This is a genomic window from Novosphingobium sp. TH158, from assembly GCF_002855555.1.
In the GTDB taxonomy this organism is placed as follows: Bacteria; Pseudomonadota; Alphaproteobacteria; order Sphingomonadales; family Sphingomonadaceae; genus Novosphingobium.
On the sequence record NZ_PKRT01000001.1, the window covers coordinates 2,219,786 to 2,276,304 of the forward strand.

The window sequence follows — 56,519 nt, forward strand, 5'->3', positions numbered from 1 at the left end:
GACCAGTGCGAGGAACAGCGGCGTCGCGGCCAGGGCCAGCTTGCCGGTCTTGGCATCGGGCACCCTGACGAAGAAGTGCTGGCCGTGGAGCTCCTTGGTCACCCGCATGTGCGTGGAGATCCAGCGGACGACCGGGTTCTTCGAAATGTCGGGCGCGTGGTCGGTTGCCCAGAACATCTTCACGCCGGTGATGATCAGGAACACCGCGAAGATGTAGAGCACCCAGTAGGCCTGCTCGACCAGCGCTGCCCCGGCGGCAATCATCAGGCCGCGCAGCACGATCACCGCGAGGATGCCCCAGACGAGCGCGCGGTACTGGTACTTTGCCGGGATCGCGAAGAAGGCGAAGATCATCGATATGACGAAGACATTGTCGATCGACAGCGCCTTCTCGATGAAGAAGCCGGTGTAGTACTTCATGCCCAGGTCGGCGCCCTTTTCCACCCAGACCCAGGCGCCGAAGGCCATGGCGATGGCGATGTAGAAAGCCGAGAGCTTCAGCGATTCGCCGATGCCCATCTCGCGGTCCTCGCGATGCAGGACGCCAAGGTCGAAGGCGGTAAGGGCCAGGACGATGACGCCGAAGGTCAGCCAGAACCACAATGGTGTGCCGAGGCAGTCGGCGGTGAGAAATTCCATTTAATCAGTCCCTGTTGAAACGCCGCGTGCCGGGGCGGGCATGCGCTCCCGTCCCGGCTGCCAGCGGCATGAGAAAAGTCAGCCGATGGCCTTGGTCTTGCGGCGCAATACAGCCGCGATCCTGTCCTTGATCGCCAGCTTCAGCTTCTTGAGCCGAGCGATCTCGAACGGATCGATACCCTTGCGCCGCATGGCAATGCGCAGCGCTTCATCGAGTCGCTGGTGGCGTTCCATCAATCGGAAAACACGATCGGACATAGGTCATCTCCCTATCGAACAGTTGAGTTCGATCGGATGCACCGTGTCCCGGTTCCGGGGGAGGGATAGGGGGGAACGACCCGGACCCAGAAACATCGGTACATCCGATGCGGTCCGACATCACGAGGCGTACTGCCATTTCCGGCCAGTGCGCCGCGCCAGAGGGGCCCGGTTCCGCCCCCTCTTAATAGGAGTGATTCGTTCCACTTTCAAGAGCCTATTGACGAAAGGTCGAATCGCGATATTAATATGATATCACTTTAAGCAGAGGGGCAATGCGATGTCAGACAGCCATCCCGCCATGAATTCCAGCCGCGAACGCAGTGCATGGAGCACCAGCGGCTACCTGATCTTCGTGCTTTTCCTCGCGCTGCTGGTCCTGACCATCTGGCGCATCATTGCCTTTGCCGGCGGCGATCCGGCAGAGGAGCAGGTGTTCGGCTTTCTCGTTTCCAGCGGCCTCAGCATCGTCGCTCTCGTCGTGCTGTCGAGCGGGTTCTACATGATCCAGCCCAACCAGGCGGCGGCGATCACCCTCTTCGGGTCCTATCGCGGCACTGACCGCAATACCGGCCTGCGCTGGGTCTGGCCGTGGATGGGCAAGACCAAGATCTCGGTCCGGGCCAACAACGTCGTTTCCGAAAAGCTCAAGGTCAACGACCTGCGCGGCAACCCGATCGAAATCGCCACCAACGTCGTCTGGCGCGTGGCCGATACGGCGCAGGCGCTTTACGATGTCGATGACTACAAGGCCTTCGTTTTCGTGCAGATCGAGGCCGCGGTCCGTTCGATCGGTTCGCGCTATCCTTATGACGATATCGAACACCACGAAATCACCCTGCGCGGCCACCACGATCACGTGAACGCCGAGATGCGCACGGAACTGAACGAGCGGCTCAAGATCGCCGGCATCACGGTGGACGAATGCGGGCTTACGCACCTTGCCTATGCGCCCGAAATTGCCGGGGCCATGCTGCGCCGCCAACAGGCGGAGGCCGTGATCTCGGCGCGCAAGAAGCTGGTCGAGGGCGCGGTGACCATGGTCGAGATGGCGCTGCATCAGCTGTCGGAAAAGGACGTCGTCCACCTCGATGACGAGCGCAAGGCGGCAATGGTCTCGAACCTGATGGTCGTGCTCTGCGGCGAGCGCGATACCCAGCCGGTAGTCAACGCGGGCTCGCTTTACTGACTGGTCCGATGGCTGTCCCACCGCGCAAATCCTTCCCCCTGCGGCTCGACCCGGCGCTCTACGCGGCGCTGGAGCGGGTCGCGGCGGCTGATTTCCGGTCGGTCAATGCCGAGGTCGAGGTGCTGCTGCGCGAAGCCCTGGCGCGACGGGGTATCAAGATCGCTGCTGTCGAGCCGCCGCGCCGGGGCAGGCCGCCTAAGGAGACGGACTGATGCGCGAGGAGGACAAGCCTTTCGTCTGCTACAAGAGCCGCTGGTCGCTGAAGATCCAGCCGCGCAACGCGACAGGGTGGAAGCTCTCGTTCTTGTGGCTGCTCGCCATGCTGCCGCAGACCGGGCTGTTCATGTGGGCCATGGGCAGGCACCCCGGCGGTGGCCTCGCGGCGGTCTATACCCTGCTCTATACCGCGGCGATGGCGCTGTGGGGCTGGCGCATGGTCGTGTGGATGAAGGCGCGCAGCGAAATCTTCGACATGGACGAACTGCTGGCCATCAAGCGGCAGCAGGACCAGCAGGCGCGGCGCAAGGGCCGCTGAGCCATTTACCCGATCTTGACCGGCACGGGACTATTGCCGGCGCATGAAACGCAACCGCCTGATCGCGCTGGCAACCCTGGCTGCCGGCATCGCCTCCGCACCGCTCTGGGCACAAAGCGGCGCGCCCTACACCGTGCTGGAAACCGGCCGGGGCTATGCCCGGTTGCAGGATGCGGTGAACGCCATCGGTGACGGACGCGGCACGGTGCAAATCCCGTCCGGCCGCTTTGCCGATTGCGCGGTGCAGGAAGCCGGCGAGATTACCTTCACCGCCGCCGTCGCGGGACAGTCCGTGCTTGAGGGCGAGGCCTGCGAGGACAAGGCGGCGCTGGTGCTGCGCGGGCGCACCACCCATGTCGAAGGGCTGGTCTTTGCCAACCAGAAATCCAGCTCGGGCAATGGCGCCGGCATCCGCGCGGAAAAGGGCCGCATTTCGGTTTCGCAAAGCTGGTTCCGCGATAGCCAGCAGGGCATCCTTTCGGCCGACGATCCGCAGGGAACGCTCACCGTGGACAAGAGCACCTTCACGCGGCTTGGCACCTGTGCCTTCAGCGCAGGCTGTGCCCATTCGATCTACGTCAACGGGTTCGGCGCGCTGACCGTCACGCGCAGCCGGTTCGAGATCGGACGCGGCGGCCATTACGTGAAGAGCCGGGCGGCAAAGGTTGCCGTGCTGTCGTCCAGCTTCGACGATTCGCAGGGCAAGTGGACCAATTACATGATCGACCTGCCCGCCGGTGCCACCGGCCGCATTGCCGGCAACTGGTTCGTCCAGGGGCAGCACAAGGAAAACTATTCGGCCTTCATCGCCGTGGGCGCCGAAAGCCGGACGAACCGCTCTGCCGGGCTGCAGATCGAAGGCAACGATGCCCGGCTCGTGCCGGGGTTGCAGCGCGATACGGTCTGGGTGGCTGACTGGACCGGTGAGGCGCTTGCCATCGGCCAGAACAGCCTGGGAAGCTACCTCAAGCGCTTCGAGCGGCGCTGATTGCGCTCAGAGCAGGTGCCCCGTGCGGTCGCGCTTGGTGGTGAGATAGCGGGCGTTATGCGGGTTGGGCGGCAGCTGGTGCGGCACGCGCTCCACCACGTTGACGCCTTCGCCCTCCAGCGCCGCAACCTTGGCCGGATTGTTCGTCATGAGCCGGATGGCATGTACGCCAAGCAGGTCCAGCATCCGCGCGGCCACGGGAAAGTCGCGCGCTTCGGTCGGCAGGCCCAGCCGGTTATTGGCATCGACCGTATCGAACCCCTGGTCCTGCAATTCGTAGGCGCGCAGCTTGTTCACCAGCCCGATGCCGCGCCCTTCCTGTCGCAGGTAAAGCAGCACGCCCCAGCCGCCTGATCGAGCCTCGTCGGCCATGGCGGCGATTGCTGCGTCAAGCTGCGGCCCGCAATCGCACTTCAGGCTGCCCAGCAGGTCGCCGGTCAGGCATTCCGAATGCAGCCGAACGAGCGGCGGCCTGTCACCGTCCTGCGCGCCGATCACCAGCGCCACGTGCTCGCGCATGTCGTCGGCGGAGCGGAACGCGACGATCTCCGCGTCCTCGCAGGCCGCCACTGGCAGGCGCGCCCGCGCCGCGATCGCGAGGTGGCGGGTGTCGCGCCATTCGGCAAGGTCGCCCCACGAGACAACCTGCGCCTCTCCGCAAGCAGTCGGATCGACAAGGAACGCCGGCAGGATACCCGCCAGCAGCGCCAGTTCCATAGCCGTCGCCGCCGCCTTCGGGTGATCGAGGTGCTCGGCCAGGAAGGGGCCCTTGAGCGGATTGGCAAGATCGAGCGATGGATCGGCAATCACCCGTGCCTCGCCGAGGGAAAATGCCTCGCCGCCGCGGATGAGCACCGGGGCATGGGGCTCGGCCGCCTCGCGCTGGTTGGCGAGCTTCAGCGTAATCGCGCGTGCCGACGAGATGAGCAGGCGGTTCGCCGCGACGTCCGGCCCGAAACCGGTTTCGGCCGGCAGCAGGCGCAGCACGCCATCGACTTCGACCGGCCAGCCGTGGCGCAGCGCGTCGAGCGCCAGGGCAACCCGGCGGGTCGCTCTCAAAGATCGAACTCCGTGATCAAGGGAACGTGGTCGCTCGGCTGCTCCCAGCGGCGCGTTTCCTCGACGAAGCGATGGCTGCGGGTCTGCGCGGCAAGCTCGGGCGAGGCCCACATGTGATCCAGCCGGCGCCCGCGATCCTTTTCCTGCCAGTAAGTGCGATAGGACCACCAGGTCCAGTTGCGCTCGGGTGCGGGGATATGCTTGCGGCCCAGGTCCACCCAGCCGTGGGCATCGGCAAAGCGGCCCAGCGTTTCCACCTCCAGCGGCGTATGGCTGACCACCTTGAGCAGCGCCTTGTGATCATAGACGTCGCATTCCAGCGGGGCGATGTTGAAATCGCCGACGATCAGGGTCGGCCGGTCGATCTGGTCGGCCCAGCGCGTCATGCGGCCAAGGAAATCGAGTTTCTGGCCGAACTTCGGGTTGGCCTCGCGATCGGGAATGTCGCCGCCGGCCGGGATATAGACGTTCTCGAGTATCACGCCCTGTCCCGGGCCGAGCAGTTCCACGCCGACATGCCGGGCCTCGCCATTGTCCTGCCAGTCATGCCGGCTGAACTCTCGCAGCGGAATGCGGCTGACCGTTGCCACCCCGTGATAGCCCTTCTGCCCATGGACCACGCGGTGGGTATATCCTGCTGCCTCGAACACTTCGTGCGGGAACAGGTGCTCGGCGCACTTGATCTCCTGCAGGCAGAGCACGTCGGGCGACTGCTCGGCAAGGAAGCGGATGACCTGTTCGGCGCGCAGGCGAACGGAATTGATGTTCCAGGTGGCGACGGAAAGCATGGAGAGGGCTTTAGGTGCATGGGCCGGTGCAGGCAATGCCTGCGCCCTCGGTGCCGACGATGCGACGAGGAACCTTCAAGCGCCGCAAAAGGAAAACCCCCGCTCCGGGGGCATTGGAGCGGGGGTTCCTTTGTGCGTTCGTCACGCGTGACGGGGCAGACCTTGGGGAGGCCAGGGCAACAGGGGGGAAACCCGCCTCCGTCCGCGCCGTCGAATTCCTATCTAGGGTGCCTACGCTTGCTGTTCAATGAACGGAAAGGGCAGTTTACCGCACGAAACAGGCGTAACCGGGCCGAAGCGTTGCCCGTCATCGACGAGTCGGACGGCGCGGGTCATTATATTTGAACATGCTGTCAGGCACCGCGATTCCGTAGCGCTGGCCGGAAAGGGCCACTGCCGTGCGCTTGTTCTGGGAATCGAGCGTGGTCCAGCCAGCCAGCTCGAGCCCGCCGGGTGCACCGGCCTTGCGCTGGAAGCGGAACGTCATCACGCCATATTCGGGATGGCTGCGGTCGCGCACTTCGACCAGGACCCAATTGGGGTCGCCGCTGCCCAGCAGCGTACCGTATTTCTTCACGTCACGCGCAGGATCGAGCAGTGCGCCCAGCGGGCTGTTCTTGATCGGCCAGCGCTGCACCTGGCGCACCTGGTAATCGATCATGGTGAGCGCCGATCCGTCGGACACGATCAGCATGGGAATGCCCGGCGCATACTGGAAGCGGATGCGGCCCGGTCGCTTCAGCGTCAGCGTGCCGTTGGCGCGCTGGCCGTTGCGGTCGGTCTGCACGAAGGTGGCCTGCATCGTCTCGATCGCGCGCAGGGCGGCCACGGCCCGGTCAAGATCGCCGGACTGGGCCTGCGCTGCCGGAGCAAACGAAAGGGAAAGCGCCATGGGCGCACAAACAGCAAGCGCCGCCCCAAGGACGGCGCCGCGGCGAGAGAGGATCTTGTGCTTGTTCATGTTCACCGGCCTATTAGACCGGGTTTGAACAGCTTGTGAACCCGCCCGGTTCCCCGGGCGCGCAATCACTTGATCTTCGCTTCCTTGAACTCGACGTGCTTGCGCACGACGGGATCGTACTTGCGGAAGGTCATCTTCTCGGTCGTGTTGCGCGGGTTCTTCTTGGTGACATAGAAGAAGCCGGTGTCGGCAGTCGACACGAGGCGGATCTTGACGGTTGCGGGCTTCGCCATGGCGACGCTTTCCTGACTGTTAAAAAACGGGACGAGCGGCACGCATAACCGCGCCGCCCTGCAAGGTTGCGGCCCTTGGGGGCGAATCGGTCAAAAGTCAAGCGCGCGCAGACCCGGTGGGGGCAGGTTTGCCAGTCGATTGCCCCGGCCGCGCGGGTCGGGTATAAGTTGCAAAAGAAACCATGTCCGATTCCCAGCCGCCTGACAGCGATTTTTCGCACCTGCCCGAACCGGGCCCCGGCATGTTCGCTGCGCCACTCCGACGGCCGGATCATGTCGGCGAGGACTGGCTCGAACCGGCGCAGCGCATCTACACTGCGGACGAAAACCGCATCTGGGACGATCTGTTCGCCCGGCAGATGCAGGTCCTTCCCGGCCGTGCCGCCAGCGCATTCATGGCCGGACTGGAACGTCTGGACCTGGGGCGCGGCGGCGTTCCCGAATTCGGGCGGCTTTCGGAAGGGCTGGCCGCACTGACCGGCTGGTCGGTCGTGCCCGTGCCGATGCTGATTCCCGATCACGTGTTCTTCTGGCACCTTGCCAACCGGCGTTTTCCGGCGGGCAACTTCATTCGCACGCGCGAAACCTTCGATTATATCCAGGAACCTGACGTGTTCCACGATGTCTTCGGGCATGTGCCGCTGCTGACCGACCCGACCTATGCCGATTACATGCAGGAATATGGCCGCGCCGGCTGGAAGGCCATGCGCTATAACCGGCTGAAGGCGCTGGGCGCGCTTTACTGGTACACCGTGGAGTTCGGCCTGATCCTGGAGGGCAAGGATCTGCGCGCCTATGGCGCAGGCATCCTTTCCGGGCCCACGGAGACAGTCTTTTCGGTCGAGGCGGAAAGCCCCAACCGGATCATGCTCAACGTCGACCGGGTAATGCGGACCGATTACGTGATCGATGACCTGCAGCCGACCTACTTCGTGATCGAGAGCTTCGCCGAACTGTACCACGATACGGTGGAGCGCGATTTCGACCGGCTGTACCGCAGCCTCGGCCCCGGCTTCACCTATGCCAATACGGCGGTGATCGACGTGGACGACGTGCTTCACCGCGGCACGCAGGAATACCTGCTGCGCGGCGGCAGGGGCAGCGGCGCGACGCCCGTTTAGCGCGACAGCAGCCAGAGCGCGAGCAGGCCCGCGCCGATGCGGTACCAGGCGAACGGCGAGAAGCCGGCGCGGCTGACATAGGCAACGAAGGCCTTGATCACCACAAGTGCGACGATGAACGAGACGATGAAGCCGATGGCGATCAGGTCCCAGCCGACCGTGGCATTGCCGGCCATCAGCGCCGCGCGGTTGTCCATGATCTCCAGCGTCGATGCGCCGATCATCGTCGGTACGGCAAGGAAGAAGCTGAACTCGGCCGCGGTGCGCCGTTCCACGCCCATGGCGAGCGCACCCATGATCGTCGCGCCGGAGCGGCTGACGCCTGGAATCATCGAGACGCACTGGATCAGGCCGATGCCCAGGGCCGTGCGCGCGGGCAATTGCGCGACACCGCTGGGGCCACCCGGCTTGGCGAAGCGTTCGATGGCGAGGATCGCCACGCCGCCGGCGATGAGTGCCCAGGCCACGATGCTGGGGCTGCCGAGCATCATGTCGATCTGGTCCTTGAGCATCAGGCCGAGCGCCACCGAGGGCAGGAAGGCGATCAGCAGGTTGCGCACGAAGGCGATGGAAAGCTTTTCCAGCCGCAGCAGCCCTGCCGCCACCGCCCAGAAGGTCCGCCAGTAGAGCACGACCACGGCGAGGATCGCGCCGAGCTGGATGACGACGTTGAACACCTTCCACGTGTCGGCATTGTAGCCCAGCACTTCCGTGGCCAGGATCAGGTGCCCGGTGGACGATACGGGAACGAACTCGGTCAGGCCTTCGACGATGCCGAGCAGGATGGCGATGATCACTGGGTCCATGGCGCGGACAAGGAAACGGGCGCGGCCTGCAAGTCAAGCCGCGCCCGTCGGAATCACCAAGAAATGATGCGAAAATCCTACCAGATGCGGATGCGCTGCTCGGGCGGCATGTACATCTTGTCGCCCGGCTTGACGTTGAACGCCTTGTACCATTCGTCGATGTTGGGGACGATACCGTTGATGCGGAAGCGGCCCGGCGAGTGCGGGTCGGTGAGCAGCTGCTGGCGCAGGGCCGCCTCGCGCATCTTCACCCGGAACACCTGGGCATAGGCCATGAAGAAACGCTGGTCGCCAGTCAGGCCGCCGATCACCGGTGCCTTCTTGCCGCCAAGCGAGAGCTTGTAGGCGCGATAGGCCAGGCTGATGCCGCCAAGATCGCCGATGTTCTCGCCCAGCGTCAGGCGGCCGTTGATGCAGCCCTTGCCGCCCGGGCTCGTTTCGTCGATCGGGCAATGCTTGCTGTACTGCCCGACCAGCGCATCGGTGAGCTTTACGAAATTGGCCTTGTCCTCGGGCGTCCACCAGTCCCGCAGGTTGCCCGCGCCGTCCGACTTGGAGCCCTGGTCATCGAAGCCATGGCCCATTTCGTGGCCGATCACCGCGCCGATGGCGCCGTAATTCACCGCATCGTCGGCCTTCAGGTTGAAGAACGGCGGCTGCAGGATGGCGGCAGGGAAGACGATCTCGTTCTTGGTCGAATTGTAATAGGCGTTCACCGTCTGCGGCAGCATGCCCCATTCGGTGCGATCGACCGGCTTGCCGAGCCGTGAAATCTCGTCCGCGGCATACCAGCGGGAGGCGGCAAGGGCATTGCCCACCGGATCGTCAGCCTTGAAATCCAGCCCCTCGTAGGTCTTGAACTTCACCGGATAGCCGATCTTGGGATCGAAGGCGTCAAGCTTGGCCTGGGCCTGGACGCGGGTTTCCGGCCCCATCCACTTCAGGTCCTTGAGGTTGGCCGCCATGGCCAGGCGCAGGTTGGCAACCAGCTTTTCCATCGCCGCCTTGTTGGCTGCGGGGAAGTGCCGCTCGGCATAGATCTTGCCGACCAGCTCGCCGACCATGCCTTCGACCGTGGCGATGCCCCGCTTCCAGCGCGGACGCTGTTCGGGCTGGCCGCTCAGCAGCTTGCCATAGAAGGCGAAGTTGGCATCGTCGAAGCGCTTGGGCAGCACCGGCGCGGTGCCCATGACGATGTTCTTGGCCAGCCATGCCTGCCATACGCTCGCCGGTTCGCTGGCGATCATCCGGGCAATGGCCGGAACGCCCCCGCTGAGCTTGCCGGCCTGTTCGGGCGTCAGCTTGGCGGCAGCGATCTCTTCCGGTGTCGGCGGAAGCTGCGCGACGATGACTTCGTTGACCTTGCCGCCGCTGGCCTTGGCAATCATGGCCTTCATCGGCACCTGCGGGGCCAGCGCGGCGAATTCATCGAGGCTGAGCTTGTTGTAGGTCAGGTCGCGGTTGCGGCCGAGCGCGCGGTCCCAGGTGGCCTCGGCGATCTTGTATTCCAGGGCATAGACGTCTTCCGCGCTCTTCGCCGGGTCGGCATGGCCGAGCTCGGTGAAGATGAAGGTCATGTACTTCTTGTAGGCGGCCTGGAATTCCTTGAAGCGCGGATTGTCCTGCAGGTACATGTCGCGGTCCGGAAGGCCGAGACCACCCTGGCGCGCGTAGATGGCATAGGAATCCGACTTCTTCGCATCGACACCGACGCCGACATTGATCGGCGAAGGGATGGCCGGTTCCATGAACAGGTCGGCCAGCGCTTCGACGGTGGTTGCTGCCTTGATGCGATCAAGCTGCGGCTGGATGGGGGCAAGGCCGCGCTTTTCGATCGCGTCGGTATCCATGAAGGCCTTGTAGGCTGCGGCCACGCGGGCGGCATCGGTGCCCGGTGCCGGGTTCGACGCCACGAGTTCGTCGAAGATGGCCTTCATGCGCGTTTCGGACAGATCGCGCAGGACGATGAACCCGCCGGTCGAGGTGCGGTCCGACGGAATCTCGGCCTGATCGTACCACTTGCCGTTGACGTAGCGTTCGAAATCGTCGCCCGGCTTGACCGACTTGTCGACCCACCAGGTCTGGATGCCGGCGTCACCCCAGCCGTCGGTCTTGTCGGCAACGGGCTTGGCTGGCGCTGCCTTGGCATGATGCTGGTGCGCGGGCTTGGCAACTGCACCGGTCGCGAAGGCGAGTGCGAGCAGGCTGGTGGTGAAAGCGATTTTGCGGATCATGGCGTCCCCGTTCGTCGATAGCTTTGGTTGCAAGGGCAACCAGAATCGCCGTGGTAACGGACCCGCGCGCCTGCGCAATTCTATTCGACGGGCCGCATGGCCTTTTCGTCGAATTGCAGGGCCGCCAGGTGGGCATAGAGGCCGCCGGACTTGCTCAGCGCCTCATGCGTGCCGGATTCGACCATCCGGCCTTCGTCCATCACCACGATCCGGTCCGCCTTGCGCACCGTGGCGAGGCGATGGGCGATGACCAGGGTGGTGCGGCTTTCCATCAGGTGATCCAGCGCCTGCTGGACCAGCCGCTCGCTTTCGGCGTCGAGGGCGGAGGTCGCCTCGTCAAGCAGCAGGATCGGGGCGTCGCGCAACAGGGCGCGCGCAATCGCCACGCGCTGGCGCTGGCCGCCCGACAAGCGCGCGCCGTTTTCGCCGAGGAACGTATCGAGCCCGTCGGGCAGGTCGCGCAGGAAGGCTTCGGCATTGGCGGCGCGCGCGGCTTCCCAGATCGCTTCGTCGCTTGCTTCCCAGTTGCCGTAGCGCAGGTTGTCGCGCGCCGAGGCCGCGAACAGCACCCCGTCCTGCGGCACAAAGGCGATGCGGCGGCGCACGTCGGCCGGGTCGGTCGAGGTCAGCGGCACGCCATCGATGCGAACCGTGCCCGACTGCGGGTCATAGAACCGCTCGGCGAGCTGGAAGATCGTGCTTTTGCCTGCACCCGAAGGGCCGACAATGGCCACCGTCTCGCCCGGTTCCACAGTCAGGCTGAAATCGTGCAGCGCCGCCACTTCGAGTCGCGTGGGGTAGCGGAAGGTCACCCGGTCGAAGGCGATCTGGCCGCGCGGCGGCTCGGGCAGGGCAATGGGCCGGGCGGGCGCAGCAATTGCGGGCTTTTCGTTCAGCAGTTCGTTGAGGCGGCTGGCGGCGCCAGCACCGCGCACGAGATCGCCATAGACTTCCGACAGGGCGCCGAGCGAGCTGGCGACCAGAACGCCGGCAAAGACGAAGCCGGCGATCGTGCCGCCGCTGATCTTGCCGGTGGCAACGCCGATCGCGCCCTGCCACATGGCAAGCACGATGGCCCCGAAGATCAGGAACATGACCAGTGCGGTCATCAGCGCGCGGATTCGGATGCGGCGCTTGGCCGTGACGAACGTCCGCTCGACGGCAGTCTCGAACCGTTCGGCTTCGCGCTTTTCCTGGTTGAACGCCTGGACGACCTTCATGGCGCCGAGCACTTCTGTGATCATCGACCCGATGTCCGCCACCCGGTCCTGGCTGGAGCGCGAGACGTTGCGCAACCGCCGTCCGAACCAGACGATGGGAAGCACGATCACGGGAATGGCGATCAGCAGCTTCGCCGTCAGTGCCGGGGCAAGGTAGAACAGGTAGGCAATCGACAGCAGCGCGATGAAGGTGTTGCGCAGGGCGACCGAGACGGTCGTGCCGACCACAACCTCGATCAGCGCGGTGTCCGATGTCATGCGCGAGGAGATTTCGGCCGGGCTGTTTTCTTCGAAAAAGGCGGGCGGCATGCGCAGCAGGTTTTTCTGCACGCGCGTGCGGATGTCCGCGACGACGCGTTCGCCGAGCCAGGACACGAAGTAGAAGCGCACCGCGGTGGCAAGGCCCAGCACCACGATCACCAGCATCATCAGGGTAAAGGCGTTGTCGATCTGGTCGATCTGCGAACCTGTCCCGAAGCCCTTGTCGACGATGTCCTTCAACCGGCTCGGGATGAAGGAGGTGGCTGCCGAGGTGGTCAGCAGGGCCATGAAGGCGATGATCAGCTGGCGGGGATAGTTGAGCGCCTGGCGCCAGATCATCCGCAGCGGTCCCAGGCTGCGCGCAGCCTTGGCCTCTGCGGGGCTGGTTTCGGACTCGGCCTCGGGTGCGATTGCGTCGGCGGCGCTGGACATGGCCGCGCCCTAGCGCAGCGCGCCCCGATGCGGAAGCGGATAGATGGCTAATTGCAACGCTATTTCATTGTGCGTTGCAACATGAAACGAAAACCGGCACAATCGCAACCAATTCGGGGAACGACCAACGTGCTTTACAACGCTTACGAACTTAATCGCGCGTGGATGACCGGCGCCAGCGCCTGGGCCTCTATCGGTGCGGAAATGCTCAACAATCCCTCGCTGCCGATGGGCTATTTCGGCATGGGGCCGGTGCTGGCCTCGGCGCTGGACGTTTTTGCCCATGCCTCCGCGCCGCGCGGCAAGCCCGAGTTCGAGATCGAAAAGGTTTCGGTCGATGGCACGGAATATCCGGTTACCGAAGCGATCGTCCTGCATCGCCCGTTTGGCAACCTGCTGCGTTTCACGCACACGGGCCTGCCGGAAAACGCGCCGAAACTGCTGATCGTTGCCCCGATGAGCGGCCACTTCGCCACTCTGCTGCGCGGCACGGTCGCCCGCATGCTGGAGCGCGCCGAGGTGTTCATCACCGACTGGGCCGATGCCAAGATGGTGCCGATCGAGCAGGGTGCCTTCACCCTCGATGACTATATCGATTACCTTATCGGATACCTTGAGCACATCGGCCCCGGTGCGCACATGATGGCCGTGTGCCAGCCTTCGGTGCCGGCGCTTGCCGCAACCGCGCTGATGGGCGAGGACAAGCACCCCTGCCGTCCGCTGACCCTGACGATGATGGGCGGTCCGATCGACACCCGCGAAGCGCCGACCAGCGTCAACGATGTTGCCATGCAGCGTCCGCTTGCCTGGTTCGAGCATTCGGTCATCGCGACGGTTCCCGCGCTCTATCCCGGCGCCGGGCGCAAGGTCTATCCGGGCTTCCTGCAACTGGCGGGCTTCATGGCGATGAACCTGGGCACGCACCTGCAAAGCCACTACATGATGTTCAAGCACATGGTCGCAGGCGATGGCGAAAGCGCCGATGCGACCAAGGCCTTCTACGAGGAATATCGCAGCGTCTGCGACCTCCCGGCCGAATACTACCTGCAGACCATCGAGCAGGTGTTCCAGAAGCATGCCCTGCCCAAGGGCGAGTTCCGCCATGGCGAGCGGCTGGTGAACCTGGCCGCGATCACCGATACGGCGCTGCTGGCCATCGAGGGCGAGAATGACGACATCTCGGGCATCGGCCAGACCAGGGCCGCGCTCAATGTGGCAACCGGCCTTGCGGAAAGCCGCAAGCGTTACCTGCTGGCCGAACAGGTCGGGCATTACGGCATCTTCAACGGCAGCAAGTGGCGCAGCCGGATTGCCCCCGTGGTAGAGGAATGGATGGCCCAGCACGCCGCTCGCAAGGGCCTGAAGGTGGTTGCCTGAACGCTCAGGCGGGATCGCGGCTGCCGAACAGGCGCCTGAACAGGGCGCGCGCGGCAAAAAGCAGGATCACCGCGAACAGCAGCAGGGCCCCGGCGATCACGGCTGCCACCTGCGGATAGGCATAGGCGCCCCAGAGCAGTCCGGCGCTGGTGATGTCTTCCGCCGTGGAGACGGCGATGTTGCTAAACGGTTCCGGGCTGGTGTTGACCGCCGCCCGCGCACCGGCCTTTGCACCATGCGTCAGCAGCGATGCTCCCCCGCCCAGGATAAAGGCGATCACCTGCGTCGCCGGGTCTGACGGATCGACCAGCGCCAGCGCCAGTACGGCCCCGCCGATCGGGCGGATTGCCGTGTGCACCATGTCCCAGCCCGAATCGATCCAGGGCACCTTGTCGGCCAGGAATTCGACTGAGGCGGCAAAGCCGGAAAGGCCGATCACCATCGGATTGGCCAGCACCTTCAGCGCCGCGAGATGTTCGGGCAGCGGCCAGGCGCTAAAGCGCATGGCCAGCCCGGTGGCGAAGATGCAGAGGTATAGCCGCCAGCCCGAAAGCAGGCTGACCGAGCCGGCAATGCCCAGGATTTCGATGATGCCCATGGCGCGGCAGGATGCTCTTGCAGGCCCTGCCGCGCAAGGCCGTTAAAGGACTTCGAACAGGCCCGCCGCGCCCATGCCGCCGCCCACGCACATGGTGACGACGACGTGCTTTGCGCCGCGACGCTTGCCTTCGATCAGCGCATGCATGGCGCAGCGTGCGCCGGTCATGCCATAGGGGTGGCCGATGGAAATCGCGCCGCCGTTGACGTTCATCAGTTCGTTGGGGATGCCCAGCTTGTCGCGGCAATAGAGGACCTGCACGGCGAAGGCCTCGTTCAGTTCCCACAGGCCGATATCGTCCATCTTCAGGCCGAAGCGGTTCAGCAGCTTGGGCACGGCAAAGACCGGGCCGATGCCCATTTCGTCAGGCTCGGTGCCGGCGACGGCCATGCCGACGAAGCGGCCGAGCGGCTCCAGTCCCTTCTTCGCGGCGGTCGCGGCTTCCATGATGACAACGGCGGCAGAACCGTCCGAAAGCTGGCTGGCATTGCCGGCGGTGATCGTCGCCTGCGGGCCCATGACCGGCTGCAGCGACTGCAGGCCTTCCAGGCTCGTGTCGGCGCGGTTGCCCTCGTCCCGGGCGAGCGTGACTTCGCGGGTGGAGGTTTCGCCGGTGGCCTTGTCGGTAACCGACATGGTGGTGGTAACCGGGACGATCTCCGCATCGAAAGCCCCGGCGGCCTGCGCGGCGGCCGTGCGCTGCTGCGATTGCAGGGCGTACTCGTCCATCGCTTCGCGCGCGATGCCATAGCGCTTGGCCACGACCTCGGCAGTCTGCAGCATGGGCATGTAGGTTGCCTGATGCATCGCGATCAGCGCCGGATCGAACGCCATGCGCATGTCCTTGGTCTGGACCATGGAGATCGAATCCTGCCCGCCGGCGGCAACGATATCCATGCGGTCCATCACCACCTGCCGGCTGGCGGTGGCAATGGCCATCAGGCCCGAGGAGCACTGGCGATCGATGGTCTGGGCGGACGTGCTGACCGGAAGGCCCGCGCGCAGCGAGACGAGGCGGCCGATGTTGGCAGCCTGCCCGCCCTGGGTGAGCACGCAGCCCCAGACAACGTCGTCGATCTCTGCCCCTTCGATGCCTGCACGCTCGACTGCTGCTGCCAGCGAAAAGGCGCCCAGGCTGGGCGGCTGGGTGGCGTTGAAGGCGCCCTTGTAGGCGCGGCCCATGCCCGTTCGGGCGGCGGAAACGATGACTGCGTCACGCATGTGCGTTCCTTTCATTGGCTCGGGACAGGGCCCGGTGCCCCAGGCCGGGCCTTGCCCGGTCCGGAGCGAAGTTCCTCATCCGAAGTGCTGGAAAATCCATTCGGCGATAAGCGCGGGCTTGGTTTCGCGCTCGATCTCGACCGTGACTTCCACTTTCTGCTGCCACTGGCCCGGCCGCTTTTCCTCAAGCTCCAGAAGCTTGAAATGGCCGCGCACCTTGCTGCCGGACTTGACGAAGCTGAGGAAGCGTACCTTGTCGAACCCGTAGTTGATCGACATCGAAACCTGCGGCTTTTCGACCGCCGTTTCCATCATTTTCGAAAGCATCGACAGAGTCAGGAAGCCGTGTGCGACAGTTCCGCCCAGCGGAGTGGCCTTGGCCATTTCCGGGTTCACGTGGATGAACTGGTGGTCTTCGGTAACATCGGCAAAGGCGTTGATCCGATCCTGGTCGATCACGATCCACTCGGACGTGCCGAGCGTTTCGCCGACCTTCGAAACAAGGTCCTGAAGCTTCATGGGCAAGCCTTTCGCTAGCATGGAAAGGCATGGTGATGGACCAAGTGACGCGGCCGCGCAACGCGCTTCAGCTTGCCGCTACGGCATTCGGAATGTTGAGCTTGCGGGGGCCGCGAATCACCCGCTTCTGCGGCGAATCGATTCGCTTCAGGTAGGACCAGAGCCCGCATTGGATGCCGATCAGCATCAGGATGAAGGCCTGGAAGGCAATGCCGACGAACAGCGAGCCAAGCATGTAGACAAGGTGTGCCTGCTGCAGGGCGTTGGCGAGCGGCGCCTGCCACTGCACCTCGGGTCCGGCGCCCGGCGCGGCGGCCTTTTTCAGCCAGCGCGACCGAATGCGCTCCATCTGCCAGATGCCCAGAGCCTGGATCCACAGCCACAGCAGCAGGCCCGGCCAGCCCTGTTCTCCCAGCATCTCGAAATAGCTGGAATGATAGGCGCGGCCGGCGTCTTCCACCTGCTGCACTTCCACGGCCGTCGTGTTGCCGTCGGTCGTTGCGGCGCGGGTCTCGATCCGCAGGCGGTTGGACCGGTATGCCTCGAAACCGCCGCCGAAGGGATTGTCCTTCACGTAGTCCAGCGTCCACTTCCACACGGCGACGCGGGTGGATGCGGATTCGTCGGCCTGGTGATTCTCGATCGTGTCCATCCGCTTGGTGTAGCTTTCCGGCAGGAACGGAATTGCCATCAGCGCCAGGGTGCCCATCGCCGCAAGGTAGAGGAACCTGTGCTTCACCGTGCGCAGCGAAAGCAGGAACAGCAGCACGATGCACAACAGCCCGGTCCGCGCCTGGGTGCCGATCGGAATCAGCAGGCAGGCGAAGGTGAGCGCGACGGCGAACAGCCTGACCATCCAGTTGCGCGGAAAAACGGTGGTGTGGCGCGCCAGCCACCAGACCAGCGGGATCGCCGCGATCGAGACGCAGGATATGATCGATCCTTCGTAAAGCCCGGTGTTGTCATTCACGAACAGCTTGAGCGTGCCATAGCCGCCCCCCGAACCGAGCGTCTTGATCGATCCGCTGATGACAATGGCGCCCAGGGTCAGAACCATGACCATGATCGCCGCTTCGAAGCGTAGCCGCGTGCGCAGGGTCAGCGGCAGGAAGATGGCGAAGACCAGCGCCTTCCATACCCACGACCATTTCTCCGCAGCCTCCACCGGGAAGTCCGCCGACAGCGTGGTCAGCCCGCAATAGCAGAGCAGGAGGAACAGCAATGCCTGTCGCAGGGTAAAGCGGCTGTCGCGCTTGTCGTCGATCAGCAGCCAGCCGCCGAAGGCAAGGCAAAAGACGATTAGCGAAATCGGGATCGAGGCAAGGAGGAACCACGAGATCTTCTGCGGCGCCAGGATATCGACGTAGAGATAGGCCAGCACCCACAGGAATGGCCGGCGCAGGCCCAGCGCCAGCAGGCCGAGCACGAAGGCGGTGAGGCCAAGGTCAACCACCGGACTGTTCGTCCGAAGCGGCGGGGGGATCGCGATCAAGATCGTCGCGCAGCATCAGCCGCAAGGCGGCAAGCGCCAGCAGCGAATGGATCAGTCCCAGCGCGAAAATGTCGACCATGGCCTGCCCGCTCTAGCAGCAGGCGGTTGACGGCCCGTTAAGCCTTGTCTGGCAGTGATTTGCGCCATGACACGCGTGCTCCACGTCCTTGACCACTCCCTGCCGCTGCACAGCGGCTACACGTTCCGCACCCGCGCCATCCTCAAGAGCCAGCAGGCTGCGGGGATCGAGGTGCGCGGTATCACCGGCCTGCGCCACATGGCCGATGGGCCGGATGCGGAAGAGGCGGGCGGCATCCTGTTTCACCGCACGCGCGGCGAGGCTACGGGCCCGGCGGGCCTGCGCGAATGGCGCGAGATCGGGCTGCTTGCGTCCGCTATCGAAACGCTTTGCCAGGAATGGCGACCCGACGTGATCCACGCCCATTCCCCCGCGCTATGCGGCGCTGCCGCCCTGCGCGCCGCGCGGCGACTGGGCATTCCCATCGTCTACGAAATCCGCGCCTTCTGGGAGGACGCGGCAGTGGGCAATGGCACCGGCAGTGAAGGTTCGCTCAAGTACCGGCTGACGCGCAGCCTCGAGAACCACGTCGTCAAGGGCGCCGATGCCGTGGTGACGATCTGCCAGGGCCTCAAGGACGATCTGGTTGCCCGCGGGACCGATCCCGGGCGAATCACCATTTCGCCAAACGGCGTCGACCTTTCCCTGTTCGGCGAGCCGCTGGCACCCGATCCGGTGCTGCGGACCATGCTGAGCATCGGCAATGGCCCGGTGATCGGCTTTATCGGCAGCTTCTACGATTACGAAGGGCTCGACGTGCTGATCGAGGCCATGCCCCTGCTGCTCGAGCGCCAGCCGGACGCCCGGCTGCTGATGGTCGGCGGCGGACCTTGCGAGGCGGCCTTGCGCGAACAGGCACTGAATTCGCCCGCTGCCGACGCCATCCGCTTCGTCGGTCGCGTGCCGCATCATGAGGTCGACCGCTATTATGCCCTGTGCGACATCATGGCCTACCCGCGCAAGGCAAGCCGGCTGACCGACCTGGTCACGCCGCTGAAGCCGCTGGAGGCCATGGCGCAGGACAAGCTGGTCGCGGCCTCATCGGTCGGTGGGCACCGCGAACTGGTAGACGACGGGAACACCGGTATCCTCTTTGCGCCCGACGATCCCGCCGCCTGTGCCGATGCACTTGCCGGCCTGATCGAGCGCCGCGAAAACTGGCAGGCAATCCGCGCCAATGGTCAGGCCCATGTGCGGCAGAAACACGATTGGGCGAAGAACGTGGATCGTTATCTTCGTGTTTACCAAACACTGGTAGCCATCCCGATGCTTGGGAATACCAAGGCTGCCTGAAAGGGCGCCCTGGTCAGTTAGTTAGGGGTTCAGGCATTGGTTGCGAAACCGGCGAAAACGAAGGGCAAACTGCCGATCAGCCGTCATCCGCTGTTTCCGATGATGGTGGCGATCTGGTTTGCCGCGCTGTTCGGACTGGGCAGTCTGGCGATTCGCCCGACCCTGCTGGAATCCTTCGTTCTGGCCATGCGGCTGGACCTTGTGATCCCTGCCGCCGCGCCGCCGCTGGGCTTCACGTTCCGCATCCTGCTGGCGCTGGGCATGTTCACGATCGGTGGTGCGATCGGCTTCATCCTTGCCCGCCGGATCGGTCGCGAGCGTGAAGTGATTGTCGAAGGCCGTCGATTCGGCAGCAAGTATTCCCGCCCCGCAGCAGCGACCACCGTTGCCACCGACATCGAGGACGAAGACGACGAAAGCGATTTTGCCCGACTCGATTCTGCGCGCCAGGCCCAGGCTGCCAGTGCCGCCAATGCTATCCCCGGCAGGCGCCGTGCCCTGGCGATGGAAGAGGACTTCGCGACCGAACATCACGACCTTGTGCCGCTTCCGGGCGGCGCGCCGCAGATCCTCGATCTCGCCGATCTTGGCGGGATGACCGAGCTGGGCGGACTCTCCGGCGACCAGATTGAGCCCATGCATGCCGAACAGCAGCTGGCCATGGATCCGGCGGATGAACCGCAGCACGCGGCTTTCGCTGAACCGGCGGCTGCCGAGCCGGCTTTCGATCCCTGGCAGCGGCACGCCCCGCAGCCGCCGGTCGAACTGGTTGCAATGCCATCTGCCGAGCCTGACGCGCACCACCTGCGTGCCTTCGATGCCCCCGCTGCGTCGACTCCGGATTCTGCCCCGAGCTTCGCTCCGCCGCCCGTGCATCAGGCCGCGCCGGTGCAGGCCCCCTCCTTTGCCGCTCCTGCGAGCTTCTCGATGCCGGAACCGGTGACCATCTTCGCCGACTACGCCAATAACGAGCCGCCGGCACCCTTTTCTCCCTTTGCGGCTCCGGATGCACAGGCTGCGCCGGTGGTTGCGCAGGCAGTCAACGAGCCGGCGCCCGCTCCCGTTGCCCCGCTCAGCTTCGCTGCGCCTGCCGAGGCGGAACCGGCATTTGCCGTCAGTGATGCCGTGTCTTCTGCGTTTGCCGCGCCGCGCAGCTTCGATGCAGCAGTTGCAGATGCGCCGGCGCTCGTTCAGCCTTCACAGCCCGTGGCAGAGCAGCCGCAGGGTCCGGTTTTCGGCCAGGCAACTGGCGATGCCGCAGAGCGGCTGGTGGCCGCGCCGGTCGGGTCGCTGGGCGTGGTGCAGCTCGCCGAACGCCTTGCCCTGGCCATTGCCCGCAAGCGCGACGCCGCTGTCGCCCAGGCGGAAGCGCCCGCCTTTGCAGCGCCGGCTGCGCCCGTCGTCACCCCGCCGCCCCTGCCCATGCCGCCGGTGTTTGCCGCACCGGCCGCCCAGCCCGAGCCTGCCGAGCCGGTCATGGCCGAAGTCGCGCCCGAGGCCGAAGTCGAAGCCCCGGCCGAGGCTGCACCGGCTCCCGTCGCAACGGTCGAAACGGTTGCACCGGCACAGTTCTGCGCGTCGCCGCTTCCGGCGGCGTTCCGTCCGCTCGCCTTCGACGATCACGAAGACGACGAGCCGCTGGAAGCCATCGTGCCGCCGCGCCGATTCGCCATGCCGGCGAGCCCCGTTGCCGAGGAGCTTGTTGCGCCGGCTCCCGCAACCTTCGCCGCGCCTGCCACCTTTGCTGCGCCCGTTGCGGAAGACTGCGCTGCCGAACCGGCCCAGGCTGAAATCGAAGCAGAAGCCGATGATGGCTATGGCTCGCTTTTGAACCTGCGATCGCCCGCGCGTCCTTTCGTTCGTATCGAGGAGCCCGAGGAAGCGGTTGGCGAGGTTGAGCCGGTCGTGATCTTCCCCGGCCAGGAACCGCGCCAGGCTTTTGCCGCGCCTTTTGGCGGGCATGCCGCTGCCCAGCCGGCGCCGGAAGGCTTCGCCTCCAATGTCGCCCGGCCCTTCGATGCGCCCTCGGCCGTGCCCAGCATGCCCCTGCGCATGACTGCACCGAGCCAGGCGATCGATCCGCAGGAAACCGAACGCCAGCTGAAGGCGGCACTTGCCACCCTCCAGCGGATGAGCGGCGCGGCCTGAACCCGCGTCGCCGCCCTTTTTCAGCCCTCCCGCGCCACTTCCCGGCGATGGATTCGGGGGTCTGACCACTTCGCAGTTGCAAAAACACGATCCTGTCGCCATTGGGTCCATTCGCGCAACTTCGCTGCATTTCGCGGCGAGGTGAGTCGCGTTTGATTTCCGTTGAAACCAGTTACTTGGGGGCAACGGACCAGGACAGGACAGGATTTGCGAATGGGACTTCCGCAGCCCCAGGGCCTTTACGATGCACGCAACGAACACGACGCCTGTGGTGTGGGTTTTGTCGCCCATATCAAGGGTGCGAAAAGCCACGCCATCGTTACCCAGGCGCTCGAAATCCTGAAAAACATCGACCACCGCGGCGCGGTGGGCGCGGATCCCCTGCTGGGTGATGGCGCGGGTATCCTGATCCAAACGCCCGACAAGCTGTTCCGCAAGTGGGCCGACAAGGAAGGCCTGAAGCTTCCGGCCGAAGGCGATTACGCCGTCGCCATGTGCTTCCTGCCGCAGGACGAGGCGAGCCGCGATTTCATCGTCGGCATCTTCGAGAAGTTCATCGCCAAGGAAGGCCAGAAGCTGATCGGCTGGCGCGACGTGCCGGTGACGATCGAAGGCCTGGGCGAAACGGTGAAGGCCGAAATGCCGGTGATTCGCCAGTGCTTCGTCGGTCGCGGCGAAAACTGCCCCGATCAGGACGCTTTTGAGCGCAAGATCCTGGCGATTCGCAAGCAGACGCAGAATCCGCTGGCCGCCCTTGCCGAAAAGCATGGCCTGCCCGGCATCAGTGAGCTCTACATGCCGAGCTTCTCCAGCCGCACCGTGGTCTACAAGGGCCTGCTGCTGGCCACGCAGGTCGGCTCGTTCTATGACGACCTGCGCGATCCGGACTGCGTTTCGGCGCTCGGCCTCGTTCACCAGCGTTTCAGCACCAACACCTTCCCCAGCTGGAAGCTGGCGCACCCCTACCGGTTCATCGCCCACAACGGCGAGATCAACACGGTGCGCGGCAACGTCAACTGGATGAACGCGCGCCGCCGCACCATGGAATCGGAGCTTCTCGGCGCCGATCTCGACAAGATGTGGCCGCTGATCCCGCACGGCCAGTCGGACACCGCCTGCCTCGACAACGCGCTCGAGCTGCTGCTGGCCGGTGGCTACAGCCTGGCCCATGCAGTGATGATGCTGATCCCGGAAGCCTGGGCCGGCAACCCGCTGATGGATGCCAAGCGCCGCGCCTTCTACGAATACCACGCCGCGCTGATGGAGCCGTGGGACGGCCCCGCCGCCGTCGCCTTCACCGATGGCCGCCAGATCGGCGCCACGCTAGACCGCAACGGCCTGCGCCCCGCGCGCTTCCTTGTCACCGACGATGACATCGTCGTCATGGCATCGGAAAGCGGCGTGCTGCCGATCAAGGAAGACAACATCGTCCGCAAGTGGCGTCTCCAGCCCGGCAAGATGCTGCTGATCGACTTCGCCGAGGGCCGCATCATCGAGGACGAGGAAATCAAGGCCAGCCTTGCTTCTTCCGAACCCTACGAAGCCTGGCTCGAAGCCGCTCAGTACAAGCTCAAGGACCTCGACCTGATCGAGCCCGAGCTGGCGCAGCTGCCGATCGAGACCACCAGCCTGCTCGATCGCCAGCAGGCCTTCGGCTACACGCAGGAAGACCTTTCGAAGTTCCTCGAGCCGATGGCCGTTGCAGCCGACGATCCGATCGGTTCGATGGGCACCGACACGCCGATCGCCGTGCTGTCGAACCGCTCGCGCCTGCTTTACGATTACTTCAAGCAGAACTTCGCCCAGGTCACCAACCCGCCGATCGACCCGATCCGCGAGGAACTGGTGATGAGCCTGGTGTCGATGATTGGCCCGCGCCCGAACCTGCTGGGCATGGAAGCCGGCACGCACAAGCGCCTCGAAGTCGACCAGCCGATCCTGACCAATGACGAGATCGCCAAGATCCGCTCGGTCGAGGCCGCGCTGGATGGCGCTTTCCGTACCGAAACGATCGACATCACCTGGGACGCCACCACCGGCGCTGCCGGGCTTGGCCAGGCGATCAAGGAAATGTGCTGGGCGGCGACCGAAGCCGTGCTGCAGGACAAGAACATCCTGATCCTGTCCGACCGTGCCCAGGGCCCGGACCGCATTCCGATGCCGGCGCTGCTGGCTACGGCTGCGGTGCATCAGCACCTCGTCCGCCAGGGCCTGCGCATGCAGACCGGCCTCGTCGTCGAAACCGGCGAAGCGCGCGAAGTGCATCACTTCTGCGTGCTCGCGGGCTACGGTGCGGAAGCGATCAACCCCTATGTCGCTTTCGAAACCATCGAGGAACTGCGGGTCCGCAAGGAACTGCCGGTCGATGCCAAGACGGCGCAGAAGAATTACATCAAGGCCATCGGCAAGGGCATCCTCAAGGTGATGTCCAAGATGGGCATCAGCACCTACCAGTCCTACTGCGGTGCGCAGATCTTCGATGCCGTGGGCCTCAATTCGCAGTTCATCGGCCAGTACTTCACCGGCACCGCGACCACCATCGAGGGTGTCGGGCTGGACGAGATCGCGGAAGAGACCGTGCGCCGCCATGCGGCTGCCTATGGCGACAACCCGATCTACAAGAACATGCTGGATGTCGGCGGCATCTACGGCCTGCGCCTGCGCGGCGAGGAACACGCCTGGACGGCGCAGAACATCGCCTCGCTCCAGCACGCGGTTCGCGGCAACATGCCGGACAAGTACAAGGAATTCGCGCAGACCATCAACGATCAGTCGACCCGGATGCTCACGATCCGCGGGCTGATGGATTTCGTGCCGGCCGAAAAGCCGCTCGACATCTCCGAGGTCGAACCGGCGAGCGAAATCGTCAAGCGCTTCGCCACCGGTGCCATGTCCTATGGCTCGATCTCGTGGGAAGCGCACACCACCCTGGCAGCCGCGATGAACGCTATCGGCGGCAAGTCGAACACCGGTGAAGGCGGCGAAGATCCCCGCCGCTTCAAGCCGATGCCCGATGGCCGCAACCTGCGCTCGGCGATCAAGCAGGTCGCTTCGGGCCGCTTCGGCGTGACCACCGAATACCTCGTCAACGCCGATGACGTGCAGATCAAGATGGCCCAGGGCGCCAAGCCCGGCGAAGGCGGCCAGCTGCCCGGTCACAAGGTGGACAAGACCATCGGCGCGACCCGCCACTCGACCCCGGGTGTCGGCCTGATCTCGCCGCCGCCGCACCACGACATCTACTCGATCGAGGATCTGGCCCAGCTGATCCACGACCTGAAGAACGTCAACAATGGCGCGCGCATCTCGGTCAAGCTGGTCTCCGAAGTCGGCGTCGGCACGGTGGCGGCAGGCGTTTCGAAGGCCCGTGCGGACCACGTGACGATCTCCGGCTACGAAGGCGGCACCGGCGCTTCGCCGCTGACCTCGCTGACGCACGCCGGCAGCCCGTGGGAAATCGGCCTTGCCGAGACCCAGCAGACGCTGCTGCTCAACAACCTGCGCAGCCGCATCTGCGTCCAGGCCGACGGCGGCCTGCGCACCGGTCGTGACGTGGCGATTGCCGCGCTGCTCGGCGCGGACGAATTCGGCTTTGCCACCGCACCGCTGATCGCGGCCGGCTGCATCATGATGCGCAAGTGCCACCTCAACACCTGCCCGGTCGGCGTCGCCACACAGGATCCGGTGCTGCGTGCGCGCTTCACCGGCCAGCCGGAACACGTGATCAACTACTTCTTCTTCGTCGCCGAAGAGCTGCGGGCGATTATGGCAGAGCTCGGCTTCCGCACGGTCGCCGAGATGGTCGGGCGGGTCGACAAGCTCGACATGAAGCAGGCCATCGATCACTGGAAGGCCCGCGGCATCGACCTTTCGCGCCTGCTCCACCGAGTCGAACCGGTTCCGGGCACCACGCTCGGCTGGAGCGGCACGCAGGATCACGGGCTTGAAAAGGCACTCGATAACGATCTGATCGCCGCTGCCGCCGACGCGCTGGAAACCAAGGCGCCGGTGGTGATCGAGCGCAAGGTGATCAACGTCAACCGCACGGTCGGTGCCATGCTTTCGGGCGAGGTTGCCCGTCGCTATGGACATGCCGGCCTGCCGGACAACACGATCAAAGTGAAGCTCACCGGCGTCGCCGGCCAGTCGTTCGGCGCCTGGCTTGCCCATGGCGTGACTCTGGACCTGACGGGTGACGCCAACGACTACGTCGGCAAGGGCCTGTCCGGCGGCCGGGTGATCGTCCGCCAGCCGACCCATGTCGATCGCGAGCCGACCGAGAACATCATCGTCGGCAATACCGTGCTTTACGGTGCCATCGCGGGTGAAGCCTATTTCAACGGCGTCGCCGGCGAACGCTTTGCCGTGCGCAATTCGGGCGCGGTGGCGGTTGTCGAAGGCACCGGCGATCACGGTTGCGAATACATGACCGGCGGCACGGTGATGGTGCTCGGCAAGACCGGCCGCAACTTCGCCGCCGGCATGTCGGGCGGTGTCGCCTACGTCTATGACGAGGCGGGCAACTTCGCCCAGCTGTGCAACATGGCCCAGGTCGACCTCTTGCCGATCTCGCCCGAGCGCGATGAAGACGATGGCGCCGGGCGGCCGCAGCAGCGGACCAACGGCGCCAGCGATCCCGGCATGGGCGACATGCTGCGCCACGATGCCGAACGCGTGAAGGTGCTGCTCGAACGGCACCACCTGCACACCGGCTCGAAGCGGGCTCGCGAATTGCTCGACGATTTCGGCAATTCGCTGAAGAAGTTCGTCAAGGTCATGCCGAGGGATTACGCCAAGGCATTGAAGCAACTTGAGGCCGAGCGGCTGGAAGCCGCCTCGGTGGCTGCGGAATAAGGGTCAGGTAATGGGCAAGGAAACCGGCTTCCTCGAGCTTGATCGCAAGGACCGCACCTATGCGGATCCCAAGGAGCGTCTCACCCACTACAAGGAATTCGTGATTCCGCACGAGGAAGGCGCGCTCAAGGCGCAGGCCTCGCGCTGCATGAATTGCGGCATTCCCTATTGTCACAACGGCTGTCCGGTGAACAACATCATCCCGGACTGGAACCACCTGGTCTACGAAGGGGACTGGAAGAATGCGCTGGAAGTGCTGCATTCGACCAACAACTTCCCCGAGTTCACCGGCCGCATCTGCCCCGCTCCCTGCGAGGCGAGCTGCACGCTGAACATCGTCGACCAGCCGGTGACCATCAAGTCGATCGAATGTGCGATCGTCGACAAGGGCTGGCAGGAAGGCTGGATCGTCCCGCAGGTGCCCGAAAAGCGCACCGGCAAGACGGTCGCAGTCGTCGGTTCCGGCCCCGCCGGCATGGCGGCTGCCCAGCAGCTGGCTCGCGCCGGCCATTCGGTCACCCTGTTCGAGAAGAACGACCGGCTCGGCGGCCTGCTGCGCTATGGCATTCCCGACTTCAAGCTTGAAAAGGACACGATCAACCGTCGCCTGATGCAGATGCAGGCGGAAGGCGTCGTGCTCAAGGAAAGCACCGAAGTGGGCGTGCACGTTTCGGTCGATTCGCTGCGCGAGAACTTCGATGCGATCGTTCTTGCCGGCGGAGCCGAAGAACCGCGCCAGCTGACCATTCCGGGGGCCGAACTGCCCGGCGTGCGCCTGGCGATGGAGTTCCTTACCCAGCAGAACAAGCGCAACGCGGGTGACGATGAACTGCGGGCAGCGCCGCGCGGTACGCTTTCGGCCAAGGGCAAGCACGTGATCGTCATCGGTGGTGGCGATACCGGGTCTGACTGTGTCGGCACCTCGAACCGCCAGGGAGCAGCCTCGGTCACCCAGATCGAGATCATGCCCAAGCCGCCCGAAAAGGAAGACAAGGCGCTGACCTGGCCCGACTGGCCGCTCAAGCTGCGCACCTCGACCAGCCATGACGAAGGCTGCGAGCGCGACTGGGCGATCAATGCCAAGCGCGTCATCGGCAAGGACGGACAGGTCACCGGCCTGGAATGCGTCCGCGTCGAATGGGTCAACGGCAAGATGCAGGAAATGGCCGGCACCGAGTTCACGCTCAAGGCCGACCTCATCCTGCTTGCCATGGGCTTCGTCGGTCCGCGCAAGCAGGGTCTGCTGGATCAGGCCGGTGTCGAACTGGATGCGCGCGGCAACGTCTTTGCCGATACCTTCAGCTACCGCACCAGCGACCCGCAGATCTTTGCCTGCGGCGACATGCGTCGCGGCCAGAGCCTGGTCGTCTGGGCCATCCGCGAAGGCCGCCAGGCCGCCCGCGCGGTGGACGAGGCGCTGATGGGGGCTAGCCAGCTTCCCCGCTGAGGCAGCCGGCGAAGTGACAAGGACAAGAGGCGCGGCTGGTCCGCGCCTCTTTCCGTTTGCGGCCATGCAGTCTAGGGCAGGCCGCGATGATCCGCCTTTCCGACCTTGCCCTGCCGCTGGACCATTCGCCCGAGGACCTCGAGCAGGCGATCTTGGCCCGCCTCGGCCTTTCCCCCGGTGAACTCGAACGGTTCGTCGTGGTCCGCCGTGGCAACGATGCGCGCAAGAAAACGGCCATCAAGCTTGTCTATGTGCTCGACCTTGTCCTCCACGACGAGGCGAAGGTGCTGGCGGAGCACGCCGGTGACAGCCACGTGCGCCCGACGCCGGACACCTCCTATCGTTTCCCGGTCCGTGCGCCGGAAGGCTGGGCGGGCGAGCGGCCCGTGGTGATCGGAGCCGGGCCATGCGGCCTGCTCGCCGCGCTGATCCTCGCGCAAATGGGCCTCAAGCCGATCATCGTCGAGCGCGGCAAGGCGGTGCGCGAACGCACCAAGGACACCTGGGGTCTGTGGCGGCGTTCGGTGCTCGATCCGGAATCGAACGTGCAGTTCGGCGAGGGCGGAGCCGGCACCTTTTCCGACGGCAAGCTCTATTCGCGGATCAAGGACCCGCGCCACCTTTCGCGCAAGGTGCTGACCGAATTCGTCAAGGCAGGCGCGCCTGAGGACATCCTGACCGAAGCGCACCCCCATATCGGCACTTTCCGCCTCGTCACCATGGTGATGTCGATGCGCGAGACGATCGAGAGCCTGGGCGGCGAATACCGGTTCCAGACCCGGGTCGAGGATTTCGCGATTGAAGCGGACAGTACCGGTACGCGCCGGATTGCCGGGCTTCACCTTTCGGATGGCTCCTTCCTGCCCGCCCGCCACGTCGTGCTCGCCGTCGGCCATTCCGCGCGCGACACCTTCTACAAGCTGCATGAGGCCGGGGTCCACGTAGAGGCAAAGCCCTTTGCCATCGGCGTGCGCATCGAACATCCGCAAAGCTGGATCGACAAGGCCCGCTATGGCCCCAGTGCCGGCAACAAGATCCTGGGGGCGGCAGCCTATTCGCTCAGCCACCAGACATCGAACGGGCGCACGGTCTATTCCTTCTGCATGTGCCCGGGTGGCCGCGTGGTTGCCGCAACCAGCGAGGAAGGGCGCGTCGTCACCAACGGCATGAGCCAGTATTCGCGCGCAGAGTTCAATGCGAACTCGGGGCTCGTCGTCGATATCCAGCCCGAGCGGGACTATCCGGGCGGGCCGCTCGCCGGTATCGCGTTCCAGCGCCACTGGGAAAGCCTGGCCTTCACCGCGGGGGGCAGCAATTACCAGGCACCCGGGCAGAAGGTGGCAGACCTGCTCGCGCAGCGGCCGTCATCGGGCGAATTCGGTGCAGTCGTCCCGAGCTACAAGCCCGGCGTGCACCTCACCGACCTGTCGCTCTGCCTGCCCGACTACGTCATGCAGTCGCTGCGTGAGGCGATCCCTGTCTTCGGCAGGCAGATCGCCGGATATGATCACCCCGACGTTATCCTGACCGGGGTGGAGACACGCACTTCAAGCCCGGTACGCTTTACCCGTGGCAAGGATTTCCAGAGCCTCAATACCCGCGGGCTCTATCCCGCCGGCGAAGGCGCGGGCTATGCCGGGGGCATTCTTTCTGCGGCAGTTGACGGGATCCGCGTCGCCGAAGCGCTGGCGCAGGACATGCTCGGCCTGCCGACTGCCGCTCCTAGCGCCTGATCCGTCCCGCCACCCAGCGCGCGCGGAGCCGGTTGATCGGCTTTTCATAGTACCGCCAGATAAGCCAGGACATCATCGGCACCACGGCGAAGCTCGTCGCCGCAACGGCCAGCCGGATGGTGAAGGGATAGCCGGCGAACTGGAAGAACCACTGCATCGCCACCCAGTGCAGCAGGTAGACGATATAGGACAGGTCGGCCAACATCCGGTCGGTTTCGTCGCTTTCCCGGTGCACGGTGTACAGTGCGAAGGGGATCGTCAGCACGCCCAGGATGAGGTTGAACAACGGGGCATGGACGTGGAGCGGGCCCGGGTTGGTCCCGCCGACCAGCACGTCGCGCCAAGGTGAAACGAGGATGCCCACCACGGCCAGGACCACGGATGCGGCAGACGCCGTGGCCAGCCCAGTGCCGGGGCGCCAGTCGTTACGCGCGGCCAGCAGGCCGGCGAAGAAGAAGAACAGGTATTTCACCACGACATAGTGCTGCATCAGCAGTCCGGCAGCTGCCGATATCGCCGCTGCCGGAACCAGCAGCCACCAGCCGCGCGTCCGCATTGCCAGCCAGGCAAACAGCGGCGCGAGGAGATAATACTGCATCTCCACATCGAGCGACCAGGCCGAGCCGACCGGCGTGTAGGGCAACCAGGCATAGCCGAGCAAAAACACGCTGGAAAAGGCCAGGTGCAGCGGCTCCGACGAGAAGACGACGTCGGCCGGGATGCCGATAACCGGAAGCAGGGCCAGTGCGATCAGGCTGACCAGGACCATGACCGGGGCAAGCCGCCATACCCGGCTGGCCATGTAGGTCAGGTAGGGTGACTGCGTGCGGGCGTAGCGTTCAACCCACATGGTCTGCACCCAGAAGCCCGAGAGCACGAAGAAGACATAGACCGCGTAGGGGCCCCAATCGAGGCTCGAGAAGTGATGGACGAAGACCAGCATGGCGAGGAACAGGCGAAACGCGCCGGGATCGCGCGGCAGGGCAAGCCGCCGCGCCAGATCGAACGCCATGTTGAAAATCCCCCGCATCAGCGGTTCCATCGCCCGCAGCGGGCGATTGCGCAAGTGCTTGTGAAGACAAGGAGGCCGTCAAATCCGGGTGAGCGCCGGCTAGTCATTTTCCCGGAGGCCTGCATTGGCCTGTCGGCAGGAGGAGGCCGCTAGGAGGCGCGGTGAAATCCATCAACGGAAGGATCAGCCCATGAGCGCCCGTACCCTGCTGTTCGCCACCATCGCCCTGCCTTCAGTGGCCCTGGCCTCGCCGGACCACGACCAGCCGCACTGGTCCTACTCGGGAGAGGCCGGCCCCGCGAAGTGGGGCGAGCTTTCGGAAGATTTCAAGACCTGCAAGACCGGCCGCATGCAGTCGCCTGTCGAACTCGGCGCGGCTGATATCGAAGCGAAGTTCGCGGTTCGCGTGAACTACAAGCCCGGCCCGCTCACGGTGCTCAACAACGGGCATACCGTCCAGGCCACTTTCGCCCCGGGATCGACGCTTTCGAGCGGCATTTCGCGCTACAAGCTGCTGCAGGTCCATTTCCATACGCCCTCGGAAGAAGTGGTCTATGGCATGCCCTATCCGATGGTCGCGCATTTCGTGCACGTCGATCATGCCGGCAACCTCGCCGTGCTTGGCGTCCTGTTCGAGGAAGGCGCGCATAATGCCGAACTGGAAAAACTGGTTCGCGCCGCACCGGCCAAGGAAAAGGAGGCCGAGACGATCAAGGGCGTCACCTTCGATCCGGCTAAGCTGCTTCCGGCCAACCTTTCGGTCTATCGCTACGAAGGGTCGCTCACCACGCCGCCCTGCACCGAAGGTGTGCGCTGGCACGTCGCGCGCCAGCGTGTGACGGCCAGTGCCGCCCAGATCGCCGCGCTTCACGCCATCATGGGTGACAACGCCCGGCCCGTGCAGCCGCTTTACGGCCGCCTGCTGGTTGCCGGGGCCGATTAATCGGGAAGGCGCCAGTCCACCGCGCCGCGACCGTTCGCTTCAAGGAAGGCATTGGCCTTGCTGAAGTGACGGCAGCCGAACCAGCCCGAATGCGCGGACAGCGGGCTGGGGTGCGGCGCGCTCAGGATCAGGTGATGCGTGTCCTGGCCCAGCCCTGGCACGCGCTCGGCCTTCTTGCGGGCATGGCTGCCCCATAGCATGAAGACGCAGGGTTCCGCCCGGGCAGCGACAGCCGCAACGACGGCGTCGGTGATCGCTTCCCAGCCTTTGCCCTGGTGCGAGCCGGCCTGCCCTTCCTCCACCGTCAGCGAATTGTTCAGCAGCAGCACGCCCTGCCTTGCCCAGGCCTCGAGATGGCCGTGCGCCGGGCGGGGAATGCCGAGGTCGGCCTCGATCTCCTTGTAGATATTGACCAGGCTGGGCGGCACCTTGACCCCCTTCTGGACGGAGAAGCACAGGCCGTGCGCCTGCCCCGCGCCGTGATAGGGGTCTTGCCCCAGGATCACGACCTTCACCTTGTCCAGCGGGGTCAGGGCAAGCGCGGCAAGGCGCGATCCGCGGGGCGGGAAGATGCGCTTTCCGCTGGCCTCTTCCGCCTTGAGGAATCCCCCCAGCCGCCGCGATTCGGGCGTTGCCAGCACGGGATCGAGGACAGGCCGCCAGCTTTCCGGGACGGCATCGCTTTCAGGCATGGCTTAGGGCTTTCCTCATAGCGCCGATAAGCCTAAGCACTTCGGCGATATGGCTGTCTATCTCCACGAAGAAGATCTCCCCCAAGGCGTGCTCGCCGATGGCCCCGTTGCCGTCGATACCGAGACGATGGGGCTGATCACCCCGCGGGACCGCTTGTGCGTGGTCCAGATCTCCGATGGCAAGGGCGATGAGCACCTGGTGCGGTTCCGCCCCGGCTCCAGCTACGATGCGCCGAACCTGAAGGCCGTTCTGGCCGATCCGGCGCGGATCAAGCTGTTCCACTTCGCCCGCTTCGATCTTGCCGCCATCGAACATTACATGGGCATCACTGCCGCCCCGGTGTTCTGCACCAAGATCGCCAGCAAGCTGGTGCGCACCTATACCGACCGGCACGGCCTGAAGGACCTGGTCAAGGAACTGCTCGGCAAGGAACTGTCGAAACAGCAGCAGTCGAGCGATTGGGGCGGGGCCGAACTTTCCGAGCCGCAGCGCGAATATGCCGCGTCCGACGTTCGCTACCTTCACGCCATGCATGCCATCCTTGTCGAGCGGCTGGCGCGCGAAGGCAGGACGGAAATGGCGCAGGCGGCGTTCGATTACCTGCCGCACCGCGCGCGGCTGGACCTTGCCGGCTGGGCCGACAAGGACATCTTCAGCCACGAATAGGGCGCGCAGCTTGCCATGACCCAGGCCGCCGACATCATCCGCGACAAGCGCCAGCACCTTGCCCTGCCTGGCGGAAAGCATGACCAGGTGGTGCATTGGCTCGCCCGGGTGCTGCCGGCGGGCGTGGGTGCCATCGTCGCCATCATGGTGGTCGCGCCGCTGTTTCCCCGCGGCGAAGTCAGCTTCCTGCTCGATCGCAACAAGGTTGCCGTGGCCAAGGAACGGATCCGGGTGGAAGGCGCCATGTATCGCGGCGAAGACCGCAAGGGCAGGCCTTTCTCGGTAACGGCGGGCAGCGCCTCGCAGCCCGATGCCTCGCAGGAAGTTGTCATCATGCGCGATCTGGCGGCGCGCATCCTGCTTTCCGATGGCCCGGCAGAGCTAAAGGCAACCGATGGCGCGTTCTATTATGACACCAACCGGGTCGAAGTGCGCGGGCCGGTCGATTTCCGGGCGGCAGGCGGCTATCGCCTGACCACCAGCGCGGTAACAATCGATCTCAGGCAGCAGCACGTTACGGGCGCAGGCGGTGTGGCCGGCGCCATTCCCGCGGGCACCTTCAGCGCCGATCGCATCGATGCCGACCTTGACGAGCGGACCATCGCATTGAGCGGCAAGGCGCGGTTGAGCATGCAGCCGGGCCGCTTCGCCGTGCCGGTGGAATAGGCCTCAGGCCAGCACGTACCAGTCGTCGAAGTCCGACACCGCTTCAAGCTTGCGGACATAGCCCTTGGCCGAAAGCAGGCTGTGGATGCGTTCGCGGTTGGCGGTGTAGTTGTGTTCGCAGGTGATCACGCGGAAGCGGAAGCGGTCGAAATCCAGCGATGACAGGATTTCCAGTTCCGAACCTTCTGTGTCGATCGACAGGTAATCCATCATGGCGGGAGCTGCGTGGCGCTCAAGCAGGTCGTTGAACGACACCGTGCGCACCGTATAGCTTTGCCCCGATTGCCGGTTATGGGCGTGATAGTCGCTCCCGGCAAAGTCCGAGATCGTCGAGAGTTCGGCCTCGGCAGCCTCGGTAAATCGGAATTCCTCGCCGCTGCGGCTCCAGACGCAATCGAAATCGATTCGCGCTGATCGTTCCGCAGTGAGCTGCGAGTGCCAGGTGCGGGCGGGCTCGGCGAGGATCCCGGTCCAGCCGAAATGCTTTTCCAGCAACCAGGTGTTGCTCAGGGTCTTGCGATCGGTTGCGCCGAATTCGACGAAGAAGCCATTGCGACGAAATCCGGTGCAGGCGAGGGCAAACAGGTCTTGCCGCAGCTGCGCCTGCGAATGGGGCAGGGCTTCCAGAGCGGGGCGCAGGCTGACGTCATCGAGCGCGCGCAGGAAATCCAGGTCGCGTGCCGCGCCGGCCTTCTGGCGCAGGTCAGCCAGGTTCGATGCCCTTGCCAGATCGACGTCGAAGCGCCTGAGAATTGCCCGCAAGCTGTTAACAATGCCCAAAAACCGCACTCCGCCTTACATGCACGCTATTGGCATTGGCGCGGCTTTCCGGCAACCGGGTTTACGTAGATTCAACAGGGGGCATGCTGTGGCTTTGCGCGAGCACGATCCGTCTATTGCCGTGCTCATGACGTGCCACAACCGTCGGGCGCTGACATTGCGCTGCCTCGAAACCCTGCGCGGGCAGGCGGGGTTTCGCGCCGCGGACCTGTTCCTCGTCGATGACGGCAGCAGCGACGGGACCGGCGATGCCGTTCTGGCCGCCATGCCGGACGCCAACGTCATTCGCGGCGATGGCTCGCTGTTCTGGAACGGCGGCATGCGGCGCGCATGGGAAGCTGCCCAGGCATCAGGCCGCAGGTTCGATTTCTTCCTTTGGCTTAACGACGATGTCGAACTGGCTCCCGGTGCCCTGGCCATGCTGGTCGCCGATGCCGATGCCAGCGCGGCCCGCGGCAGCCCGGTTATCGTTGCGGCGGCGACCACGGATCCGGACACCGGCGGGCTGACCTATGGCGCGCACCGCCGCTCCGATCCGCGCCGGCCGCTGCGCATGGGCCTTGTCGCACCGACGGGCCGGCCCGAAGCCGTGGACACGATCAGCGGGAACATCGTCCTTGTTTCCGCCGCCACGGCCGATGCCATCGGGATCATTTCGCCGGTGTTCACGCACATCTTCGGCGATCTCGATTACGGCCTGCGCGCCGGGGCTGCCGGAGTGCCGGTCATGCTGGCAAGCCGGGTCGGAGGCACTTGCGACGGCAACAGCATCGCCGGAACCTCGCTCGATTCCTCGCTGGGGAAACTCGCGCGGCTGAAGATCCGCTGGAAGGAAGCGGGCAGGATCCATGCGATCGACTGGCGCAGGTTCGTAGCACTGCATGGCGGCGGCCCGCTGGTTGCGCTGGCTCATCGCGCGATGCCCTATCTGCGCATCATCTTCGACCAGCCGCACCGCCATGCTTTGGGCGAGGGTGCGAGTGGCTGAAGGCGCCGCCGCCTATCGACCGGAGATTGACGGCCTGCGCGCGATCGCCGTTGTGCCGGTGGTGCTGTTTCACGCCGGCTTCCAGGTGTTCTCTGGCGGCTTCGTCGGGGTGGACGTCTTCTTCGTCATTTCCGGCTACCTGATCACCGGCATCCTCCTGTCGGACATTGAGGCCGGGCGATATTCCATTGCCCGGTTCTATGAGCGGCGCGCGCGGCGCATCCTGCCGGCGCTGTTCCTCGTGATCGCAGCCTCGGTCCCGCTCGCCTGGTTCGCCATGCTGCCCGACGAGCTGGCACGCTTCGGCAAGAGCATCGTCGCCGTGCTGGGGTTCGCATCCAACATCACCTTCTGGCTGGAGGAAGGCTATTTCTCGCAGGCGAGCGAGCTCAAGCCGCTGCTGCACACCTGGAGCCTGGCGGTTGAGGAACAGTTCTACATCGCGTTCCCGCTGGCGCTGCTGGTGCTGCGCAAGGCGAGCCGGCAAGTCCTGATCGTTCTGGTGGCGCTTGCCGCATTGGCGAGCCTGGCGCTGTGCCTTTATGCTTCGCAAAGGTACGCGCTGGCGAACTTCTACCTTGCCCCGACCCGGGCCTGGGAGCTGCTGGCAGGATCGCTGTGCGCCTGCATCGGTCGCAGGCCGGACTCGCCGTTTGCCTCGCTGCTTTCCGGGCTCGGGCTGGCGCTCGTGCTGCTGGCGATCTTCTGGCTGGACGGCAGTTTCCCGTTCCCTTCGCACTGGGCGCTGCTGCCGGTGGTCGGCACCATGCTGATCGTGCTCTATGCCCGGGCGGATCGCGGTGCCGGACGCCTGCTTGCCCTGCGGCCGATGGTGGGGATCGGCCTGGTCAGCTACAGCCTCTACCTCTGGCACCAGCCGCTGTTCGCTTATGCGCGGCTGCTGGAAACCGGGCCAATGCCGCGCGGGACCATGCTGGCGCTGTCCCTGTTGTCCGGCCTGCTGGCCTGGGCTTCGTGGAAATGGGTGGAGCAGCCGTTCCGCCGCCGCGACGGCATCGGCCACCGGCGCAAGGCGCTGCCGCTGGCGATTGGTTCGGCGGCTGTGCTGGCCGGGATCGGCACCGCGCTTTACCTGACCGGCGGAGTGCCCGACCGCTTCCAGAGAAGCACTGACCCCACCATCGCGGCCATGTCCACCATCCCGCTCGAACCGAGCATGCAAGGCGGCGATTGCAAGCCCGATCCCGAAGGCTTCGTCCAGCCGTGCCAGATGCAGGGATCGCGCGGCGCCCCGCGCACGATCGCCGTTTACGGTGACAGTCACGCAACAGCCCTGCTTCCCGCCTTTCGCGCGCTTGCTGCCGAAAACGGCGCGCGCCTGCTGTTCGGCTCCTATGGCGGCTGTCCGCCGCTGCTTGGCGCCTATATGCTCAAGGCCAACAGCGCGCCCGAAGTCTGCGCCGACATGGCGCGGGCGCAGTTCGAACAGGCCAGGCGGGAGAGGCCCGACATGGTCTACCTCGTCGGGCGGTGGTCGCTTTATACAAGCGGCGATCCGCATATTCCGGCGGGCCGCTACCTGCTGGCCGATCAGCCGCGCCCCTGGCTGTGGACCCGCGAGGATTCGCGCCGCGTGCTTGAGCCCCTGCTGCTGCGCACGGTCGATGCCTATCGGGCCGCCGGCCTGAAGGTGACGGTTATCGACCAGGTACCCAGCCACCGCTTCGACCTGCAGCGCACCGTGCAATGGCTGGCCTATCGCCCGACCGCGGAAGGCCTTGCGGAAGATATCCGCGCCTCATCGGTCAAGGTCGCGGAATACCGCGATCTCATGTCCGCCTCGCGCCCGGCCATGGCGGCCGTCAGCAGGCGCGGCGTTCCCGTGCTGCAACTCCAGGAAGACTTCCGCCAGGGCGACCGCTATGCCTGGGCCCGCCCGGGCGAGATCTGGTACAACGACATGAATCACGTATCGCCAGCGGGGGCCATGCTGCTGCTACCGGCGCTCTCCGCGTCCTATCGCCGAGATGTGCCGTGAGTGTCGTCCGTAACACAGGTTACAACCTTGGCGCAGCCTTGGTCCCGATAGCCGTCGCGCTCATAACCTTGCCACTCTACATCTCCAGCATGGGTGAAGCACGCTACGGCGTCCTTGCTCTCGTGACTACGCTGATTGGCTATTTCGGAGTTTTCGATTTCGGCTTGTCCGCAGCCAGTGCGCAGCGGATTGCTTCTACGCCCGAAGAGAATCTCGACCAGCGCCGTGCAATTTTCTGGACTGCGGCGGTTGTAAACCTTGGCTTGGGCATTTTGGCCGCACTCCTGCTCGGGCCGGTGGCATGGTGGTTCTTCGCCTCCACCGAAACGCTCGCGCCCGGATTGCGCACCGAAATACTGCGGAATATCCATTGGATCGCGCTTACTTTGCCGGTCCTCATGCTGAGCGCCGTGCTGCGAGGCGCACTGCAAGGTGCAGGCCGCTTCGCCGAGCTGAACCTGATCAACGTTTTTATGGGGCCTGCCACGCAAATCGTGCCGTTGGTCGTCGCAATGACGATTTCCCCTTCGCTTTCGTGGGTGCTTCCTGCGCTCTATCTTGTCAGGATCGTCACTCTGCTGCTGCAAGGCATTGTTGTGATCAGCAAAGTCACGCGAAGCCCGGTGCCCCGGCTGGAGCGGCGTCTCGTTGGCGATCTGCTCACTTTCGGTGGCTGGGTTTCGCTGTCGGCCGTGGCCGAACCGCTGCTGACAACGATTGACCGGATGGTTATCGGTTCGCGCCTCGGGATGGAGGCAGTGAGCCATTATACTTTGCCCGCGCAGCTGGCTCAAAGAAGTCTGGTCCTTCCTGCGGCCTTGGTTGATGCAATGCTCCCGCGCCTTGCCGGTGAAAACGATCAGAAAGCAAAAGAGCTTAGCTGTCGCGCGCTGCGGGCCGTTGCGGCAACGATGACACCCCCGATCCTGGCGGGCATGATCTGGGTCGATCCTTTTCTGGAGCTTTGGCTGTCGCGCGGATTTGCAGATGCGGCTTCGTCTCCGGCCCGATTAATGCTGTTGGGCTGCTGGTTTAACGCGCTTGGTTTCTGCTGCTTTCAGCATTTGCGCGCACGTGGCCGGCCCAAGCTGGTTGCCTTTGCGCACATGCTCGAAATTCTGCCCTATCTGACGATACTGTATTTGTTGATGAGCTGGTTCGGCATTGTTGGTGCGGCGGCAGCATTCGCGATCCGGGTTTTTGCCGATGATGTCATTCTCGCGCATTTCGGGGGGATAGGCCGCGACCTGGTCAGGATACTGATCATGATTACCCCGGCTTTTGCCCTTGCCGGATGGTTAGGTGAGAATATTCACGGAATTGCCGATCTCATCAGTCTGACCTCGGCAGCAGGGGCTGCGTTGGTGGTGCTTTCTGGCCTAGGTGCCCTGTTGTGGCTCAAGGGCGAACTTCCCGCAATAAAGGCAGCTTTTCGGAAGTCTGTATCATGAGTGGACCGACTGTATGGCCACCTGAAGGTCTTGAGGCCATGCCTTCCTGTCCGGCATGCAATTCCGACCGGAGGGAACTGGAACTTGAGAACCTGACGGACGTGACGTTTGATTGCGCGCCGGGAGTCTGGAAGCTTTGGCGGTGTGAGAGTTGCTTGAGCCGATGGCTCGATCCAAGGCCTGCGGCATCGCACGTTCACATCGCTTATGGGGATTACTATACGCACGATAAGCCAGAGACAAAGCGGATTACCAGCCCGTCTCTGATCCAGCGCATCCGCACGGGTGCGGCAAACGATTACATAAATGCGCGTTTTGGCGGCTCGCTTTCACCTGCCATTCCCTTCGCTCGACTTGCCTTGGCGGCCCTGCCGGGGCAGCGCTTGTCCCTTGATGCACGTTACCGGCACTTGCCGCCACGCAAGCCGGGAGCGCGGCTGCTCGACATAGGCTGCGGTAACGGCAGCTTTCTGGCTCTTGCTGAAGCCCTTGGATGGCAGGCAGAGGGCGTGGAGCCGGACCCTTCGGCCGTAGCAGCTGCGCAGTCGGGCGGACTGACTGTCTTCCAGGGCGGTGTTGAGCATTACGATGGAAGGGAAAAGTTGTTCGACGAGATTTCGATCAGTCACGTGATCGAACACGTTCACGATCCCGTCGATTTGCTTTGCTCAGCCCATCGATTGCTGAGGCCTGGGGGCAGGCTTTATCTTGCTACGCCAAATGCACTGGCCCCCGGCTATCAAAATTATGGCCCAGCATGGCGCGGCTTGGAGGTGCCTCGCCACCTGTTGCTTTTCTCGCGCCCTGCCTTGCACGAACTTCTCAAGCAGTGCGGCTTTGCGCGATCAGCCGATATCAGGACAATCGATGCGGGCCCGTCGCTTTCGGAAACGAGTGACGGGCTCGCGAGAAAGCTCGGGATCACTCCAAAGTCCGATCCGATGCGCGAGGCCGAGCACGATGAGCCGGAATTCATCACGGTTGAGGCCTGGAGATGAGCATCGTGCAAAGTCACGCTGCACAAAGGCTTCACCTTGCCTGCGCAATGCCCTAGAGCAGGTGGCATGATGCAGAGTCCGATCGCACGCACTGCCCTTCGCTCGCTTGCCGGCGGTCTCGCGGCAGGTACGCTTGTCGCCGCAGTGTTCGGGGGCTTTGTTGCGCAGGGTCAGTCGATCGGCGGCTTCAACAGCGATGCGCCGCTCAATTTCGCGGCCGATCGCATCGAGCTGCAGGACCGGCAGGATCGTGTCGTCCTTTCCGGCAATGTCGATATCGCGCAGGGCGATCTTCGGCTTCGCGCCGCGCGGACGACCGTGGCCTATTCCGATACCGGCAAGCTGGAAATCCATCGTATCGATGCAACCGGCGGCGTTACGGTGACGCGTGGGGGTGAAACCGTGCGCGGCAACGTGGCGATCTATGACATCAAGGCGCGGATCATCACCGTTGCCGGCGGCGTGCAGATGAGCCGCGGGACCGACCGGCTGAGCGGCGGCCGGCTGGTGATCGATCTCGACCGTGGCGTTGCCAGCATCAACGGCGGCGCTGGCGGGGCCGGTTCGGCGCTGGGCAATTCGGGGTCGCAGGGCGGACGGGTCACCGGCTCGTTCTCCGTCCCCAAGCGCAACTGACCGGCGGGGCTGGGCCCCTGGAAAAGCCCGATCTGCCCGCTCTGCGGCGCCTGATCATGGCGCTGCTTTCCTCCGACGCGGATGAGGCGACCCGCCAGCTTGCGCGGCTGGATGGCGAGGCACTCGCAATCGTTTCCGCCATCACGGCGCAGCACCGGCTCGGGCCGCTGCTTCACCACCTGCACGCTGCGAATGGCCGGGTGCCGGAGCCGCTCGCGGAAAGCTGGCGCGCTGCCTATCGCGCGTCGGCCATTGCCGCGATGGCCTGCCGGGCAGAGCTTGACCGTACCTGTTCGGTGCTTGAGGCTGCGGGAATGCGGCCCATCGCGCTGAAGGGCGCCTGGCTTGCATGGCAGGCCTACCCCGATCCGGCTCTGCGGCCGATGCGCGATATCGACCTGCTGCTCGCCCCGCATGAGGTTGCCGCCGCGCAGGACCTGCTGGTGGCGCAGGGGTATGTCGCCGATCCAGCTGAGCTTTCATTGGAAGACATGCTGCGGCTGGACAAGCACCTGCCCGGCCTCACTTCGCCGCGAGGGGTGCGGGTGGAACTGCATCATCGCCTGTGGGAGGTCGATGGCAGGATGGACCACCGCGCGCCTCGCGACATTGCCGGCGATGATCCTGTCGTCCGCACCATGCGCGTCGGTGAGCTGCGGTTCCTGGCGCCGCAGGATACCCTGGCGCACCTGATCATCCATGCGGTTTACGATCACCGGCTCGATTGCGGGCCGCTGCTGTTTGCCGACATTGCCTGGCTGCTGCACGCCTCCCCGATAGACTGGGCGGAGTTCTGGCATCGGGCAGAGCAGGAAGGGTGGCAGCGCGGCGCGCGGCTGGTGCTTGAACTGGCCTGCAGGCAGGCACCCGAGCTTCCGGTCTGGTTCCCGCCGGAGCAGCCGCCTGCACCACGCGACCTGCTTGCCGCCGCGCCGGACCTGCTGCTTCAGGACCTGGAAACCCGCAAGAGCGCAGGGGTGGTGGCTACTGCAAGGTCCCGGGGTCTGGCAGGATTGTGGCGGCGGCTGACCGCGCGGCGGGCCGGGGCGGACCATGACGATGCGGTTGCCCGTGACCTTGCCACCGAGGGAGGATTTCTCGGCTGGGCCCGGTCGCGGCTCCTCCGCTCGACAAGGCAGCTGTCGAACCGCGATGTGCGCCGGCAGGCAAGCAATCTGGCAAGCCTGAGCCGCTGGCTCGACCTGACCTGAAGCGAGACGCCTCACAAATCCGTCTTGCCTAAATCCACTCGCGATGTAGGAGCAGCGACAGGGGTTTGAAGTATTAATCGGGGTAGAAATGGGCAGCAGTTCGGCAAACGGAAAAGTTGCCCTCATCACAGGTGTAACCGGACAGGACGGGGCCTATCTTGCGCGGCTCCTGCTTGAAAAGGGCTACGTCGTTCATGGCCTGAAGCGGCGATCCTCTTCGTTCAATACTTCGCGGATCGAAGATATTTACCAAGACCCGCACGTGGAGTACCAGCGCTTCCACTTGCATTACGGCGACCTGACCGATGCGACCAACCTGATCCGCATCGTCCAGGAAACGCGGCCGGACGAGATTTACAATCTCGCGGCGCAGAGCCACGTCCAGGTCAGCTTCGAAACGCCGGAATACACCGCTAATGCCGATGGGATCGGCACCCTGCGCCTGCTTGAGGCAATGCGCATCCTCGGGCTGGAAAAGCACACGCGGTTCTACCAGGCGTCAACGTCGGAGCTCTACGGCCTGGTCCAGGCCGTGCCGCAGCGCGAGACCACGCCGTTCTATCCGCGCAGCCCCTATGCCGTGGCCAAGCTCTATGCCTACTGGATCGTGGTCAACTACCGTGAAGCCTATGGCATGCATGCTTCGAACGGCATCCTGTTCAATCACGAAAGCCCGCTGCGCGGCGAAACCTTCGTGACGCGAAAGATCACCCGCGCCGCCGCCGCGATCGCCCTGGGGCGGCAGGACAAGCTTTACATCGGCAATCTCGATGCCAAGCGCGACTGGGGCCATGCCAAGGAATACGTGCGCGGCATGTGGGCCATGCTGCAACTCGACGAGCCGGAAGACTTCGTGCTCGCCACGGGCGAGACGACCGAGGTTCGCCAGTTCGTCCGCTGGGCTTTCGAGGATGCGGGAATCCCGGTCGAATTTCGCGGCCAGGGCGTGGACGAGAAGGGCTATTGCCAGAAGACCGGGCGCTGCCTGGTGGAGGTCGACCCGCGCTATTTCCGGCCTACCGAGGTCGATCTGCTGATCGGCGATGCGTCCAAGGCGCACCAGAAGCTGGGCTGGCGACACGAAACTTCGGTGCGTGAGCTTGCCCGTGAAATGGTCCAGGCCGATTTTCAGGAATTCTCCCGAGGGATGCGCGTTGGCAACTGATTTCGATCATCGCTCGTCCGGGCATCGGGTGATGCATGTCTCTTAAGACGCGAACGCGCAGCATGATTGCATCGCGCCATGGCGGCTTCCTTGCATCCCGCATTGCCCGTCTTTGCGAGCAGTATCTCAACGCCTACAACAACATCGCCAATTGGGACATCGCGACCAACGGTGAACTGCGGGCCTTGCGTACTCTCCTTGCGCAGCTCGGTGGCGATGTCATCGATGTCGGGGCGAACGAAGGGCAGTGGGCGCGGGAGGTCATTCCATTTCTGAATGGCCGGCGGATTTTTTCCTTCGAACCCATTCCTGCAATCTTTGCCCAACTCCAGCGCAACCTTGCAGGTCTTCCGCAGGCCATCCCCGTCAACCTTGGACTTGGAAGCCGCGCGCAGGAGCTGGAGTTCAACTTCAGCCCCGCAGTTTCGACCATTTCGTCGGCATACCCGCTGATCTATGACGAACCGGGCGGAGAGACGGTAAAGTGCCGGGTGGTAACCGGCGACGAATTCGTGGAAGGCAACGATATCGAACGCATCTCGGTGCTGAAGATCGATGTCGAGGGGATGGAAGCCGATTGCCTTGCCGGATTTGAACGGACTTTTGCGCGGGGTGCGGTTGCAGCGGTTCAGTTCGAGCATGGACCCAGCCACGTCCACTCGGGCCACACGCTCAAACATTTCATCGACTGGTTCGGCCAACGCGACTTTCGCGTTTTTGCCGTTTTTCCCAATGCGCTGAGACCGGTTGAATACGATCTTCACCGCGAGACCTATGCGGGGCAGAACTTCTTCGCGCTGCATGGCGATCACGGTGGATTGGCCGGCTTGTAACGCATGCCCGAACCAACTTCCTTGCTGGCCACCGGGTTCATTGCCGATACTGCCGCCGAGGGCAGCTTTATCCCGACCCTGCTGGCGGATTCTGCCAGCCCGAACGTGCAGGCGGTCTACTGGCGCTGCATTGCCTGCTTCTATTTCAGCGCAAGACTGAACAATCCGCAGCAGAGGCTCGCCCTGTTCACCAACGTGACGCCTCCTTCGGTCGATGGCGTCGATATTGCCGCTCTGCTGGACCAGATCGGCGTGGAATTACACCTCTTGCCGCTGACTGCGCGCCTGCCGGCGGACAAGGCGAAATCTTGGGGCAATGTCCTCTACTTCTACGATATCATGGAGCACTTGTCGGCCAGCGAGGATCCCGCGCTCCGTTTCGCCCTTGTCGATTCCGACATCCTGGTGACGGATTCGCTGACGCCCCTGTTTGCCTTGCTCGATGAGGCCGAGTTCGGCGGATATCGCGTGGAGGAGACTCGCCCTGACGAGGATGTGAATGGCCTGACCCCAGCGGCAATGGGGGCAATAGCCCGGGCCATGGGCTCAAAGGTGAGCGGCGCGGTGGAGCATTTGGGCGGCGAACTGTTCATCGCAACGCCGCCGGCCTGGCGTGACAATCGCGAAGCGGTCCGGGCAATGCTCGATCAGGCAATGGCGGGCGAGGGCGAGGCATCGGCAGTCCGGACGGAAGAGCATATCTATTCGATCATCGCCGCCATGCATGCGGGCAAATGGGCTAAAGCCAATGGGCTGATCAAGCGGATGTGGACGAGCATCTACTTCAACAACGTTCGTCCGGGAGACGAGGCCCTGCCAGTCTGGCATTTGCCCGCGGAGAAGCGCTATGGCCTGCGCGATCTGTTTTTCGAGTTGAAGGGTCGGGGTTTTTCAATGAAAATCAGTCCTGTGGAATTCCGCGAGCTGGCGAAAACCTGCTGCGGCATTCCGCGCAAGTCGGTTGCCAAACGGTTTCGCGACGGCGTCCGGCAGGTCGCCGGCAAGCTGGGCCTGCGGCCATGAGCGCGCTCGAATGCTATTCGATTGCCGGCAAGCGCGTCTATGTCGCCGGGCATCGCGGCATGGTTGGCTCGGCGGTGGTGCGGCGACTTGCCGGCGAGGGTTGCAAGGTTCTGGTCTCCGAGCGATCGACCGACCTGCGCGACAAGGCGGCGGTCGATGCCTGGTATGCTGCCAACCGCCCGGACGTGGTGGTGGTAGCCGCTGCGAAGGTCGGCGGGATTCTCGCCAATTCGAGCTATCCGGCAGACTTCCTCTACGACAACCTGATGATCGAGGCGAACCTGATCGAAGGGGCCTATCGCCAGGGTGTCGGCAAGCTGCTGTTCCTCGGTTCGTCCTGCATCTACCCCAAGTTCGCCGCCCAGCCGATCCGCGAGGAGAGCCTGCTCACCGGCCCGCTCGAGCCGACCAACGAATGGTACGCGATCGCCAAGATCGCCGGAATCAAGCTGTGCCAGGCATACCGCGCGCAGCATGGCTGCGATTTCATCAGTGCCATGCCGACAAACCTTTATGGGCCGGGCGACAACTTCGACCTGCAATCGAGCCACGTCCTGCCCGCCCTGATCCGCAAGGCGCACGAGGCGAAGCTGGCGGGTGCCGGCAGTTTCGAAATCTGGGGTTCGGGTGCGCCCCTGCGCGAATTCATGCATGTCGACGATCTCGCCGATGCCTGCGTCTTCCTGCTCCGGCACTATTCCGATACCCTGCCGATCAATGTCGGCTTCGGCACGGACATCGCCATCATCGACCTTGCCCGACTGGTGGCGAAGGTCGTCGGGTTCGAAGGGGAAGTGACCAACGATCCTTCCAGGCCTGATGGCACGCCGAAGAAGCTGATGGATTCCAGCCGCCTGCACGCGCTTGGCTGGCAGGCGCGGATCGGGCTGGAACAGGGCATTGCCGATGCCTACCGCCACTTCCTTGCCTCGGGGAAATGAGCGGGACCAGCCCTCAACCGATCCTGATCGTCGGGCTTAATTACGCGCCCGAGCCGGTCGGCATTGGCCCGTTCACGCGGGGCATGGCCGAAGGTCTTGCCCAGCAAGGCCACGCCGTGCGCGTCATTGCCGGGCGCCCGTATTACCCGATGTGGCGCGCCTATGACGGCTTCGGCGCAGGTTGGGCAACAAGCGTGGAGGGCGGCGTCAGCGTCACGCGCTGCCCGCATTACATCCCGTCGCAACCATCCGGCATCCGCCGCGTTGTGCATCTCGCCAGTTTTACTCTGGCGGCCATGGCCCCCGCGCTGCGTTCTGCGCGATTGCAACCCGGCGTGGTGATCTGCGTTGCCCCCTCGCTGCTGTCCGTGCCCGTCGCCTGGCTGGCTGCCAAGGCAGCGCGGGCCCGCCTGTGGATCCACGTCCAGGATTTCGAGGTGGAAGCCGCCTTCGCCACCGGCCTGCTCAAGGCCGGCCTTGCCGCGCGGCTGGCGCGGTGGGTGGAAAACCGCCTGCTGCGCCTTGCCGACCGGGTATCCAGCATCAGCCCGCAGATGTGTGCCAGGCTGGTTGAGAAGGGCATCGAACCGGCGCGGGTTCTGGAGGTTCGGAACTGGGCCAACGCGCCCCAGCCCGATCCCACTCGCGGCGCGGCCTATCGCGCGCAGTGGGGCCTCGGCAGCCGCAAGGTGGCGCTCTATTCGGGCAACATTGCCAACAAGCAGGGCATCGAGATCGTGGTGGAGGCCGCTCGCCTCCTGCAGGCGCGCAAGGACCTTGCTTTCGTGATCTGCGGAGAGGGGCCCAACCGGGCACGTCTTGAGGCTCTGGCCCAAGGGCTCGACAATATCCGCTTCGACAACCTGCAACCGGCAGAGCGCATGGGCGAGCTGCTGGCGCTGGCCGATGTCCACCTGCTGCCGCAGATCGCCGGTGCGGCCGACCTTGTCCTGCCATCGAAGCTGGCGAACATGCTGTGGTCCGGGCGTCCTGTGGTGGCGACGGCAAGCGCAGGGACCGGGCTTCACGCCGAGGTCCAGGGGTGCGGCATCGCGACCGAACCGGGCGATGCCGCCGCTTTTGGCCGGGCGATCGCCACCCTGATCGACGATCCCGCGCTGGCGGACGGTCTTGGCGCAGCGGGACGGGAACGCGCGGCCGAGCGCTGCGACCGTCAGGCTATCGTAACCCGCATGGCCGATGCGATAGGCGACCTTGTGGAGGGCCGCCGCCGTGCCTGAGCCCCGCAAGGTCTCCGTCGCACTGGCGACCTATAACGGGGCGAAGTTTCTCGCGGCCCAGCTGGAGAGCTATCTCGTCCAGTCACGCCTGCCCGACGAACTGGTGATCGGCGATGACGGTTCGACCGACGGGACCGTCGCACTGATCGAAGACTTCGCCCGCCGCGCGCCATTTCCGGTGCGCTTGACGGTGAACTCCGGGAATCTGGGGCCAACCCGGAATTTCGTGGAAACGATGCTGCGCTGCCAAGGCGAAGTCATTTTCCCGTCGGACCAGGACGACGTCTGGCACGCGGGCAAGATCGAACGGATGCTCCATTTCCTTGGCGATCGTCCCGGCACCTGGCTGGCGGTGCATGACGCCGCGCTCGTCGATGGCAAGGGCGTGCCGCTCGGGCTGACCATGGCAGGGCAGATCAGATCTGCCGGCGAGGAGCCGCGCTGGGCGCTGGTGGCTGGCTGCTGCATGGCGATCGATGCGCGCCTGCTCGAGCTCTGCAGGCCGGTCCCCCGGCTGGGACAGCACGATGCGTGGCTGGCTGGTGTGGCTGGCGGGCTTGGCATCCGGTCTTATCTCGACGAGGCACTGATCGATTACCGCCGGCATGGTGCGAACGTGTCCGAAAGCTTCATGTCTGACCTGAAGCCAACCAGCCGCCTCGCCCGCTGGCGCGAAAGGCTTGGCCGTGCATGCTCCGAGCCAGCCGCGCCCGCGCTGGAAAGAGCGGTCGCCTCGCGCGAGGACCTGGTCAGGGCACTCCACAACAAGTCAGCAGTCCTTCTCCAGGCAGTTCCGGCCAGTCAGCTTTCGGATGAGATATCCCGTCAGGAAAGCCAGCTGGAACGGGAGCGGGCGCGACTGTCGATTCACCGGGCGCCGATACTGGCGCGACCGCTGCGGCTGCTTGGCGCTGCCCGGTCAGGCGCCTATTCGGGCCGCGGTGGAATGCTCAGCCTGCTGCGCGACATCGCTGCCTTGCCCAAGCGGAGTCCCGCCGATGTCTGAACCGCCCTTTCCCCGGCGCCTGCTGGTATTCGCGCCCAGTGTGGATGGCGGCATCCCGCATTATACCCATCATCAGGCGCAGGAACTCGCTCGGCGCGGCGTCGATGTGGTCGTCCTTACCGGCAAGCACAATCCCTGGCGGCAGACGAACTATCGGCAGGTCCGCGCCCTGACCGCGGTCGGGCCGGGCAGCAGCATCCTCAACAAGGCCCTGCGCGTGATCAACCACGTGTGGATCCATTACCAGCTGTTTTGGTGGATCCTTCGCCTGCGACCTTCCGCCGTTCTGTTCGAGGCGAACACCGAGTTCTACGCCGCACTGTGGAGCTGGCCGCATCTGCTGCTCAACCGGCTGGGGCTGACCTATGTCATGACCCTGCACGATCCGGTGCGTGGCTTGTGGTTCGGGCCGAAGTGGTTCTCCCGCCTTTCGCTCTGGTCGGCCTACCGGCTGCTGCGCGGCGGCCTGATTCACGGCGATCCGCCGAAGGGCGCATACCTTCCGCCATGGTTGCAGGTCGAATCGGTCCCGCACGGATTGTTCGATCACATGGCCGCCGCGTCAGCGCCTTACGATTTGCGCGAGCGCTTGGGCATTGCCCGGGAAGCTTTCGTGGTGCTTTCGTTCGGTCACATCGCCGATCGCAAGAACCAGCACCTTCTTGTCGAAGCCGTGGCGAGGATTCCCGGTGCCGCACTCGTAATCGCCGGGCCGCAAATGTCGCGACGCAACCGCCCGCCGCAGTTCTATCGCGACCAGGCGGCAAGCCTGGGCTGCGCCGACCGCGTCCATGTGATTGACCGGTTCATCCCGGACGAGGAGGCCGCCGCCTTCTTTGCTGCCTGCGATATCGTTGCTCTCACCTATGACAGTGGCTTCGTGTCGCAGAGCGGCGTGATCCAGATCGCGGCGCAGTGGGACCGGCCTGTGATCGCGTCGAGCGGGGCCGGCCCCTTGCAGGAGACGGTAGAGGGCAACGGCATCGGCATATTCGTCGAGCCGGACAGCAGCGAAGCCATCGAGCGCGGCCTGCGCCAGCTGATGACGGACAAGACCGATCGTTCGGCCGGCTATGCTGCATTCCGGCAAAATGCCAGCTGGGAGGCCAATGTCGACGGCCTGTTGCGCCTGATGGATCGGGTCAGGCGGCGCTGACCGCCTTGCGCCGGAAGCGGAAGTACCACACTTCGTGCCCGTAGACGGCGCGGGCCTTCGCTTCATAGCGGGTTTCGGGCCAGCCGCCCGGCCGGGTCATGAAGTCCGCCGGCTTTTCGCACAGCCAGTCGAACTGGTGGCGATGGCGGCGCATGACCATCAGCGCATGGCGCAGGTAGACGGCATGGTCGGTGCCGAAGCGGAACTCGCCGCCGGGTTTGAGCTTGGCGGCGAACAGGTCAACCGGGCCGTCGTTCATCATGCGGCGCTTGGCGTGGCGCGCCTTGGGCCAGGGGTCGGGGTGCAGCAGGTAAAGGAAGCTCAGCGCGCCGTCGGGAATGCGCCGCAGCACCTCCAGCGCATCGCCGTGGTGGATGCGCACGTTGGCCAGATGGGCGTCGCGCACGTGGGTGAGCGCCTGGGCAACGCCGTTGATGAACGGCTCTGCACCGATGAAGCCATGGTCGGGCAGCATATCGGCGCGATAGGCCATGTGTTCACCGCCGCCGAAACCGATTTCGAAATGCAGCGGGCGATCGAAGCCGAACAGGGCCGTTGCCGTGACCGGGCCTTCATCCGGCACTGAAATCTGCGGCAGCAGCCGATCGACAAGATCTTGCTGGCCGGCGCGCAAGGGCTTGCCCTTCGAGCGTCCGTAAAGGCGGTTGAGCGTGGTGGGGTCGCCTGATTTGTGCGCAGTCATGGGTGAAGCGCGCTAGTTGGCGGCGCGACGAATGGCAAGAGCGCCAAATGCAGGCGGCCCGCCTCCCCCCGGAGACGGGCCGCTGCCCCCAACAAGGCTGCAGTCCCGCAGCCGAGTAGCTTGATGGTCAGGCTGCTTCGGCCTGGGCGTCGGGATCGCGCAGCACATAGCCGCGGCCCCAGACGGTTTCGATGTAGTTCTCCCCGCCGCAGGCATGCGCCAGCTTCTTGCGCAGCTTGCAGATGAACACGTCGATGATCTTCAGTTCGGGTTCGTCCATGCCACCGTAAAGGTGGTTCAGGAACATTTCCTTGGTCAGCGTGGTGCCCTTGCGCAGCGAAAGCAGCTCGAGCATCGCATATTCCTTGCCCGTCAGGTGGACGCGGGCACCATCGACCTCGACGGTCTTGGCATCGAGGTTCACCGCAAGCTTGCCGGTGCGGATGACCGACTGGGAATGACCCTTCGATCGGCGCACCACGGCATGGATGCGAGCGACGAGTTCTTCGCGGTGGAAAGGCTTGGTAACGTAATCGTCCGCGCCGAAACCGAAGGAACGGACCTTCGAATCCATTTCCGAAATACCGGAAAGAATAAGTACCGGCGTCTGCACCTTGGCGACGCGAAGCTTCTTCAGCACGTCGTACCCGTGCATGTCGGGCAGGTTCAGGTCGAGGAGGATAATGTCGTAATCATAGAGTTTGCCTAGATCGAGGCCCTCTTCGCCCAGGTCGGTCGAATAGACATTAAAGCCCTCAGTCGTCAGCATCAGTTCGATGGCGCGAGCCGTGGTCGGCTCGTCCTCGATCAAAAGTACTCGCATGGGTGGTCCCCCTTTGCCCCGTACCGTCAACGCCTCGGTAAACGGCGTTTCCGACAATTAACTATAGGACCTATGAAGAGGAAAGGTTAATTTAGCGTAAAAGGTCGAAATCTGGGGTCTCTGGGTAATTCCTGTGTCCAACCCCTGAATTCGTCACCCTTCTATTACGCGCGTTTCCGGGTGGTGACGATCAAGGTGACGACGGATAATCTTCAGGTTGCGCGTGTTCGAACGGTAAAGGAAGTCGAACAGATCGCCAGCCAGGGGGATCGCGCCGATGGCGGTATCGATGCCGATATTGGCGATCATCCGCCATTGCTTCCAGCGCGGCAGGCCAAGGTTGCGCGCTTCCCAGACGGCATAGGCGCCCATGGCTGCAGTAAGGATATCACCGGCGAAAGGGACAAGCCCGGCTATCGCATCGAGCCCCACCTTGCGGCGCAGGACGGGTATGGTCACCGCCCGTTCGAGCAGTTTTTCCATCGCCTCGATCCGGCGGCGGACTTCCGCAGGGCTTGAGCCAAGGGGCACTTCGGGCGCCATGCGGCGGACCTTGTTAAGCGTTTCCATCGGGCGCGACCCTTTCAGAACCGGCAGCGCCACGCCGGCGCCTCACCCTATTTGGGGCGTCGTGCCAGTGCCAGCAAGGGGTGATGTCCGCGCGGGTTTGCAACGAAGCCCGGTTGCGGATCGCGCACAAGTGCCCAGCGCACCGGTGTGCCGAGCGGAATATAGCCGTTTGCCATGGTCAGCTGCGCTTCCGCTTCGGTCAGCAATTCCGCGCGCTTGGCCGGATCGGTTGCCGCGCGGGCATCTGCTGCCCGGCGGTCTGCCGTGGCGCTGCAGACCGGCCGGCCGGCATTGCAGGCGAACTGGTTGAGGTACCAGTCGGCCCGGCCATAGCGTGCCACGGCATCGACCAGTCGCAGGTCCGCGGCCGCATTCATCGCCACCCGGCGCAGCCTGAGCCCGACTGCTCCCAGATCCGCTTCAAGCCTGGCAAACACGGCATCGGAACCCGGGCCCTGGGGCAGGGCGATCCGCAGGGTTGCTGCATCGGGGTCCTTGGTCCATTTCGCCAGCCGCTGGCTTGCCGTGGCGCGGCGGGCGGCCATGTCGATGCCCGACCACCGCTCGCCGATGCCTGCAGGTGCATCGCCTGCCGTTGCCGGGACGAGGCGGCCGGTGGGCATCCAGCCGGGAATGCCCAGGTCTGCCGCCAAAGCATCGCGGTCGATTGCCATGGCCAGCGCCTCGCGCAGTTCGGCCCTGGCCAGCAGGCCCTCGCCATTGACGATGACCAGCCCGAACAGGCCTGCCACGGCATCGCTGCGCAGGAAACGCTGGGAAATCCCGGAAACGGCGCGTCCCAGGCCATAGTCGACCAGGGTGCCGCCCATTACGATGTCCGTCCTGCCATCGGCGAAAGCCTTGGTGGCGGCATCCGCCTCAAGCGGCGTAACGCGCAGCTTGCGGATCGTCTCCTGCCAGGTGGGATCTTCGGGCAAGCCGCGCTTTTCCGGTGCCACCGGCCGCAGGATGATTGCCCCTTTCTCGCGCCGCAACTGGAACGGGCCGGTCCCCCGTCCGCGATCGAGCAGGGCGAGTTCGGGCTGGGCGAGAAGGTCCAGCAGGTCGGGCACCGGACGCGACAGGCGTACCTCCAGAACCCGCCCGGTCATCGCCCGGATCTCGCTGATACCGTCAAGGTCAAGCGCCAGCGAGGTGCCGCGCAGGCCCGCGAGCGCCTGCTTCAGCGCATCGCGCGCTTTTTCCCCGCTGATCGGGCCACCCCCGGCATCGCTGCCCGCGCGCAGGCGGAAGATATAGGACAGGCCATCGTCGGTTACGATCCAGCGCTCCGCCAGGGCCGGAACGACGCGCCCCTCGGAATCGAATGCCACCAGACCCTCGGCGGTCGCGGCGCGAACCAGCCGCCCGTTGTCGCTCAGCCGCAGGCCTGCTTCCAGCAGCTCGTTCTGCGATCCGATGACAGTAATCTCAGCCTCGTCCTCGTCGACTTGCCGGCAGGCGGGCAGGGCCAGCAGAGCCAGACAGGCGGCGAGGACTTTTACCGGATAAAGGCGGTTGGGCATTGCGACATGGGTTAGGCCCGGACCGGGCAAACCTCAAGCCGCAGCAATCAGATCTTGCGCAGCGGGCCGTCGCGGCGGCTGCCAATTGCCGCGAAGGGGCGGTGGATCAGCAGGCTGTCATTGGCCGCTCCGGCGCTTTGCGCCGCGCGGGCCAGCTTGGGATCGATCTCGTCGCGGAAAGCGATGCCGAAGCGGTTGTCCTGGACCCATGCAATGGTGCCCTCGGTCCAGCCGATGTTCCGCAGGTTCACCCAGACGACCATGCCGCGCATGGCGCGCACCGAGCCTTCGGCCATCATGCCGCCGGCCGAAAGGTTGCGCATCTTGATGCGATGATCGATCTGTTCGCCGTCGATCCGCAGGTCGACAAGGACAAACAGGCTGTCGCGCGCGATTTGCCGGTTATCCGTCCCGCCCATGGTGTCTGCACTGCCTCCGCACGAAAAGCCCGCGCCCCCTGCGATACAGGCGCAGCTTGTTCATCCAATCGCGCGGAAAATAGCCGAAAGGCGGCAAACAACCCGTTAACAAACGCCTCCGGAAAGCGACGAAATGGACCGTCGCTCCGGAAAACATTTCCTCCGCTTGCCCAAGGGCGCGATCAATCGTCGCGCGATACCTTTTCGCGGCGTTCGTGGGCTTCCTGCGCTTCCACCGTCATCGTGGCGATGGGGCGCGCGATCAGGCGGCCAAGGCCGATGGGTTCGCCAGTCACCTCGCAATAGCCGTATTCGCCTTCCTCGATGCGGCGCAGGGCCGAATCGATCTTGGCGATCAGCTTGCGCTGCCGGTCACGTGTGCGCAGCTCGATACCCCAATCGGTTTCGCTTGACGCACGATCGTTGAGGTCGGGTTCGCGGATCGGCCCTTCCTGAAGGTTCTGCAGGGTATCTGCCGAAGAGTCGAGGATCGCGCGCTTCCATGCCGAAAGCAGCCGCCGGAAATAATCCAGCTGCGGTTCGGACATGTACTCTTCATTGTCGTTGGGAACATAGTCGCCGGCCAGGGCGCGCTTGGCCTTGGCCAGAATATCGATATCGTCAGCCGAAGCAGTGGGCATCAAGAAATCCTTCGCCTCCCAGGAGGTCGGCCCGGAGGCATCCCACGGTTCCGGATTTTTTCCGGTAACTGCCCCAGCGCCGATGTGAGCGGGCCTATAGTGGCGGGGCTTCACGCGCACAAGCGCAATCGCCGTCGAGTCCCGCTAATGCACTTTTTAACCTTTGCATTAACCTTTTGTTGACCATGATCGCCCAGCTTGGCCCTGTCGGCGGACACATGGGAATCCGCCTTTAGGGGGTACGAAGGATGAGCGCAGCCTGGATCAAGCCGGCCGAATTCAGCCCGGCGGATGAAACCGGAACCGACCTGCTCGTGGCGAGCTGCCTGGCCGCTGCCGCACAGGGAGATGTCTCTGCCTACTTCGATCTGGGGGTCGCCTATTCCACCGGAAGCCATGGTGCTCCGTGCGACCTGATCGAAGCGCACAAGTGGTTCAACCTTGCCGCTGTTGCCGGTTACGACGATGCTGCCCAGTGCCGCGCCGATGTTGCCGACGAGATGACGGCCCGCGAGATTGCCGAGGCCCAGCGCCGCGCCCGCGAGTGGATCGCCGCGACCAGCCGCAAAGCCGCCTGACATTATCCTTTCCGGAACGGGGTCCTTTCGCCCAGCCACAGCTGCTCGGCCCTGACCCCGGCCCGCTCCTTTTCCAGAAAATCCGCAACCGCCGCCCGGAAGCCGGGATGGACGATGTAGTGCGCCGACCAGGTCTCAACCGGCTCATAGCCGCGGGCCAGCTTGTGCCCCCCCTGCGCACCCGCTTCGACACGTGACAAGCCCAGTTCGATCGCTGCATCGATGGCTTGGTAATAGCACAGCTCGAAGTGCAGGAACGGCTTGTCGATCAGCGCGCCCCAGTACCGGCCATAGAGCGCCCGCGCGCCGATGAAGTTCAGCGCGCCTGCCATCGGCCTGCCATCGATCTCGGCGATGACCAGCAGGACCTTGTCGGCCATGCGCTCGCCAAGCAGCGAAAAGGCCTCGCGCGTGAGATAGGGCCTGCCCCATTTGCGTGCGCCGGTATCCTGATAGAATTGCCAGAAGGCGTCCCAGTGCGCTTCCCTGATCTCGGAGCCGGTCAGGCGGCGGATGGTCACACCCTCCTGCGCCGCGCGCCGCTCCTTGCGCAGCGTCTTGCGCTTGGCGGAGGAGAGCACGGCCAGGAAATCCTCGAAAGTGGCATAGCCGCGATTTTCCCAGTGAAACTGGATGTCGCTGCGCAGCATCCACCCGGCAGCCTCGAACAGCGGCAATTGCGCCGGTTCGATGAAGGTGGCGTGGGCCGACGACAGGCCGTTCGCCTCGCACACCTGTTCCGCCGCGCGAAGAAGCGCAGGCGCGAGCGCCGGGTCCCGGGTCAGCACGCGCGGACCGGTGGCCGGGGTGAAGGGCACGGCGATCTGCAGCTTGGGATAGTAAGACCCGCCCGCGCGGTGCCAGGCATCGGCCCAGGCATGATCGAAGACATATTCGCCCTGGCTGTGCTGCTTGAGGTAGGCTGGCAGGGCGGCGACCGGACCTGCGTCATCCAGCGAAAGCACCAGCGGAGCCGGCGTCCACCCGGTTCCCTTGCCGACACTGCCCGACTCTTCCAGCAAGGACAGGAAGACATGCGAGACGAAGGGATTGCCGCCATCGTGCAGGGCGTCCCAATCCGCGGCGGCAATGGCGCCGACGGAATCGGCGAGTTCCACTTTCGCAGCCATGCTCACGCCACTCCGGCGCCCTCGGCAATGGGCGCATCGGCATGGGCCGCAGCCCTTTCGCGCAGGTCCGCGTTGCGCACCGTCCATGTCGCCACGGGCAGGCCTCGCCTGCGCTGGCTGGCGGCGAAACGGCTCGGCAGGTCACGCACGTCGTAGGCGAGGAAATCGGGCTTTGCGATCCACAACCACAAGTGGCGTCGCAAGCGGCCGGGCAGGGCCTTGTCGTTTTCCTCGGTGAGGACCAGCCCCCGGGTCGTCAGCGGCGAATGGCGGGCAAACCAAGCGCAGACGCGCGGGTCAAAGCTCATCACCGCGTGCGGCCCCTGGTAGCCTTCAAGCGCGCGCCGCACCGCCAGGCAGATCGCCGGGACAGGCCGCTCGCGTCGTGATTTCACTTCGATGAGGATCGGCACCCTCCCGCCGACAAGATCGAGCACTTGCCGCAGGTGGGGGATGGTGTCGGTGCCGCCGGAAAGGCGGATCGTCCCGAGCTGCGCGGCGCTGCGCGCATTGACCGGCCCGCTCTCGCCCGTCAGCCGGTCAAGCTCGAAATCGTGGAAGACCATGGCCTGGTCATCGCTGGATTTCTGGACGTCGCACTCGATGCCCCAGCCGCGTTCGATGGCAGCGGCGAAGGCGGCGGGCGAATTTTCCGGCAGCCCATCTCCATGCAGCCCGCGGTGCGCGAACCGCGCGCCGGGCAGCCAGCTTGCCCGGCCCCCGTCAGGGGCCGGCGCCAGCCAGCGATCAAGCGGCGCTAACAGCGACAATGGCATCAACCTCTACCGCGGCGCCCAGCGGCAGGCAGGGCACGCCAACGGCGCTGCGGGCATGCTTGCCGGCATCGCCGAACACCGCGACCATCAGCTCCGAGGCGCCGTTGATCACCTTGGGCTGGTCGGTGAAGGCGCCGGTCGAATTGACGAAACCACCCAGCTTGACCACCCGTTCGACCCGCGAGAGCGAACCGAGCGCGGCCTTGAGCTGGGCCAGGATCATCAGCCCGCAGGCCTGCGCGGCGGCATTGCCCAGTTCCGCAGGAACATCCTCGCCCAGCCGCCCGGTCACCAGCTTGCCATCGATGAACGGCAACTGGCCCGAGACGTGCGCCAGCCCGCCCGCGACCACGACGGGAACATAGGCGGCCACGGGGGCGGCGGGTTCGGGAAGGACAAGGCCGAGTGCGGCCAGGCGGCTTTCGATGTCTGCGTCAGTCATGCAAGTCTCCGTAAAGCC

The 56,519-nt window shown here is 64.7% G+C and carries 55 protein-coding genes (2 of these 55 running past the window's edge); 28 read left to right on the forward strand and 27 right to left on the reverse strand.

What is annotated here, in order from left to right; translation table 11 throughout:
• Positions 1-639: the 5' portion of a TerC family protein gene (locus C0V78_RS10995; protein ID WP_101797751.1), read on the reverse strand. Its footprint begins 363 nt before the window's first position; the window shows 639 of its 1,002 coding nt (coding positions 1-639); the start codon lies at positions 637-639; the stop codon falls past the left edge of the window.
• Positions 640-717: 78 nt separating this feature from the next.
• Positions 718-897: a YdcH family protein gene (locus C0V78_RS11000; protein ID WP_101797752.1), complete on the reverse strand. Its 180-nt coding sequence runs from the start codon at positions 895-897 to the stop codon at positions 718-720.
• Between the two features lie 280 nt (positions 898-1,177).
• Between C0V78_RS11000 and C0V78_RS11005 the strand changes: the two genes are divergently transcribed.
• The 4 genes from C0V78_RS11005 to C0V78_RS11020 are packed head-to-tail and all read left to right on the forward strand — an operon-like array spanning position 1,178 to position 3,609.
• The gene (locus C0V78_RS11005) at positions 1,178-2,086 is read left to right on the forward strand and encodes an SPFH domain-containing protein (protein WP_101797753.1); all 909 of its coding nucleotides are present in this window, start codon (positions 1,178-1,180) and stop codon (positions 2,084-2,086) included.
• A gap of 8 nt (positions 2,087-2,094) precedes the next feature.
• On the forward strand, positions 2,095-2,298 hold the full coding sequence (locus C0V78_RS11010) for a toxin-antitoxin system HicB family antitoxin (RefSeq protein ID WP_101797754.1): 204 nt from the start codon (positions 2,095-2,097) through the stop codon (positions 2,296-2,298).
• Positions 2,298-2,621, forward strand: a complete 324-nt coding sequence (locus C0V78_RS11015; RefSeq protein WP_101797755.1) for a hypothetical protein — start codon at positions 2,298-2,300, stop codon at positions 2,619-2,621. Before C0V78_RS11010 ends, C0V78_RS11015 begins: the two co-directional genes overlap by 1 nt.
• Positions 2,622-2,664: 43 nt before the next feature.
• Entirely contained in the window at positions 2,665-3,609 is a 945-nt protein-coding gene (locus C0V78_RS11020) for a right-handed parallel beta-helix repeat-containing protein (RefSeq protein WP_173843385.1), read from the forward strand.
• Between the two features lie 6 nt (positions 3,610-3,615).
• Here C0V78_RS11020 and ribA read toward each other — a convergent pair whose 3' ends face one another.
• From ribA to rpmG, 4 genes are all read right to left on the reverse strand, one after another.
• Positions 3,616-4,668, reverse strand: coding sequence for a GTP cyclohydrolase II (gene ribA / locus C0V78_RS11025; protein WP_254049893.1), 1,053 nt, complete (start codon positions 4,666-4,668; stop codon positions 3,616-3,618).
• The gene (locus C0V78_RS11030; protein WP_101797756.1) at positions 4,665-5,456 is read right to left on the reverse strand and encodes an exodeoxyribonuclease III; all 792 of its coding nucleotides are present in this window, start codon (positions 5,454-5,456) and stop codon (positions 4,665-4,667) included. Before C0V78_RS11030 ends, ribA begins: the two co-directional genes overlap by 4 nt.
• 307 nt (positions 5,457-5,763) lie before the next feature.
• Positions 5,764-6,348, reverse strand: coding sequence for an outer membrane lipoprotein carrier protein LolA (locus C0V78_RS11035; RefSeq protein WP_254049894.1), 585 nt, complete (start codon positions 6,346-6,348; stop codon positions 5,764-5,766).
• A gap of 134 nt (positions 6,349-6,482) precedes the next feature.
• Positions 6,483-6,650 (reverse strand): 50S ribosomal protein L33, encoded by a 168-nt coding sequence (gene rpmG / locus C0V78_RS11040; protein ID WP_086490179.1) that lies wholly within the window; start codon positions 6,648-6,650, stop codon positions 6,483-6,485.
• Positions 6,651-6,832: 182 nt separating this feature from the next.
• Here rpmG and phhA point away from each other — a divergent pair, with 182 nt between their 5' ends.
• On the forward strand, positions 6,833-7,771 hold the full coding sequence (gene phhA, locus C0V78_RS11045; RefSeq protein WP_101797758.1) for a phenylalanine 4-monooxygenase: 939 nt from the start codon (positions 6,833-6,835) through the stop codon (positions 7,769-7,771).
• Here phhA and C0V78_RS11050 read toward each other — a convergent pair.
• The 3 genes from C0V78_RS11050 to C0V78_RS11060 all read right to left on the reverse strand — a co-directional run bounded on the left by C0V78_RS11050 (position 7,768) and on the right by C0V78_RS11060 (position 12,724).
• On the reverse strand, positions 7,768-8,577 hold the full coding sequence (locus C0V78_RS11050) for an undecaprenyl-diphosphate phosphatase (protein WP_101797759.1): 810 nt from the start codon (positions 8,575-8,577) through the stop codon (positions 7,768-7,770). The two genes, phhA and C0V78_RS11050, sit on opposite strands and share 4 nt — an antisense overlap.
• A gap of 77 nt (positions 8,578-8,654) precedes the next feature.
• Positions 8,655-10,811, reverse strand: coding sequence for a M13 family metallopeptidase (locus tag C0V78_RS11055; protein WP_101797760.1), 2,157 nt, complete (start codon positions 10,809-10,811; stop codon positions 8,655-8,657).
• 80 nt (positions 10,812-10,891) lie between these two features.
• Positions 10,892-12,724, reverse strand: a complete 1,833-nt coding sequence (locus tag C0V78_RS11060) for an ABC transporter transmembrane domain-containing protein (RefSeq protein WP_101797761.1) — start codon at positions 12,722-12,724, stop codon at positions 10,892-10,894.
• A gap of 129 nt (positions 12,725-12,853) precedes the next feature.
• Between C0V78_RS11060 and C0V78_RS11065 the strand changes: the two genes are divergently transcribed.
• Positions 12,854-14,101, forward strand: a complete 1,248-nt coding sequence (locus C0V78_RS11065) for a polyhydroxyalkanoate depolymerase (RefSeq protein WP_173843434.1) — start codon at positions 12,854-12,856, stop codon at positions 14,099-14,101.
• Between the two features lie 4 nt (positions 14,102-14,105).
• On the opposite strand, the gene C0V78_RS11070 is transcribed toward C0V78_RS11065, so the two are convergent.
• The 5 genes from C0V78_RS11070 to C0V78_RS15245 all read right to left on the reverse strand — a co-directional run bounded on the left by C0V78_RS11070 (position 14,106) and on the right by C0V78_RS15245 (position 18,010).
• Positions 14,106-14,699: a DUF4126 domain-containing protein gene (locus C0V78_RS11070; RefSeq protein WP_101797763.1), complete on the reverse strand. Its 594-nt coding sequence runs from the start codon at positions 14,697-14,699 to the stop codon at positions 14,106-14,108.
• Positions 14,700-14,741: 42 nt separating this feature from the next.
• Positions 14,742-15,920 (reverse strand): acetyl-CoA C-acyltransferase, encoded by a 1,179-nt coding sequence (locus C0V78_RS11075; RefSeq protein WP_101797764.1) that lies wholly within the window; start codon positions 15,918-15,920, stop codon positions 14,742-14,744.
• A gap of 75 nt (positions 15,921-15,995) precedes the next feature.
• Positions 15,996-16,439, reverse strand: a complete 444-nt coding sequence (locus C0V78_RS11080; protein WP_101797765.1) for a MaoC family dehydratase — start codon at positions 16,437-16,439, stop codon at positions 15,996-15,998.
• Between the two features lie 67 nt (positions 16,440-16,506).
• On the reverse strand, positions 16,507-17,892 hold the full coding sequence (locus C0V78_RS11085) for a putative O-glycosylation ligase, exosortase A system-associated (protein WP_101797766.1): 1,386 nt from the start codon (positions 17,890-17,892) through the stop codon (positions 16,507-16,509).
• Positions 17,885-18,010 (reverse strand): hypothetical protein, encoded by a 126-nt coding sequence (locus C0V78_RS15245; RefSeq protein WP_256385671.1) that lies wholly within the window; start codon positions 18,008-18,010, stop codon positions 17,885-17,887. Before C0V78_RS15245 ends, C0V78_RS11085 begins: the two co-directional genes overlap by 8 nt.
• Positions 18,011-18,076: 66 nt before the next feature.
• Here C0V78_RS15245 and C0V78_RS11090 point away from each other — a divergent pair, with 66 nt between their 5' ends.
• From C0V78_RS11090 to C0V78_RS11110, 5 genes are all read left to right on the forward strand, one after another.
• A complete protein-coding gene (locus C0V78_RS11090) occupies positions 18,077-19,303 on the forward strand; it encodes a TIGR04063 family PEP-CTERM/XrtA system glycosyltransferase (protein WP_101797767.1) in 1,227 nt (408 codons plus the stop codon).
• A gap of 99 nt (positions 19,304-19,402) precedes the next feature.
• On the forward strand, positions 19,403-21,451 hold the full coding sequence (locus C0V78_RS11095; RefSeq protein ID WP_144039881.1) for a hypothetical protein: 2,049 nt from the start codon (positions 19,403-19,405) through the stop codon (positions 21,449-21,451).
• Between the two features lie 213 nt (positions 21,452-21,664).
• Positions 21,665-26,305 carry a glutamate synthase large subunit gene (gltB, locus tag C0V78_RS11100; RefSeq protein ID WP_101797769.1) on the forward strand — a complete coding sequence of 1,547 codons (4,641 nt, stop codon included), beginning with the start codon at positions 21,665-21,667 and terminating at the stop codon, positions 26,303-26,305.
• A gap of 10 nt (positions 26,306-26,315) precedes the next feature.
• Positions 26,316-27,752 (forward strand): glutamate synthase subunit beta, encoded by a 1,437-nt coding sequence (locus tag C0V78_RS11105; RefSeq protein ID WP_101797770.1) that lies wholly within the window; start codon positions 26,316-26,318, stop codon positions 27,750-27,752.
• 86 nt (positions 27,753-27,838) lie between these two features.
• Positions 27,839-29,485 carry an NAD(P)/FAD-dependent oxidoreductase gene (locus C0V78_RS11110; RefSeq protein WP_101797771.1) on the forward strand — a complete coding sequence of 549 codons (1,647 nt, stop codon included), beginning with the start codon at positions 27,839-27,841 and terminating at the stop codon, positions 29,483-29,485.
• Here the strand turns inward: C0V78_RS11110 and C0V78_RS11115 are convergent.
• Positions 29,475-30,515: an acyltransferase gene (locus C0V78_RS11115; protein ID WP_158241538.1), complete on the reverse strand. Its 1,041-nt coding sequence runs from the start codon at positions 30,513-30,515 to the stop codon at positions 29,475-29,477. The genes C0V78_RS11110 and C0V78_RS11115 overlap by 11 nt on opposite strands.
• Before the next feature lie 172 nt (positions 30,516-30,687).
• Between C0V78_RS11115 and C0V78_RS11120 the strand changes: the two genes are divergently transcribed.
• Positions 30,688-31,440, forward strand: a complete 753-nt coding sequence (locus C0V78_RS11120; RefSeq protein ID WP_101797773.1) for a carbonic anhydrase — start codon at positions 30,688-30,690, stop codon at positions 31,438-31,440.
• Here the strand turns inward: C0V78_RS11120 and ung are convergent.
• Positions 31,437-32,132 carry a uracil-DNA glycosylase gene (gene ung / locus C0V78_RS11125; protein ID WP_101797774.1) on the reverse strand — a complete coding sequence of 232 codons (696 nt, stop codon included), beginning with the start codon at positions 32,130-32,132 and terminating at the stop codon, positions 31,437-31,439. The genes C0V78_RS11120 and ung overlap by 4 nt on opposite strands.
• 49 nt (positions 32,133-32,181) lie before the next feature.
• Between ung and C0V78_RS11130 the strand changes: the two genes are divergently transcribed.
• Positions 32,182-32,799, forward strand: coding sequence for a ribonuclease D (locus C0V78_RS11130; protein WP_101797775.1), 618 nt, complete (start codon positions 32,182-32,184; stop codon positions 32,797-32,799).
• Between the two features lie 15 nt (positions 32,800-32,814).
• Positions 32,815-33,465 carry an LPS export ABC transporter periplasmic protein LptC gene (locus C0V78_RS11135; protein ID WP_101797776.1) on the forward strand — a complete coding sequence of 217 codons (651 nt, stop codon included), beginning with the start codon at positions 32,815-32,817 and terminating at the stop codon, positions 33,463-33,465.
• 3 nt (positions 33,466-33,468) lie between these two features.
• On the opposite strand, the gene C0V78_RS11140 is transcribed toward C0V78_RS11135, so the two are convergent.
• The gene (locus tag C0V78_RS11140) at positions 33,469-34,245 is read right to left on the reverse strand and encodes an FkbM family methyltransferase (RefSeq protein WP_216822177.1); all 777 of its coding nucleotides are present in this window, start codon (positions 34,243-34,245) and stop codon (positions 33,469-33,471) included.
• 88 nt (positions 34,246-34,333) lie between these two features.
• Here C0V78_RS11140 and C0V78_RS11145 point away from each other — a divergent pair, with 88 nt between their 5' ends.
• The 13 genes from C0V78_RS11145 (at position 34,334) to C0V78_RS11205 (ending at position 48,893) form a co-directional block, all read left to right on the forward strand.
• Complete coding sequence (locus C0V78_RS11145) at positions 34,334-35,233, forward strand: glycosyltransferase family 2 protein (RefSeq protein ID WP_158241539.1); 900 nt, start codon at positions 34,334-34,336, stop codon at positions 35,231-35,233.
• Complete coding sequence (locus C0V78_RS11150; protein ID WP_158241540.1) at positions 35,226-37,232, forward strand: acyltransferase family protein; 2,007 nt, start codon at positions 35,226-35,228, stop codon at positions 37,230-37,232. The genes C0V78_RS11145 and C0V78_RS11150 overlap by 8 nt, the downstream gene beginning before the upstream one ends.
• Entirely contained in the window at positions 37,229-38,683 is a 1,455-nt protein-coding gene (locus C0V78_RS11155; protein WP_254049896.1) for a flippase, read from the forward strand. Before C0V78_RS11150 ends, C0V78_RS11155 begins: the two co-directional genes overlap by 4 nt.
• A gap of 155 nt (positions 38,684-38,838) precedes the next feature.
• Positions 38,839-39,681, forward strand: a complete 843-nt coding sequence (locus C0V78_RS11160) for a class I SAM-dependent methyltransferase (protein ID WP_158241542.1) — start codon at positions 38,839-38,841, stop codon at positions 39,679-39,681.
• 66 nt (positions 39,682-39,747) lie between these two features.
• Positions 39,748-40,317, forward strand: coding sequence for an LptA/OstA family protein (locus tag C0V78_RS11165; RefSeq protein ID WP_254049897.1), 570 nt, complete (start codon positions 39,748-39,750; stop codon positions 40,315-40,317).
• Between the two features lie 56 nt (positions 40,318-40,373).
• Positions 40,374-41,528 carry a nucleotidyltransferase family protein gene (locus C0V78_RS11170; RefSeq protein ID WP_101797781.1) on the forward strand — a complete coding sequence of 385 codons (1,155 nt, stop codon included), beginning with the start codon at positions 40,374-40,376 and terminating at the stop codon, positions 41,526-41,528.
• 88 nt (positions 41,529-41,616) lie between these two features.
• Positions 41,617-42,693, forward strand: coding sequence for a GDP-mannose 4,6-dehydratase (gene gmd, locus C0V78_RS11175; protein ID WP_101797782.1), 1,077 nt, complete (start codon positions 41,617-41,619; stop codon positions 42,691-42,693).
• 35 nt (positions 42,694-42,728) lie between these two features.
• A complete protein-coding gene (locus C0V78_RS11180; RefSeq protein WP_101797783.1) occupies positions 42,729-43,526 on the forward strand; it encodes an FkbM family methyltransferase in 798 nt (265 codons plus the stop codon).
• Positions 43,527-43,529: 3 nt separating this feature from the next.
• Entirely contained in the window at positions 43,530-44,549 is a 1,020-nt protein-coding gene (locus C0V78_RS11185; protein WP_101797784.1) for a hypothetical protein, read from the forward strand.
• Positions 44,546-45,490, forward strand: a complete 945-nt coding sequence (locus C0V78_RS11190; protein WP_101797785.1) for a GDP-L-fucose synthase — start codon at positions 44,546-44,548, stop codon at positions 45,488-45,490. Before C0V78_RS11185 ends, C0V78_RS11190 begins: the two co-directional genes overlap by 4 nt.
• On the forward strand, positions 45,487-46,731 hold the full coding sequence (locus tag C0V78_RS11195; RefSeq protein WP_101797786.1) for a WcaI family glycosyltransferase: 1,245 nt from the start codon (positions 45,487-45,489) through the stop codon (positions 46,729-46,731). Before C0V78_RS11190 ends, C0V78_RS11195 begins: the two co-directional genes overlap by 4 nt.
• Positions 46,724-47,737 (forward strand): glycosyltransferase family 2 protein, encoded by a 1,014-nt coding sequence (locus tag C0V78_RS11200; RefSeq protein WP_158241543.1) that lies wholly within the window; start codon positions 46,724-46,726, stop codon positions 47,735-47,737. The genes C0V78_RS11195 and C0V78_RS11200 overlap by 8 nt, the downstream gene beginning before the upstream one ends.
• Positions 47,730-48,893 (forward strand): glycosyltransferase family 4 protein, encoded by a 1,164-nt coding sequence (locus C0V78_RS11205; RefSeq protein ID WP_158241544.1) that lies wholly within the window; start codon positions 47,730-47,732, stop codon positions 48,891-48,893. Before C0V78_RS11200 ends, C0V78_RS11205 begins: the two co-directional genes overlap by 8 nt.
• On the opposite strand, the gene C0V78_RS11210 is transcribed toward C0V78_RS11205, so the two are convergent.
• The 6 genes from C0V78_RS11210 to dksA all read right to left on the reverse strand — a co-directional run bounded on the left by C0V78_RS11210 (position 48,880) and on the right by dksA (position 53,575).
• Complete coding sequence (locus C0V78_RS11210) at positions 48,880-49,596, reverse strand: tRNA (guanosine(46)-N(7))-methyltransferase TrmB (protein WP_101797789.1); 717 nt, start codon at positions 49,594-49,596, stop codon at positions 48,880-48,882. The two genes, C0V78_RS11205 and C0V78_RS11210, sit on opposite strands and share 14 nt — an antisense overlap.
• A 127-nt stretch (positions 49,597-49,723) precedes the next feature.
• Positions 49,724-50,419 (reverse strand): response regulator transcription factor CtrA, encoded by a 696-nt coding sequence (gene ctrA, locus C0V78_RS11215; protein ID WP_101797790.1) that lies wholly within the window; start codon positions 50,417-50,419, stop codon positions 49,724-49,726.
• 153 nt (positions 50,420-50,572) lie between these two features.
• The gene (locus tag C0V78_RS11220) at positions 50,573-50,989 is read right to left on the reverse strand and encodes a DUF4112 domain-containing protein (protein WP_173843436.1); all 417 of its coding nucleotides are present in this window, start codon (positions 50,987-50,989) and stop codon (positions 50,573-50,575) included.
• A 47-nt stretch (positions 50,990-51,036) separates the two neighbouring features.
• Positions 51,037-52,515, reverse strand: a complete 1,479-nt coding sequence (locus C0V78_RS11225) for an ABC transporter substrate-binding protein (protein ID WP_101797791.1) — start codon at positions 52,513-52,515, stop codon at positions 51,037-51,039.
• Between the two features lie 47 nt (positions 52,516-52,562).
• Positions 52,563-52,934, reverse strand: a complete 372-nt coding sequence (locus C0V78_RS11230; protein ID WP_101797792.1) for a PilZ domain-containing protein — start codon at positions 52,932-52,934, stop codon at positions 52,563-52,565.
• 182 nt (positions 52,935-53,116) lie between these two features.
• Positions 53,117-53,575, reverse strand: coding sequence for an RNA polymerase-binding protein DksA (dksA, locus tag C0V78_RS11235; protein ID WP_101797793.1), 459 nt, complete (start codon positions 53,573-53,575; stop codon positions 53,117-53,119).
• 248 nt (positions 53,576-53,823) lie between these two features.
• On the opposite strand from dksA, the gene C0V78_RS11240 reads away from it, so the two are divergent.
• Positions 53,824-54,153 carry a hypothetical protein gene (locus tag C0V78_RS11240; RefSeq protein ID WP_101797794.1) on the forward strand — a complete coding sequence of 110 codons (330 nt, stop codon included), beginning with the start codon at positions 53,824-53,826 and terminating at the stop codon, positions 54,151-54,153.
• A 2-nt stretch (positions 54,154-54,155) separates the two neighbouring features.
• Here C0V78_RS11240 and C0V78_RS11245 read toward each other — a convergent pair whose 3' ends face one another.
• The 4 genes in view from C0V78_RS11245 to C0V78_RS11260 are tightly spaced (at most 2 nt apart) and all read right to left on the reverse strand, a layout consistent with a single transcriptional unit that may run on beyond the window.
• Positions 54,156-55,283, reverse strand: coding sequence for a GNAT family N-acetyltransferase (locus C0V78_RS11245; protein WP_101797795.1), 1,128 nt, complete (start codon positions 55,281-55,283; stop codon positions 54,156-54,158).
• 2 nt (positions 55,284-55,285) lie between these two features.
• Complete coding sequence (locus C0V78_RS11250; RefSeq protein ID WP_101797796.1) at positions 55,286-56,059, reverse strand: glycerophosphodiester phosphodiesterase family protein; 774 nt, start codon at positions 56,057-56,059, stop codon at positions 55,286-55,288.
• Positions 56,031-56,501: a RidA family protein gene (locus C0V78_RS11255; protein WP_101797797.1), complete on the reverse strand. Its 471-nt coding sequence runs from the start codon at positions 56,499-56,501 to the stop codon at positions 56,031-56,033. The genes C0V78_RS11250 and C0V78_RS11255 overlap by 29 nt, the downstream gene beginning before the upstream one ends.
• On the reverse strand, positions 56,494-56,519 hold the end of the coding sequence (locus tag C0V78_RS11260; RefSeq protein WP_101797798.1) for a hypothetical protein. 607 nt of this gene lie beyond the right edge of the window; 26 of the gene's 633 nt are visible here — the last part of the coding sequence; its start codon lies beyond the right edge, outside the window — the gene reads right to left on this strand; the stop codon is at positions 56,494-56,496. The genes C0V78_RS11255 and C0V78_RS11260 overlap by 8 nt, the downstream gene beginning before the upstream one ends.

Coding starts and splice junctions, on each gene's coding strand:
- C0V78_RS11000 (WP_101797752.1), bottom strand. CDS start 897: ATGTCCGATCGTGTTTTCCGATTGATGGAACGCCACCAGCGACTCGAT.
- C0V78_RS11005 (WP_101797753.1), top strand. CDS start 1,178: ATGTCAGACAGCCATCCCGCCATGAATTCCAGCCGCGAACGCAGTGCA.
- C0V78_RS11010 (WP_101797754.1), top strand. CDS start 2,095: ATGGCTGTCCCACCGCGCAAATCCTTCCCCCTGCGGCTCGACCCGGCG.
- C0V78_RS11015 (WP_101797755.1), top strand. CDS start 2,298: ATGCGCGAGGAGGACAAGCCTTTCGTCTGCTACAAGAGCCGCTGGTCG.
- C0V78_RS11020 (WP_173843385.1), top strand. CDS start 2,665: ATGAAACGCAACCGCCTGATCGCGCTGGCAACCCTGGCTGCCGGCATC.
- C0V78_RS11030 (WP_101797756.1), bottom strand. CDS start 5,456: ATGCTTTCCGTCGCCACCTGGAACATCAATTCCGTTCGCCTGCGCGCC.
- C0V78_RS11035 (WP_254049894.1), bottom strand. CDS start 6,348: ATGGCGCTTTCCCTTTCGTTTGCTCCGGCAGCGCAGGCCCAGTCCGGC.
- rpmG (WP_086490179.1), bottom strand. CDS start 6,650: ATGGCGAAGCCCGCAACCGTCAAGATCCGCCTCGTGTCGACTGCCGAC.
- phhA (WP_101797758.1), top strand. CDS start 6,833: ATGTCCGATTCCCAGCCGCCTGACAGCGATTTTTCGCACCTGCCCGAA.
- C0V78_RS11050 (WP_101797759.1), bottom strand. CDS start 8,577: ATGGACCCAGTGATCATCGCCATCCTGCTCGGCATCGTCGAAGGCCTG.
- C0V78_RS11055 (WP_101797760.1), bottom strand. CDS start 10,811: ATGATCCGCAAAATCGCTTTCACCACCAGCCTGCTCGCACTCGCCTTC.
- C0V78_RS11060 (WP_101797761.1), bottom strand. CDS start 12,724: ATGTCCAGCGCCGCCGACGCAATCGCACCCGAGGCCGAGTCCGAAACC.
- C0V78_RS11070 (WP_101797763.1), bottom strand. CDS start 14,699: ATGGGCATCATCGAAATCCTGGGCATTGCCGGCTCGGTCAGCCTGCTT.
- C0V78_RS11075 (WP_101797764.1), bottom strand. CDS start 15,920: ATGCGTGACGCAGTCATCGTTTCCGCCGCCCGAACGGGCATGGGCCGC.
- C0V78_RS11080 (WP_101797765.1), bottom strand. CDS start 16,439: ATGAAGCTTCAGGACCTTGTTTCGAAGGTCGGCGAAACGCTCGGCACG.
- C0V78_RS15245 (WP_256385671.1), bottom strand. CDS start 18,010: ATGGTCGACATTTTCGCGCTGGGACTGATCCATTCGCTGCTGGCGCTT.
- C0V78_RS11090 (WP_101797767.1), top strand. CDS start 18,077: ATGACACGCGTGCTCCACGTCCTTGACCACTCCCTGCCGCTGCACAGC.
- C0V78_RS11095 (WP_144039881.1), top strand. CDS start 19,403: ATGATGGTGGCGATCTGGTTTGCCGCGCTGTTCGGACTGGGCAGTCTG.
- gltB (WP_101797769.1), top strand. CDS start 21,665: ATGGGACTTCCGCAGCCCCAGGGCCTTTACGATGCACGCAACGAACAC.
- C0V78_RS11105 (WP_101797770.1), top strand. CDS start 26,316: ATGGGCAAGGAAACCGGCTTCCTCGAGCTTGATCGCAAGGACCGCACC.
- C0V78_RS11110 (WP_101797771.1), top strand. CDS start 27,839: ATGATCCGCCTTTCCGACCTTGCCCTGCCGCTGGACCATTCGCCCGAG.
- C0V78_RS11115 (WP_158241538.1), bottom strand. CDS start 30,515: ATGCGGGGGATTTTCAACATGGCGTTCGATCTGGCGCGGCGGCTTGCC.
- C0V78_RS11120 (WP_101797773.1), top strand. CDS start 30,688: ATGAGCGCCCGTACCCTGCTGTTCGCCACCATCGCCCTGCCTTCAGTG.
- ung (WP_101797774.1), bottom strand. CDS start 32,132: ATGCCTGAAAGCGATGCCGTCCCGGAAAGCTGGCGGCCTGTCCTCGAT.
- C0V78_RS11130 (WP_101797775.1), top strand. CDS start 32,182: ATGGCTGTCTATCTCCACGAAGAAGATCTCCCCCAAGGCGTGCTCGCC.
- C0V78_RS11135 (WP_101797776.1), top strand. CDS start 32,815: ATGACCCAGGCCGCCGACATCATCCGCGACAAGCGCCAGCACCTTGCC.
- C0V78_RS11165 (WP_254049897.1), top strand. CDS start 39,748: ATGATGCAGAGTCCGATCGCACGCACTGCCCTTCGCTCGCTTGCCGGC.
- C0V78_RS11170 (WP_101797781.1), top strand. CDS start 40,374: ATGGCGCTGCTTTCCTCCGACGCGGATGAGGCGACCCGCCAGCTTGCG.
- gmd (WP_101797782.1), top strand. CDS start 41,617: ATGGGCAGCAGTTCGGCAAACGGAAAAGTTGCCCTCATCACAGGTGTA.
- C0V78_RS11180 (WP_101797783.1), top strand. CDS start 42,729: ATGTCTCTTAAGACGCGAACGCGCAGCATGATTGCATCGCGCCATGGC.
- C0V78_RS11185 (WP_101797784.1), top strand. CDS start 43,530: ATGCCCGAACCAACTTCCTTGCTGGCCACCGGGTTCATTGCCGATACT.
- C0V78_RS11190 (WP_101797785.1), top strand. CDS start 44,546: ATGAGCGCGCTCGAATGCTATTCGATTGCCGGCAAGCGCGTCTATGTC.
- C0V78_RS11195 (WP_101797786.1), top strand. CDS start 45,487: ATGAGCGGGACCAGCCCTCAACCGATCCTGATCGTCGGGCTTAATTAC.
- C0V78_RS11205 (WP_158241544.1), top strand. CDS start 47,730: ATGTCTGAACCGCCCTTTCCCCGGCGCCTGCTGGTATTCGCGCCCAGT.
- C0V78_RS11210 (WP_101797789.1), bottom strand. CDS start 49,596: ATGACTGCGCACAAATCAGGCGACCCCACCACGCTCAACCGCCTTTAC.
- ctrA (WP_101797790.1), bottom strand. CDS start 50,419: ATGCGAGTACTTTTGATCGAGGACGAGCCGACCACGGCTCGCGCCATC.
- C0V78_RS11220 (WP_173843436.1), bottom strand. CDS start 50,989: ATGGAAACGCTTAACAAGGTCCGCCGCATGGCGCCCGAAGTGCCCCTT.
- C0V78_RS11225 (WP_101797791.1), bottom strand. CDS start 52,515: ATGCCCAACCGCCTTTATCCGGTAAAAGTCCTCGCCGCCTGTCTGGCT.
- C0V78_RS11230 (WP_101797792.1), bottom strand. CDS start 52,934: ATGGGCGGGACGGATAACCGGCAAATCGCGCGCGACAGCCTGTTTGTC.
- dksA (WP_101797793.1), bottom strand. CDS start 53,575: ATGCCCACTGCTTCGGCTGACGATATCGATATTCTGGCCAAGGCCAAG.
- C0V78_RS11240 (WP_101797794.1), top strand. CDS start 53,824: ATGAGCGCAGCCTGGATCAAGCCGGCCGAATTCAGCCCGGCGGATGAA.
- C0V78_RS11245 (WP_101797795.1), bottom strand. CDS start 55,283: ATGGCTGCGAAAGTGGAACTCGCCGATTCCGTCGGCGCCATTGCCGCC.
- C0V78_RS11250 (WP_101797796.1), bottom strand. CDS start 56,059: ATGCCATTGTCGCTGTTAGCGCCGCTTGATCGCTGGCTGGCGCCGGCC.
- C0V78_RS11255 (WP_101797797.1), bottom strand. CDS start 56,501: ATGACTGACGCAGACATCGAAAGCCGCCTGGCCGCACTCGGCCTTGTC.